The 55680-nt window shown below is 62.3% G+C and carries 56 protein-coding genes (2 of these 56 running past the window's edge); 32 read left to right on the top strand and 24 right to left on the bottom strand.

Translation table 11 applies throughout. The annotated features are described in order from the left end of the window. Positions 1-169: the 5' portion of a DUF3606 domain-containing protein gene (locus tag ACZ51H_RS14855; protein ID WP_449469633.1), read on the bottom strand. Its footprint begins 38 nt before the window's first position; the window shows 169 of its 207 coding nt (coding positions 1-169); the start codon lies at positions 167-169; its stop codon lies beyond the left edge, outside the window. 348 nt (positions 170-517) lie between these two features. Here ACZ51H_RS14855 and ACZ51H_RS14850 point away from each other — a divergent pair, with 348 nt between their 5' ends. Next, the gene (locus ACZ51H_RS14850) at positions 518-1315 is read left to right on the top strand and encodes a universal stress protein (protein ID WP_460988536.1); all 798 of its coding nucleotides are present in this window, start codon (positions 518-520) and stop codon (positions 1313-1315) included. 43 nt (positions 1316-1358) lie between these two features. Here ACZ51H_RS14850 and ACZ51H_RS14845 read toward each other — a convergent pair whose 3' ends face one another. Next, positions 1359-2606, bottom strand: coding sequence for an MgtC/SapB family protein (locus tag ACZ51H_RS14845; protein ID WP_464803457.1), 1248 nt, complete (start codon positions 2604-2606; stop codon positions 1359-1361). Positions 2607-2660: 54 nt separating this feature from the next. Next, positions 2661-3533, bottom strand: a complete 873-nt coding sequence (locus ACZ51H_RS14840; protein ID WP_464803456.1) for an MBL fold metallo-hydrolase — start codon at positions 3531-3533, stop codon at positions 2661-2663. A gap of 66 nt (positions 3534-3599) precedes the next feature. Here ACZ51H_RS14840 and ACZ51H_RS14835 point away from each other — a divergent pair, with 66 nt between their 5' ends. Genes ACZ51H_RS14835 through ACZ51H_RS14825 form a run of 3 tightly spaced genes read left to right on the top strand, consistent with a single transcriptional unit; the run spans position 3600 to position 5230 of the window. Next, positions 3600-3917 (top strand): ArsR/SmtB family transcription factor, encoded by a 318-nt coding sequence (locus ACZ51H_RS14835; protein WP_464780638.1) that lies wholly within the window; start codon positions 3600-3602, stop codon positions 3915-3917. 4 nt (positions 3918-3921) lie between these two features. Then, on the top strand, positions 3922-4443 hold the full coding sequence (locus ACZ51H_RS14830; RefSeq protein WP_464803455.1) for a rhodanese-like domain-containing protein: 522 nt from the start codon (positions 3922-3924) through the stop codon (positions 4441-4443). Between the two features lie 7 nt (positions 4444-4450). Continuing rightward, the gene (locus tag ACZ51H_RS14825) at positions 4451-5230 is read left to right on the top strand and encodes a sulfite exporter TauE/SafE family protein (RefSeq protein ID WP_464803454.1); all 780 of its coding nucleotides are present in this window, start codon (positions 4451-4453) and stop codon (positions 5228-5230) included. Between the two features lie 298 nt (positions 5231-5528). Here ACZ51H_RS14825 and hemN read toward each other — a convergent pair whose 3' ends face one another. Then, a complete protein-coding gene (gene hemN / locus ACZ51H_RS14820) occupies positions 5529-6836 on the bottom strand; it encodes an oxygen-independent coproporphyrinogen III oxidase (protein WP_464803453.1) in 1308 nt (435 codons plus the stop codon). Positions 6837-6970: 134 nt separating this feature from the next. Here hemN and ACZ51H_RS14815 point away from each other — a divergent pair, with 134 nt between their 5' ends. Beyond that, a complete protein-coding gene (locus tag ACZ51H_RS14815) occupies positions 6971-7633 on the top strand; it encodes an OmpW/AlkL family protein (protein WP_464803452.1) in 663 nt (220 codons plus the stop codon). 3 nt (positions 7634-7636) lie between these two features. On the opposite strand, the gene ACZ51H_RS14810 is transcribed toward ACZ51H_RS14815, so the two are convergent. After that, positions 7637-7999 carry a hypothetical protein gene (locus tag ACZ51H_RS14810; protein WP_449469617.1) on the bottom strand — a complete coding sequence of 121 codons (363 nt, stop codon included), beginning with the start codon at positions 7997-7999 and terminating at the stop codon, positions 7637-7639. A gap of 118 nt (positions 8000-8117) precedes the next feature. On the opposite strand from ACZ51H_RS14810, the gene ACZ51H_RS14805 reads away from it, so the two are divergent. From ACZ51H_RS14805 to fixJ, 3 genes are read left to right on the top strand one after another with little or no spacing between them, the layout of a single operon-like run. Next, positions 8118-8933 (top strand): universal stress protein, encoded by an 816-nt coding sequence (locus ACZ51H_RS14805; RefSeq protein ID WP_464803451.1) that lies wholly within the window; start codon positions 8118-8120, stop codon positions 8931-8933. A 20-nt stretch (positions 8934-8953) separates the two neighbouring features. Next, a complete protein-coding gene (locus ACZ51H_RS14800) occupies positions 8954-10102 on the top strand; it encodes a sensor histidine kinase (protein ID WP_460988545.1) in 1149 nt (382 codons plus the stop codon). Positions 10103-10106: 4 nt separating this feature from the next. Next, the gene (gene fixJ, locus ACZ51H_RS14795; protein WP_464795610.1) at positions 10107-10718 is read left to right on the top strand and encodes a response regulator FixJ; all 612 of its coding nucleotides are present in this window, start codon (positions 10107-10109) and stop codon (positions 10716-10718) included. Between the two features lie 51 nt (positions 10719-10769). Here the strand turns inward: fixJ and ACZ51H_RS14790 are convergent, their stop codons facing one another. Then, positions 10770-11069 (bottom strand): GIY-YIG nuclease family protein, encoded by a 300-nt coding sequence (locus tag ACZ51H_RS14790; protein ID WP_464803450.1) that lies wholly within the window; start codon positions 11067-11069, stop codon positions 10770-10772. A 113-nt stretch (positions 11070-11182) separates the two neighbouring features. On the opposite strand from ACZ51H_RS14790, the gene ACZ51H_RS14785 reads away from it, so the two are divergent. From ACZ51H_RS14785 to ccoS, 9 genes are all read left to right on the top strand, one after another. After that, positions 11183-11950, top strand: a complete 768-nt coding sequence (locus ACZ51H_RS14785) for a Crp/Fnr family transcriptional regulator (RefSeq protein WP_464795609.1) — start codon at positions 11183-11185, stop codon at positions 11948-11950. A gap of 321 nt (positions 11951-12271) precedes the next feature. Beyond that, a complete protein-coding gene (ccoN, locus tag ACZ51H_RS14780; RefSeq protein WP_464803449.1) occupies positions 12272-13930 on the top strand; it encodes a cytochrome-c oxidase, cbb3-type subunit I in 1659 nt (552 codons plus the stop codon). A 13-nt stretch (positions 13931-13943) separates the two neighbouring features. Further along, positions 13944-14690, top strand: coding sequence for a cytochrome-c oxidase, cbb3-type subunit II (gene ccoO, locus ACZ51H_RS14775; RefSeq protein ID WP_464803448.1), 747 nt, complete (start codon positions 13944-13946; stop codon positions 14688-14690). After that, complete coding sequence (locus tag ACZ51H_RS14770) at positions 14687-14857, top strand: cbb3-type cytochrome c oxidase subunit 3 (RefSeq protein WP_464803447.1); 171 nt, start codon at positions 14687-14689, stop codon at positions 14855-14857. The genes ccoO and ACZ51H_RS14770 overlap by 4 nt, the downstream gene beginning before the upstream one ends. Next, positions 14850-15770, top strand: coding sequence for a cytochrome-c oxidase, cbb3-type subunit III (ccoP, locus tag ACZ51H_RS14765; RefSeq protein WP_464803446.1), 921 nt, complete (start codon positions 14850-14852; stop codon positions 15768-15770). Before ACZ51H_RS14770 ends, ccoP begins: the two co-directional genes overlap by 8 nt. A 132-nt stretch (positions 15771-15902) precedes the next feature. Continuing rightward, positions 15903-17333 (top strand): cytochrome c oxidase accessory protein CcoG, encoded by a 1431-nt coding sequence (ccoG, locus tag ACZ51H_RS14760; protein WP_464803445.1) that lies wholly within the window; start codon positions 15903-15905, stop codon positions 17331-17333. 2 nt (positions 17334-17335) lie between these two features. Next, positions 17336-17782 carry a FixH family protein gene (locus tag ACZ51H_RS14755; protein WP_464803444.1) on the top strand — a complete coding sequence of 149 codons (447 nt, stop codon included), beginning with the start codon at positions 17336-17338 and terminating at the stop codon, positions 17780-17782. Next, positions 17782-19914, top strand: a complete 2133-nt coding sequence (locus tag ACZ51H_RS14750; RefSeq protein WP_464803443.1) for a heavy metal translocating P-type ATPase — start codon at positions 17782-17784, stop codon at positions 19912-19914. The genes ACZ51H_RS14755 and ACZ51H_RS14750 overlap by 1 nt, the downstream gene beginning before the upstream one ends. Continuing rightward, the gene (gene ccoS, locus ACZ51H_RS14745; RefSeq protein WP_196226890.1) at positions 19911-20051 is read left to right on the top strand and encodes a cbb3-type cytochrome oxidase assembly protein CcoS; all 141 of its coding nucleotides are present in this window, start codon (positions 19911-19913) and stop codon (positions 20049-20051) included. The genes ACZ51H_RS14750 and ccoS overlap by 4 nt, the downstream gene beginning before the upstream one ends. A 224-nt stretch (positions 20052-20275) precedes the next feature. On the opposite strand, the gene ACZ51H_RS14740 is transcribed toward ccoS, so the two are convergent. The 4 genes from ACZ51H_RS14740 to ACZ51H_RS14725 form a co-directional block, all read right to left on the bottom strand. After that, positions 20276-22219: a flavin-containing monooxygenase gene (locus ACZ51H_RS14740; RefSeq protein ID WP_464803442.1), complete on the bottom strand. Its 1944-nt coding sequence runs from the start codon at positions 22217-22219 to the stop codon at positions 20276-20278. 169 nt (positions 22220-22388) lie between these two features. After that, positions 22389-23468, bottom strand: coding sequence for a Rieske 2Fe-2S domain-containing protein (locus tag ACZ51H_RS14735; RefSeq protein ID WP_464803441.1), 1080 nt, complete (start codon positions 23466-23468; stop codon positions 22389-22391). A 17-nt stretch (positions 23469-23485) separates the two neighbouring features. Continuing rightward, positions 23486-24679 (bottom strand): flavin-dependent monooxygenase, encoded by a 1194-nt coding sequence (locus ACZ51H_RS14730; RefSeq protein WP_464803440.1) that lies wholly within the window; start codon positions 24677-24679, stop codon positions 23486-23488. Between the two features lie 17 nt (positions 24680-24696). Beyond that, on the bottom strand, positions 24697-25614 hold the full coding sequence (locus ACZ51H_RS14725; protein WP_464803439.1) for a VOC family protein: 918 nt from the start codon (positions 25612-25614) through the stop codon (positions 24697-24699). A 271-nt stretch (positions 25615-25885) separates the two neighbouring features. On the opposite strand from ACZ51H_RS14725, the gene ACZ51H_RS14720 reads away from it, so the two are divergent. Next, positions 25886-26572, top strand: a complete 687-nt coding sequence (locus tag ACZ51H_RS14720; RefSeq protein ID WP_464803438.1) for a hypothetical protein — start codon at positions 25886-25888, stop codon at positions 26570-26572. A 42-nt stretch (positions 26573-26614) separates the two neighbouring features. Here ACZ51H_RS14720 and ACZ51H_RS14715 read toward each other — a convergent pair whose 3' ends face one another. The 7 genes from ACZ51H_RS14715 to mgtA form a co-directional block, all read right to left on the bottom strand. Further along, positions 26615-26998, bottom strand: coding sequence for a group II truncated hemoglobin (locus tag ACZ51H_RS14715; protein WP_464803437.1), 384 nt, complete (start codon positions 26996-26998; stop codon positions 26615-26617). Between the two features lie 215 nt (positions 26999-27213). Further along, a complete protein-coding gene (locus tag ACZ51H_RS14710) occupies positions 27214-27906 on the bottom strand; it encodes an ABC transporter ATP-binding protein (protein ID WP_464803436.1) in 693 nt (230 codons plus the stop codon). Then, positions 27903-29153 carry an ABC transporter permease gene (locus ACZ51H_RS14705; protein ID WP_464803435.1) on the bottom strand — a complete coding sequence of 417 codons (1251 nt, stop codon included), beginning with the start codon at positions 29151-29153 and terminating at the stop codon, positions 27903-27905. The genes ACZ51H_RS14710 and ACZ51H_RS14705 overlap by 4 nt, the downstream gene beginning before the upstream one ends. Further along, a complete protein-coding gene (locus ACZ51H_RS14700) occupies positions 29150-30148 on the bottom strand; it encodes an efflux RND transporter periplasmic adaptor subunit (protein WP_464803434.1) in 999 nt (332 codons plus the stop codon). The genes ACZ51H_RS14705 and ACZ51H_RS14700 overlap by 4 nt, the downstream gene beginning before the upstream one ends. 61 nt (positions 30149-30209) lie before the next feature. Then, a complete protein-coding gene (locus ACZ51H_RS14695; protein WP_460988568.1) occupies positions 30210-30704 on the bottom strand; it encodes an Hsp20/alpha crystallin family protein in 495 nt (164 codons plus the stop codon). Positions 30705-31144: 440 nt separating this feature from the next. After that, a complete protein-coding gene (locus ACZ51H_RS14690) occupies positions 31145-32125 on the bottom strand; it encodes a zinc-dependent alcohol dehydrogenase family protein (RefSeq protein ID WP_464803491.1) in 981 nt (326 codons plus the stop codon). Between the two features lie 19 nt (positions 32126-32144). Continuing rightward, positions 32145-34751, bottom strand: a complete 2607-nt coding sequence (mgtA, locus tag ACZ51H_RS14685; RefSeq protein ID WP_464803433.1) for a magnesium-translocating P-type ATPase — start codon at positions 34749-34751, stop codon at positions 32145-32147. A gap of 181 nt (positions 34752-34932) precedes the next feature. Here mgtA and ACZ51H_RS14680 point away from each other — a divergent pair, with 181 nt between their 5' ends. After that, positions 34933-35913, top strand: a complete 981-nt coding sequence (locus ACZ51H_RS14680; protein WP_464803432.1) for a lysylphosphatidylglycerol synthase transmembrane domain-containing protein — start codon at positions 34933-34935, stop codon at positions 35911-35913. Positions 35914-35927: 14 nt separating this feature from the next. On the opposite strand, the gene ACZ51H_RS14675 is transcribed toward ACZ51H_RS14680, so the two are convergent. Next, positions 35928-38609 carry a bifunctional acetate--CoA ligase family protein/GNAT family N-acetyltransferase gene (locus ACZ51H_RS14675; RefSeq protein ID WP_464803431.1) on the bottom strand — a complete coding sequence of 894 codons (2682 nt, stop codon included), beginning with the start codon at positions 38607-38609 and terminating at the stop codon, positions 35928-35930. A gap of 198 nt (positions 38610-38807) precedes the next feature. Between ACZ51H_RS14675 and ACZ51H_RS14670 the strand changes: the two genes are divergently transcribed. The 10 genes from ACZ51H_RS14670 (at position 38808) to ACZ51H_RS14625 (ending at position 47233) form a co-directional block, all read left to right on the top strand. After that, a complete protein-coding gene (locus tag ACZ51H_RS14670; protein WP_464803490.1) occupies positions 38808-39563 on the top strand; it encodes an ATP-binding protein in 756 nt (251 codons plus the stop codon). Then, positions 39535-40188, top strand: coding sequence for a BON domain-containing protein (locus ACZ51H_RS14665; RefSeq protein ID WP_196226904.1), 654 nt, complete (start codon positions 39535-39537; stop codon positions 40186-40188). Before ACZ51H_RS14670 ends, ACZ51H_RS14665 begins: the two co-directional genes overlap by 29 nt. A gap of 645 nt (positions 40189-40833) precedes the next feature. Beyond that, complete coding sequence (locus tag ACZ51H_RS14660) at positions 40834-42621, top strand: PAS domain S-box protein (protein WP_464803430.1); 1788 nt, start codon at positions 40834-40836, stop codon at positions 42619-42621. Beyond that, positions 42590-43228, top strand: a complete 639-nt coding sequence (locus tag ACZ51H_RS14655) for a response regulator transcription factor (protein WP_464803429.1) — start codon at positions 42590-42592, stop codon at positions 43226-43228. The genes ACZ51H_RS14660 and ACZ51H_RS14655 overlap by 32 nt, the downstream gene beginning before the upstream one ends. A 34-nt stretch (positions 43229-43262) precedes the next feature. Continuing rightward, complete coding sequence (locus ACZ51H_RS14650) at positions 43263-43688, top strand: response regulator (protein ID WP_464803428.1); 426 nt, start codon at positions 43263-43265, stop codon at positions 43686-43688. Positions 43689-43690: 2 nt separating this feature from the next. After that, complete coding sequence (locus tag ACZ51H_RS14645) at positions 43691-43966, top strand: response regulator transcription factor (RefSeq protein WP_449469565.1); 276 nt, start codon at positions 43691-43693, stop codon at positions 43964-43966. Between the two features lie 135 nt (positions 43967-44101). Continuing rightward, positions 44102-44524 carry a CBS domain-containing protein gene (locus tag ACZ51H_RS14640; protein ID WP_449469564.1) on the top strand — a complete coding sequence of 141 codons (423 nt, stop codon included), beginning with the start codon at positions 44102-44104 and terminating at the stop codon, positions 44522-44524. Positions 44525-44556: 32 nt separating this feature from the next. Next, complete coding sequence (locus ACZ51H_RS14635) at positions 44557-45900, top strand: erythromycin esterase family protein (RefSeq protein ID WP_464803427.1); 1344 nt, start codon at positions 44557-44559, stop codon at positions 45898-45900. Between the two features lie 2 nt (positions 45901-45902). After that, the gene (locus ACZ51H_RS14630) at positions 45903-46559 is read left to right on the top strand and encodes a dienelactone hydrolase family protein (RefSeq protein WP_464803426.1); all 657 of its coding nucleotides are present in this window, start codon (positions 45903-45905) and stop codon (positions 46557-46559) included. Then, positions 46556-47233 carry a phosphoribosyltransferase gene (locus ACZ51H_RS14625; protein WP_449469560.1) on the top strand — a complete coding sequence of 226 codons (678 nt, stop codon included), beginning with the start codon at positions 46556-46558 and terminating at the stop codon, positions 47231-47233. The genes ACZ51H_RS14630 and ACZ51H_RS14625 overlap by 4 nt, the downstream gene beginning before the upstream one ends. A 20-nt stretch (positions 47234-47253) precedes the next feature. Here the strand turns inward: ACZ51H_RS14625 and ACZ51H_RS14620 are convergent, their stop codons facing one another. Together ACZ51H_RS14620 and ACZ51H_RS14615 are read right to left on the bottom strand one after the other, a co-directional pair. Continuing rightward, on the bottom strand, positions 47254-47406 hold the full coding sequence (locus tag ACZ51H_RS14620) for a hypothetical protein (RefSeq protein ID WP_449469558.1): 153 nt from the start codon (positions 47404-47406) through the stop codon (positions 47254-47256). Between the two features lie 38 nt (positions 47407-47444). After that, positions 47445-47777, bottom strand: coding sequence for a hypothetical protein (locus ACZ51H_RS14615; RefSeq protein ID WP_460988581.1), 333 nt, complete (start codon positions 47775-47777; stop codon positions 47445-47447). Between the two features lie 116 nt (positions 47778-47893). Between ACZ51H_RS14615 and ACZ51H_RS14610 the strand changes: the two genes are divergently transcribed. Continuing rightward, complete coding sequence (locus ACZ51H_RS14610) at positions 47894-48862, top strand: 1-phosphofructokinase family hexose kinase (RefSeq protein ID WP_460988582.1); 969 nt, start codon at positions 47894-47896, stop codon at positions 48860-48862. A 21-nt stretch (positions 48863-48883) separates the two neighbouring features. Further along, complete coding sequence (locus ACZ51H_RS14605) at positions 48884-49312, top strand: CBS domain-containing protein (protein WP_464803425.1); 429 nt, start codon at positions 48884-48886, stop codon at positions 49310-49312. A 1-nt stretch (position 49313) separates the two neighbouring features. Here the strand turns inward: ACZ51H_RS14605 and ACZ51H_RS14600 are convergent, their stop codons facing one another. From ACZ51H_RS14600 to ACZ51H_RS14585, 4 genes are read right to left on the bottom strand one after another with little or no spacing between them, the layout of a single operon-like run. Next, entirely contained in the window at positions 49314-50198 is an 885-nt protein-coding gene (locus tag ACZ51H_RS14600; protein ID WP_464803424.1) for a ribose-phosphate diphosphokinase, read from the bottom strand. Beyond that, positions 50195-51682: a thymidine phosphorylase family protein gene (locus ACZ51H_RS14595; protein WP_464773233.1), complete on the bottom strand. Its 1488-nt coding sequence runs from the start codon at positions 51680-51682 to the stop codon at positions 50195-50197. The genes ACZ51H_RS14600 and ACZ51H_RS14595 overlap by 4 nt, the downstream gene beginning before the upstream one ends. A 44-nt stretch (positions 51683-51726) precedes the next feature. Further along, on the bottom strand, positions 51727-52398 hold the full coding sequence (locus tag ACZ51H_RS14590) for an NAD(P)H-dependent oxidoreductase (protein WP_464803423.1): 672 nt from the start codon (positions 52396-52398) through the stop codon (positions 51727-51729). A gap of 14 nt (positions 52399-52412) precedes the next feature. Further along, the gene (locus tag ACZ51H_RS14585; RefSeq protein WP_464803422.1) at positions 52413-54002 is read right to left on the bottom strand and encodes an MBL fold metallo-hydrolase; all 1590 of its coding nucleotides are present in this window, start codon (positions 54000-54002) and stop codon (positions 52413-52415) included. A 157-nt stretch (positions 54003-54159) separates the two neighbouring features. Here ACZ51H_RS14585 and ppsA point away from each other — a divergent pair, with 157 nt between their 5' ends. Continuing rightward, a protein-coding gene (gene ppsA, locus ACZ51H_RS14580) for a phosphoenolpyruvate synthase (protein WP_464803489.1) crosses the window boundary here: on the top strand, positions 54160-55680 show its 5' portion. Its footprint extends 912 nt past the window's final position; the window shows 1521 of its 2433 coding nt (coding positions 1-1521); the start codon lies at positions 54160-54162; its stop codon lies beyond the right edge, outside the window.

Here is a 55680-nt window from a genome sequence, read left to right as displayed (position 1 = left end):
CGCTATGGCCGACCTTTTCCACCGCTTCCTCCAATTGGCGCCGAGATGTCTGAAAACGCTGAGACCAATATTGCACCTCCATATCCTCCTTCAGCGACACATGTTTCAGGTCGCGGGGAACGGGCGGGGATGTGCTCTCGACTTGAGGTTGCGGACCTATCGTGGACATGGCGATCTATTTTCCTAACGAGAGCTGCGGCTTTCGAACGCGCGGTGGTGTTCCGAAAGCCTGGCCTCGGTGCAGCTATTGGCGCTGGTGCTCTACTCTCTCTGGTAAGAGCGAGCGCGGCAGGATGATGTTCCAGTACCACTGGTAAAGTCCATAACCTGCATTATGCGGCAGGGATTCATCGCGGCTGAGGACAAGTCGGCGGCGGGGCTCCCCTTGGGTCAACAAAAGGAGCAGGCGCCCGATTTATGACGCAAGAAAAGGCGACGCTGCCGCTTCTAAGTATGTTTCCCCATACCTGCTATAGATGACGCGCCTTAACCTGATGCCTTTGTCGAGGAGGCTATGATGAAGAATATTCTTCTCCTGGTACATGATGATGAGGGTCAGGAAGCTCGACTGCAAGCGGCACTGGATTTGACCCGTGCCCTCGGCGGCCATCTTCAATGCATCGATGTCACGCCATTTCCGGTCATAGCCGGCGATCTTTATGCAGGTTTTGGCGAAACCGCTGTCATGCTTGATGAGCGCCAGAGCGAAGCCCGGAACAAGACAAAGATCAGCGCTCGCCTCGCCAAAGAGGATGTGAGTTGGGACTGGGTCGACATCACAGGGGAGATAGCAAGCTGCCTCCTGAAGGAAGCCGCGCTTGCGGACATCGTCGTCCTCAATCGGCAATTGGACAGTTATCCCCTTCCAGACATGCGGACGATCGTCGGCCAAGTCCTGATGCACGCCCGGGTCCCGGTGCTAGCCGTGCCACAGGAGGTCAATGGCTTCAGCATCAAACGGGCATTGCTCGCTTGGGATGGCCATCCTTCATGCATCGCAACGATGCGAGCCTGCACGCCTTTGCTTGCGCTGGCGGAGGAAGTCGAAGTGCTGACCATAAAGGACGGCTCGATTCAGGCTGAACCTAGTGACGCTGCCCGATATCTCTCGCGTCACAATGTGCACGCGAGCATTCGGGTTCTCAACGATCGCCTTCATCCTGCGGACGCGATAATCGAGGAAGAGGCCGAACAATGGAGGGCGGATTATATTATCATGGGCGCCTATGGCCGCGGAAGGATCATGGAAACATTCGGTGGCGTGACACGGCGTCTGCTTACCCGCAGTAAACGGCCTCTGATACTCGGCCACTGAGCTGGTGCCAGCGCTCCATCCTATGTTGCGCGTGGCGTGAAAGTCAGCCGATCGCGATCCAGGCGGCAAGGCTCGCCGCCGCCGCTGCAAGAGCGGCGAACAGCGGTATTGCGGCTCTCAAGCCGCCGTGGCCCCAACCGATGCCCACCGTCATGACGGCTTTGGCCAGAGTGTTGGCCAGAACCGCGCCGCCCAGTACGAAGCCAGCGGTTTGATCGTCGATCGCATGTTGGGGGAGCCCCGCCATCGTCATCACGGCTGCATCGACGTCCGATATGCCGGTGAGGGTGAGGACTACCGCCATGCCCTGCTGCCCAAAATGTTCCAATGCCCAACGCGCGGCGAGCGACAATCCCGCGACGAGGGCAGCCAGCAGGAGCGCGGGGGTAAAGCCCAGGGGATTGGCGACTGCGGCTCCGTTGCCGCCCTTGCCGTGGGCACGCCATGCGGTCAGGGCGAAGGCGACAGCTACAAGCGCTGCCGGAGCCATTGTCAGTGCCAGAGACGGCAGCGCGCGGGGAACGAGGACAAGCGCCACCAACTGCACCCTGACGAACATCACTATTGATGCGACCGCAATGCCTGCCGTCAGCAATCCTCGGCCATCGGGTTCGTCGCGGAGCCGCCTGGCATAATCGGCGGTGACGGCGGTGGACGACACGATGGCCCCGGTAAGCGCGACCAGCAAGACACCGCGATCGCGGCCGAAGCGCCTGGAGATAGCATAGCCGGCGAAGGAAAGTCCCATCACGAAGACGACCACCATCCAGATTTTCCGGGGGTTCCAGGCGTCGTAAGGGCCGTACGAGGCATCTGGCAGTAGCGGCAGGATGACGAGAGACACCAGCAGGAAGCGGGACACACCCTCAATCTCGCTCTCATCCATTCCCCGGAGCAAAGCGTGCATCGATTGCCGTGAGCTCAAGATCGCAAAGATCGCCGCACCTGTGGCCAGGCCCAGGGCAGGGGAGAGGCGCGTGGCGCAGAAACCCGCGCCGAAGGTCAGCAGGCCCGCCAGCGTTGTGGTTGCGGACAGATGATCCTGATCGGCGCTTCGGCTGTAGCCGACCGTCAGCACGGCCGCGACGCCCAGGCCCAGGGCAGCGGCGACCATGTCGGGGGCAAGGCCGCCGAGCCCCCCAAGCAACCCGATCAGCCCGAAGGTGCGAAAGCCCGCGACCCGTCGACCCTTGCCGAAGTTCCGCTGTGTCCAGCCGCGCTCCATCCCTACAAGCAGGCCCACTGCGATCGATGCGATCAGGGAAAGATAGGGGTGAGCGATATTGAACATGGGTTTAGCTAGCCTAAGCGCATCGGAGCAGATCGCGATAGGTATAAGTCGCAGTTAGACCGTCTTCATCTTCACCGGAATTTTGAGATAGCGAACGCCGTTGCTTTCCGCTTCGGGGAAACGACCTGCGCGGATATTGACCTGAATCGAAGGCAATAGCAGCCGAGGCACGGGCAGCGTCGCATCACGGGCTTCGCGCATGGCGACGAAACTGTCTTCATCCACGCCGTCATGGATATGGACGCTTGCGCGCCGCTCTTCGCCGACGGTCGTTTCCCAACGATAGTCATCGCGGCCGGGCGCCTTATAGTCATGACACAGAAACAGGCGAGTTTCATCGGGCAGGCTCAGCAGCCGCCGGATGGAACGGTAAAGAATGCGCGCGTCGCCACCGGGGAAATCCGCCCGCGCCGTGCCATAGTCAGGCATGAACAGTGTGTCGCCGACAAAGGCCGCGTCGCCGACCAGATAAGCGATGTCCGCAGGTGTATGCCCCGGAACATGCATGACGGTGAAGCGCAACGTGCCCACTGAAAACTGCTCGCCATCTCGAAACAACCGGTCGAAATCGGAACCATCGATCCGCATGTCGTTGAGTCCGAAGACGGGACGGAAGATTTTCTGCACGTCGCAAATATGCTCACCAATGCCGATCGGTGCGCCGGTCCTGCCCTTGATAAAGGGTGCTGCGGACAGATGATCGGCATGGGCGTGCGTTTCCAGCACCATAGTGATCCGCCAACCCTGCTTTTCAGCAAAGGCCAGCAGCCGCTCGGCTGAGCGCGTATCGACCTCACCGCTGGCAATGTCGAAATCCATCACCGGGTCGATGACTGCCGCCTCTCGGGTTTCGGGGTCAGCGACCAGATAGCTCACCGTATAGGTCGCCTCGTCGAAAAAGGCTTCGATCAGGGGCTTTGTGTCCATGTCATCCTCCATTGCTCCTTGACAATATATTACACTTATCTAAATTAGCAATATCTAATGGAGTGCATGATGATCCGTCCGTTGATGAACCTCGCCACCTTCGAAAAAAAGGCGGGCGAAGTCTCGAACCTGCTGAAAGCGATGGGCAACGCCCGGCGCCTGATGGTGCTGTGCAAGCTGGTCGAACATGGTGAAATGACCGTGGGCGACCTCGCGCAAGAGGTCGGTTTGTCGCAATCCGCCCTGTCGCAGCATCTCGCCAGGATGCGGGACGAGGGGCTGGTTGCTTTTCGACGGGAGAGCCAGACGCTCTGGTATCGCATCGCCGATGCGCGGACGGAACAGTTGCTCGCCAGTCTCTACACCATCTTCTGCAAGGAATGATCCGATGCCGATCACAACCATTACCCCGCACGACGCGGATAAAGCCGTGGCCAAGGGCGCCACGCTCGTCGATATCCGTGGACCTGACGAACATGCCCGCGAGCATATCCCGGGGGCGATCCATGTCCCGCTCGATCGTCTGGCGGAACTGCCACAGGTGGCCGGGCCAATCATCTTTCACTGCAAGTCAGGCATGCGAACGCAAGCCAATGAGGCAGCCTTGCAGGCGGCGGCGGGCTTCACGCCCTGCCATATACTTCAGGGCGGTCTGGACGGCTGGCGCGCGGCGGGATTGCCGACGCGCCTCGACCGGGCACAGCCGTTGGAGATCATGCGGCAGGTGCAACTGGTGGCCGGTGGCCTTGTGCTGCTGGGCGTCCTGCTCGGCTTCCTCGTCGCTCCTGCCTTTTTCGGCTTGTCGGCCTTTGTGGGCGCGGGGTTGATGATGGCGGGGGCGACCGGCTGGTGCGGCATGGCGAAGCTGTTGCTGGCGATGCCATGGAATCGCCGCTCTCTCGGCGCGTAGGCCGATCATGTCTCCGGCCATGATCGTTGCAGCTCTGGCTTCGGGCGGCCTGATCGGGACCGTGTTGGGTCTGGTCGGGGGCGGCGGCTCGATCCTTGCCGTGCCGCTGCTGGTCTACGTGGTGGGCGTAGGGTCTGCTCATGCCGCCATCGGGACGGCAGCGGTCGCTGTTGCCGCCAATGCGGCTTTCAGCCTGATCGGCCATGCCCGCGCCGGTACGGTGAAATGGCCATGCGCCCTCGTTTTCGCGGGAGCTGGCGTCACTGGCGCGGCGATTGGCGCGGAAATCGGCAAGGCTGTAGACGGCCAGCGATTGCTGATGCTGTTTGGCTTGCTGATGATCGGCGTGGGCCTTTCCATGCTACGGACGAAGCGCACCACCGACGCGCCCGATGTACGGCTGTCGCGAGCAACCGCTGGTCGATTGTTGCCACGCCTCGTTCCGATCGGCCTTGGAGTGGGATTGGCCGCTGGTTTTTTCGGGATCGGCGGCGGCTTCCTGATCGTGCCGGGGCTGATGATGGCGACTGCCATGCCACTCAAAAATGCAGTGGGAACGTCGCTCGTCGTCGTCACGGCGCTGGGTCTCACCACTGCGTCTTCCTATGCGCTGTCGGGCTTTGTCGATTGGTCCCTCGTGGGGGTATTGATCGCGGGCGGTGTCGGTGGAGCGGCTATAGGTATTGCCCTCGGCCGAAAGATGGCGGCGCGCAAAGGGCTGCTGGAGCGGCTGTTCGCCGTCACGGTCACCGCCGTGGGCGCATATGTCGCGCTGCGCGGCGTTTGAGTTTCCTGTCATCGCGGTCGAACGTCGGTTCTGCTGGTTCGGTCGTCCAGGATGACGACGGGGTGAACGGTTCAACTAAGTGGGGCAAGACCCATCTGCTCTGGCGTGATTGCGCTTGCGTCCGCACATGAGGAAGTGGCAGCCCATCTTCTCGTCCGACGGTAACGCGGGCTTGTGTCGGCCCGGAGGCTTCCAACCGAGAGGGGCTGGGCCGCAGAAATAGGGCGAACGCGCCGCAAAGTGGGGCACCTGTCCGGCCGAGAGGTTGACGAAGGCGAGGCTTGCCAGCGCCAGCGCACTAAACCGCATGGCTGAACCGCTTTTCCGCTGGTTGCAGATAGCTGTCGAATGCGGCGGCTATGCTGCGGGCGTAGGGGAGCGCGCCGGGGGTGAGTTGCACTCGGCCTTCGCTCAATCGTAATAGGCCAAGTCGCTCGAAGCGCGACAGGTCGGGCTGGGACAGGACAGTACCCACATGCGCTTCGCCCCGGCAGAGGATCGCCTCGATGATCCGGCCACGACGCCGGTCATCGCCCGTGCGCAGCGTGCCGCGAGTGGCGGAAAGCTCGCCGCGCTCTACGCGTTCGCGCCAAGGTCCGGCCTGCTTCTCATTCTGGACGATTAGGTCCGGGAATTGGCTGATCGCACTGGCGCCCAGGCCCAGGAGAATATCGGCGGGATCATCGGTAAAGCCCTGGAAGTTGCGGCGCAGCCGTCCGTCACGTGCTGCTATTGCCAGGCCGTCCTGCGGCAGGGCGAAATGGTCGAAGCCGATCGCCGCATAGCCAGCGGCGGTTAACATGCGATAGCCTTGTGCGGCCATGTCGAAGCGCGTGGCGAGATCGGGCAGATTGCTGCCGTCGATGCGGCGCTGACGAGGCAGTAGCTGCGGCATATGGGCATAGCCGAACAGGGCGACACGGGCGGGTTGCATCGCGATGCTTGCTTCCAAAGTCGCAGCAAGATCGTCAAGGCTTTGGCCGGGTAGGCCGTACATGAGGTCGAAACCGATCGCGATCCCGGCTGCGCGGAGTTGATCGACGGCTCGCTCCACCATGTCGAGCGGCTGAATGCGGCCGATGGCGGCCTGAACATGCGGGGTGAAGGTCTGTACGCCAAGGTTGACGCGGCTGACGCCCATGGCCGCCATGGTGGAAATCCAGGTGGCGTCGAGGCGGCGCGGGTCGAGTTCGACCGAGATTTCGGCGTGACGCGCATCGAAACAGAGCAGCAATTGCTGAAGCAGGCGGACGAAATCGACGAGCGGCAGTGAATTGGGACTACCGCCGCCGAAGGCGATCCGCGCGACGCGTCCGCGTCCGCGCAAGCGCCTCGCGATGGAAGCCATCTCTCGTTCCAGCGCCTCGACATAAGCGGTCAACCGCTGGGCGCGATTGGCCGCTCCTGTATTGCAGCCGCAATACCAGCATATGTCGTGGCAATAGGGGATATGGACATAGAGGGAGAGGGGGGCGTCCGTTTCCACTTCGTCCAGCCTAGCTGCAAGGTCATCCGCGTCTACATCGGCGGTGAACTGCGCGGCGGTGGGATAGCTGGTGTAGCGCGGCACCGGCTGGGCCAGCAGGTCAGGAAAGTAGGTCCACATGGCTGAACCGAATCGCATGGGACAGCGCGCACAGCATTGAGCCAGGTCAAATTGCCGCTTGCGCCGGATCAATGCCGGGCGTGCGGCGCCGGGGCAAAGCCAAGTCACCGACAACAGGGACGGAGACTTTGGAAATGCACATCAAGACTATCTTATTTGGAGCAGCGGCTGGTTGCGCCGCCATGTCCGCACCCGCGCAGGCCGCGCAGGGCGATGTGCTGGTGCGGCTGCGCGCCATCATGGTTGCGCCCAATGAACGAAGCGGGAGCGTGCTGCCCGCCTTTCCGGGCGAAAAGGTGAAAGTCGATAACAGCGTGATGCCGGAGATCGACGTGACTTATATGGCAACCGACCATGTGGGCTTTGAGCTGATTGCCGCGACGACCAAGCACAGCGCCAGCGGACGCACCGGAACGACCGGGGCGATCGGCCGTCTGGCATCCACCTGGGTGCTGCCGCCGACGCTGACGGCGCAATATCATTTCCTGCCGGAAGCCAAGATCCGGCCCTATGTCGGGGCGGGGGTAAATTATACGCTGTTCTACAATGAAAAGGCGTCGAACGGGCTGGAGGGCGCGGTGGGCGCGACCAGAGTGCATATGTCGGACAGCTTCGGCTGGGCGGCGCAGGCCGGAATTGATGTCGATTTGACGGACAGCATCTTCCTGAACCTGGATGTCAAATATATCGATATCGATACCACGGCCCGGCTCTCGACCACGGCGGCAGGCGTGCAGAAGGTTCGCGTGCATCTCGATCCGCTGGTCTTTGGCGTGGGTGTGGGCGTAAAGTTCTGAACCCTATGCCGCGGCGAGCGCCTTCACCACGAAGGGCAGGCGCTCGCCATCCGGCTCGGTCAGCGTCAGATAGCTGCCGGGCTGAATCGCATGCGCGTCCAGGCGGAAGAGTCGCTCGTCATCCTCCTCACCCGGCTCATAGGATAGCGCCCAGCCGTTGGAAGTCCGTAGCAGCCAGCCATGCCGGTCGGGTTCATTCGGCCAGAAGCGCCGGACGGTGGCGAGTTCGGGTTTATGCCGATATTCCTGCTCGTCGATCAGCCCGTCCTGGCCCAGCGGCAGGCGCATGACATAGCTGCGAGCTGCCGATCCGTTCGGAAAAGCAGGTGTGCGTGCGAGTTCGAGGCGTATCGTTGTCCATGTCATACCACCCAGATCGGGTTTTCGGGGGACAAAGACTATAAGGACTATCCCGGATGGCGGCGGAGGCCGTCAGATCCTAGCCAGCAAGGACAAGTTACGGTTCCTCGGCAGGAGATGTGAGATGAAATCGATACTGCTTCATATCCATGACGATCGAGGCGCGGAAAGCCGCCTGCAAGCAGCGTGCGACATCGCGCGCGCGACGGGGGCGCACATTCGTTGCGTTCAGGTGACGCAAATGCCCGACATGGTGGCCGCAGACATGTATGGCGGCGCGGCGCTGGCGCCTTCCATCATCAACGAGCTGCGTGAAATCGACGAGCGAATCAAGGCGCGCACCGAGGAAAGGCTTCGCGCGGAAGGTGTGAGTTGGGATTGGCGGCAACTCGATGGCGATATCCTTCATGGCCTACTGGCCGCCTCGACATTGACCGATGTCATCGTCGTGACCCTGCCTGAAGGGCCGCGCAGGGTACTCACCGATCCACCGCCGATCGCCGCCGAACTGGCGCTGTCAGGGCCGGTGCCGGTGATGGCCGTCCCGCAATCGGCGAAATCGCTGACGGTAACGGGACGGGCGCTAGTCGCCTGGGATGGATCCCAGGAAGCATCGGCGGCACTGCGGGGCGCGGTGCCGCTGCTGAAGCTCGCGCAGGATGTGCACATCGTGACTGTGGAGGAAGCGAGCAAAAATACCTTCCCCGCGACTGATGCCCCAGAATATCTTGCCCGCCATGGAATCAAAGCGGAAGTCCATAGCTGGCCACGGGACGGCCGAGCTGTGGAGGATGCCCTGATGGCTGCCGTCGAAGCGCTGAAGCCCGACTGGATGGTGATGGGCGCCTATGGTCACAGCCGGTTGCGCCAGTTCGTGTTCGGCGGCGTGACCCGAACGATGCTGCGCGACGGACGCGTGCCTGTCTTGCTGGCGCACTGAAGACAGGGCATTGTAACCCGATGGCGGTGGCGGACGACGATGACACGGAAGGCTTGAGCGAGCGCGAGCATAGCCTGGAACAGGCGCTGCTGGGGTCGATCCTCGCGACGGTGCCCGACGCGCTGATCGTCATCGACATGGCCGGGCGGATCGTGTCGTTCAGCGCGGCGGCGCAGCGCATGTTCCAATATGCCGAAACGGACGTACTGGGCGAAAATATCTCCATGTTGATGCCGTCGCCGGATCGGGAACGGCATGACGGCTATATCGACCATTATCTCAGTACCGGCGAAAAACGGATCATCGGCATCGGCCGCCTGACCAGCGCGCGACGGCGGGATGGATCGACCTTTCCGATCGAATTGTCGGTGGGGGAGGTGCATGACCGGGGGCAGCGGCTGTTCACCGGCTTCATCCGCGACCTTACCGAACGGCAGCAGGCCGAGCGGCGCGTCGCCGACCTTCAGGCGGAACTGTCGCATGCCAGCCGGGTGACGGCTATGGGGACGCTGGCGTCCGCGCTGGCGCATGAGTTGAACCAACCGTTGACGGCGATCGCCAACTATCTGGAGGCGGGGCGCGACCTGCTGGACGCCGATGGGCCGGTGGATCGCGAGATGCTGCGCGAGGCGATGGACGAAAGCGCACGCCAGGCGCTGCGCGCGGGCGAGATCATCCGGTCGCTGCGCGAGTTCATCAAGCGCGGCGAGACGATGCGCCAGCCTGAATCGCTGCGCGAGTTGCTGGCCGAAGGGGCGGCGCTCGCTTTTATCGGCATGGACAGTCGGGGCATCGACATGGACATCAGCGTCGATCGGCGCGTGAATAATGTGCTGGTCAACCGCGTGCAGTTGCAGCAGGTGATCATCAACCTCATCAAGAATGCGGTGGAGGCGATGGCGAGCAGCCCCGCACGCATCCTGCGCCTGTCCGCCGTCCCGGCCGAGGATGGGCGGGTGGAGGTGATCGTCGCGGACAGCGGAATGGGTCTGGACCCCGACATGTCACGCACGCTCTTCAACCCTTTCACCACCACCAAGCCGTCCGGCATGGGCGTTGGCCTGTCGATCAGCCAGACCATTGTTGAAGGACAGGGCGGGCGCATCTGGGCGCAGCCGTCACAATGGGGCGGCACGGCCTTTCACTTCACCCTGGACAGCGCGGACTGAAAGCATGAGCGAACCTTTCCCCATCTATGTCGTCGATGATGACGAGGCGATCCGCCGGTCGCTGTCCTTCCTGCTAAAGACCAGCGGCTATGCGGTGCGGCTGTTCGAGGGCGGCACGGCGTTTCTGAAGGAAGCGGCGGGACTGGAACCGGGATGCGTGCTGCTGGACGTGCGCATGCCCGACATTGACGGGCTGGAGGTGCAGCGGGAATTGCGCGCGCGCGGCATCATGCTGCCGGTGGTGATCATGACGGGTCATGGCGACATCGATATGGCCGTCGCGGCGATGAAGGCGGGCGCGAGCGACTTCATTGAAAAGCCGTTCGAGAAGGCGGCGCTGCTGGGATGCGTCGAGGCAGCGCGGCTGCTGTCGGCGGCCGATCGTGGGGCCGGAGCGCGGGCGGAGGATGCAAGGGCGCGGCTGAATGTTCTGACCGATCGGGAGCGCGATGTGCTTGACGGGTTGGTCGAAGGACTGCCCAACAAGACGATTGCCTTCGACCTGGGGATCAGCCCGCGAACGGTGGAGATTCATCGCGCCAACCTGATGCAAAAGCTGGAGGTGAAGAGCCTGGCCGAAGCGCTGCGGATCGCGTTCCATGCGGGGGTGGAGTGAAGCGAAGTTCAGGGATCGTCACCCCGGGCTTGACCCGGGGTCCCGCTACCTTCAGGCGAGCAGGTCGAACATATCCTCCCAGTTCGGATTGCCTCGCTCGATAAGCGCGAATTTCCACTGACGTTGCCAGCGCTTCAGGCGCTTCTCATGCTCTATGCATGCCGAGATGTCATCGCTCCGTTCGGCCCAGACCAGTCGGTACAAGCGATAGCGAGCGCAGAAATCGGACCCGGTGCCGGTTTTATGCTGGTGGATGTGGGCGGAAAGGTCTGACGTCACGCCCACATACATCGTTCCGCGATATCGATCGCTCATGATGTAAACCCAACCGCCTTTTCGTGCGCGCTCCATGGTTTTGGCATTGAAGAAGCGGGACCCCGGGTCAAGCCCGGGGTGACGGAGGAGGGGATCGCTAGGGAGATTTACGGATAGGTCTGAAACCCGCATGGCGGCATGCAGCGGGCATGGATATGCAATTTGATCTGGCGCAAAAGGCGCCCGGCGGTGCCGAAATGGCGGCGGTGATGACCCCGGCTGCCGGAGGCTGCGGTGCAGGATATTGCGATCGGTGCGAGGTGCGCGATCAGGCGATCTGCGCCGATCTGGACCCGCAGGAGCGCGCGGCGCTCAACCGGATCGGGCGACGGGTGACGTTGCAGGCCGGGCAGACTGTAATGTGGGAGGGCGATGACAGCATGGTCGTTGCCAATGTGATTGAAGGCACTCTGAAGCTGGCCACATCGACCGGCGACGGGCGCGAACAGATTGTCGGCGTGGTCTATGCATCGGATTTCATCGGCCGACCCTTCGGCGCGCGCACGCCGCATAGCGTAACGGCGCTGACCGATGCGCGACTTTGCCTCTACCCACGCGGCGCTTTTGACGGCTTTGCGCGCCAGCATTCGGAGCTTGAGCATCGGCTGCTCCAAAGGACGCTGGACGACCTTGATCGGACGCGAGCCTGGATGCTCCTGCTGGGGCGAAAGAATGCGCGAGAGAAGGTCGCGTCCTTCCTTCTGGACATGAGCAGGCGGCTGCGCGCGGACCCGGACGGCGTGATTGACCTACCTCTGTCGCGCCAGCAGATCGCGGACATATTGGGGCTAACCATAGAAACCGTCTCGCGTCAGATCAGCGACATGAAGCGGTTGGGCGTGATCGCGCTGGCCGGGCGGCGCGGCGTGCGGATTTCCGATGCCGACCGGCTGGAGGCCATGGCCGAGGGCGAGTGATAGCGGGTTTCTGGTGTTCCGAGACTTCCCCTCCCGTAAACGGGAGGGGTTAGGGGTGGGCGCGAGCGAAGCGAGCTTCTCGGCTGGCCTTTGAAAATCAGCATGGATGTTGCGCTGGCCCACCCCCCAGCCCCCTCCCGCCTGCGGGAGGGGGAGTTTAGCATTCCTCCCACCCTCCCGCCTGCGGGAGGGGGAGTATCAGCGACAATCTGCCTAAGGATATTCCCCTACATACCCGCCGCGCCGCCTTTGCCAGAGGTCAGAGCATAGGGGCGGCGACCGGACGAGGGGCGCTGCAAAGACCTTTCGCGGGGAAATCCGATGGATCGTTTGTTATTGAAATCGGGCGGCTGGTTCGCGCTTGCTATGCTGACCTTGTTGGCGGCGTTGATGGCGGTGGACAGCGGCTTTGCCGTCCATATGGCCATCGCTTGCGCGGCGGCGCTGCTGATGGTTGTGGTGACGATTGGTGGCGCAGATTATGCGGGTATCGCCCGCGGACTGCTGAAAATGCCCGCCGATCAGGGGAAATATGATGACGATCCGATCCGCTGGGGCGTGATCGCGACGGTCTTCTGGGGATTGGCGGGGTTTCTGGCGGGGCTGTACATCGCCTTGCAGCTTGCCTTTCCGGCGCTGAACCTTGGCATCGAATATACGAGTTTCGGGCGATTGCGGCCGCTGCATACTTCGGCGGTGATCTTTGCATTCGGCGGCAACGCGCTGATCGCGACGAGTTTCTATGTCGTGCAGCGGACCTGTCGCGCGCGGCTGGCCTTTCCCTCGCTCGCGCGGTTCGTATTCTGGGGATACCAGCTGTTCATCGTGCTAGCCGCGACCGGCTATGTCATGGGCATTACCGAGGCGCGCGAATATGCCGAGCCCGAATGGTATGTCGACATCTGGCTGACCATCGTCTGGGTCGCCTATCTGGTCGTCTTTGGCGGCACGATCCTGCGCCGCAGCGAGCCGCATATCTATGTTGCGAACTGGTTTTACCTAAGTTTCATCCTGACGATCGCGATGCTGCACATCGTCAACAACCTGTCGGTGCCAGTCAGCTTTCTCGGTTCCAAGAGCTACAGCGCTTTCGCAGGCGTGCAGGATGCGCTGACGCAATGGTGGTATGGGCATAACGCCGTCGGTTTCTTCCTGACTGCCGGCTTTCTGGCCATGATGTATTATTTCGTGCCCAAGCAGGCGGAGCGGCCGGTCTATAGTTATCGGTTGTCGATCATCCACTTCTGGTCGTTGATCTTCCTCTATATCTGGGCGGGTCCGCACCACCTTCACTATACGGCGCTGCCCGACTGGGCGCAGACTTTGGGCATGGTCTTTTCGGTCATGCTGTGGATGCCGAGCTGGGGCGGGATGATCAACGGCCTTATGACGCTGAACGGCGCATGGGACCGCATCCGCACCGATCCGATCATCCGCATGATGGTGATGGCGCTGGCCTTTTACGGCATGAGCACCTTTGAAGGGCCGATGATGTCGGTGAAGGCGGTCAACAGCCTGTCCCATTATACTGAATGGACGATCGGCCATGTGCATAGCGGCGCGCTCGGGTGGAACGGACTCATCACCTTTGCCTGCCTCTATTATCTGACGCCACGCCTGTGGAAGCGGGAGAGGCTCTACTCTCTGCGGCTGGTGAACTGGCACTTCTGGCTCGCGACGCTGGGTATCGTTCTTTACGCTGCGTCGATGTGGGTCGCGGGCATCATGCAGGGGCTGATGTGGCGCGAATATGGGAGTGACGGCTACCTCGTCTATGCCTTCTCCGAAGTCGTGAGTGCCATGTTCCCCATGTATGTGATCCGCGCGGCTGGCGGCCTCATGTACCTCGCCGGAGCGATCATCATGGCCTGGAATATCGGCAAGACCATCGCGGGAAGCCCGCTGCGTGCGGAAAAGCCGATGAGTGATGCGGCCTATGATCCGGCGGCGGATCGGCCGCTTGTCGCCCAGCCTGCTTAAGGGACGCCAAGACATGACAAGCAAGACCAAAGCCAAGTTCTGGGACCATGGCAAGCTGGAGCGCAACGTCTCCCTGCTGGGCATCGCGTCGCTCATCGTGGTCGCTATCGGCGGGATCGTGGAGATCGCGCCCCTCTTCTGGATCGACAACACGATCGAGAAGGTGGATGGCATGCGGCCCTATACCCCCCTGGAGCTGGCGGGCCGGAATATCTACATCCGCGAGGGCTGCTATAACTGCCATAGCCAAATGATCCGGCCGTTCCGCGACGAGACGGAACGCTACGGCCATTACAGTCTGGCCGCCGAGAGCATGTATGACCACCCCTTCCAATGGGGATCGAAGCGCACTGGACCCGATCTGGCGCGCGTGGGCGGCAGATATTCCGATGAATGGCATGTCCAGCATCTGAACGATCCGCGCGCCGTGGTGCCGGAGTCGATCATGCCGGGCTATGCCTTCCTCGCCGAGCGGGAATTGAAGCCTGCGGACATGCGCAAGGATCTGACCGCGCTGACCGATGTCGGCGTGCCCTACAGCAAGGATGACATCGCCAAGGCCAATGACGACCTGAAGGCGCAGGCCGATCCCGATGCGGACGCCAAAGACCTGATCAAACGCTATCCCAAGGCGCAGGCGCGCGACTTCGATGGCGATCCGGGCAAGGTGACGGAGATGGATGCGCTGGTCGCCTATCTCCAGATGCTGGGCACGCTGGTCGATGTGGAAAGCGCCAAGCCGCAGGAGGTCGAACGATGAGCTACGACGCCTTGCGGCATTTCGCCGACAGCTGGGGGCTGGTCTTCATGGGACTGACCTATGCCGTCCTGATCGGCTGGCATTTCCGGCCCAAAGGGCGCGAGCGAAGCGCAACGGCCGCACGCGCCATTTTCGAGACTGAGCATGCGGAGGCCGATCATGGCTGATGACAAGCGGATCGACGCCGCCACCGGCACAGAGATCAAGCATCATGAATGGGACGGCATTCAGGAACTGGATACGCCGCTGCCGCGCTGGTGGCTGTGGACCTTCTACGCGACGATTCTATTCGCGATCGGTTATGTGATCGCCTATCCCGCCCTGCCGATGATCAGCCGGGCGACAGAGGGCGTGCTGGGCTGGTCCAGCCGGGGGGCGCTCGACAAGGAACTGGCGGCGCGGGAAGCGCAGATCGCGCCGGTGCGGCAGGCGATCGCCGATACCTCCATCGAAATACTGCCGACGCGGCCGCAATTGATGCAGGCTGCGGTCGAGGGCGGACGGGCGGCGTTCCGTGTCCATTGCGTGCAGTGCCATGGATCGGGCGCGGCGGGGTCGAAGGGCTATCCCAACCTGAATGATGACGACTGGTTGTGGGGTGGAAATCTGCCTGCGATCGAAAAGACCATCACCGATGGCGTGCGCAATCCCGATCATGCAGCAACCCGTCAGTCGCTCATGCCTGCTTTCGGTAAGGATCAGTTGCTCACCGCTGCGCAGGTCGACGATGTGGTGGCGCATGTGCGGGTGATTAGCGGGCAAGACCGCCCCAGCCCGGCGTCGCAGCGGGGGGGCAGGGTCTTTACCGACAATTGCGCTGTCTGCCACGGACCGGCGGGCAAGGGGAACCGGGACGTCGGTGCGCCGAACCTGAGCGATGCGATCTGGCTCTATGGCGGCGATGCCGAGACCATCCATGAGACCGTCTGGAACAGCCGCCATGGCGTGATGCCGCGCTGGGACGACAAGCTGGACAAGGCGACGATCCGCATGCTGGCCGCCTATGTGCACAGTCTCGGCGGGGGTGAGGCTGTGCCGGTGAAGTTTGCGGCTAAGGTGCCGGGCGATGCCGCGCAATAGCAGCCGCCCCTTCTTCGTCACCCCGGACTTGATCCGGGGTCCCGCTGCCCTTTGGAACGGGCGTGGGGAAGAAGCGGAATTCCGGGTCGAGCCCGGGATGACGGGGAGTGTAGTTGTTCCGGGGAGGCGGGCATGCTGATGTCGGACTCCCCCTCGCTCTACGAGAAGCGCAAGGGCGTCTATCCCAAGGCGGTGGACGGCTTCTATCGCCGCCTGAAATGGGCGATTATGGCGGTGACGCTGGGCATTTATTGGGCGACGCCCTGGCTGCGGTGGGACCGGGGGCCTTATGCGCCGGATCAGGCGGTCCTCGTCGATCTGGCGCATCGTCGCTTCTACATGTTCTCAATCGAAATCTGGCCGCACGAATTTTACTATGTCGCCGGGCTGCTCGTCATGGCGGGAGTTGGCCTGTTCCTCGTTACCTCCGCCGTGGGCCGGGCGTGGTGCGGCTATGCCTGTCCGCAGACGGTGTGGACGGACCTGTACCAGCATGTCGAACGCTTCATCGACGGGGATCGCAACGCGCAGCTGAAGCTAGCCAAGGCCCCCTGGAGCGTCGGCAAGCTGGCGCGACGGCTGGGGAAGTGGAGCCTGTGGCTGGCGATCGCCTTCATCACGGGAGGCGCATGGATTTTCTACTTCGCCGACGCGCCCACACTTCAACAGCAGTTCTGGAGCGGCACCGCAGCGCCGGTCGCCTATGGAACGGTAGCGGTGCTGACCGCCACGACCTTCATCCTGGGCGGATTCATGCGCGAACAGGTATGCATCTATATGTGCCCCTGGCCGCGCATCCAGACCGCGATGCTCGACGAGAAGTCGCTCGTCGTCACCTATAAGGATTGGCGCGGCGAAAAGCGTGGGAGCCTAAAAAAGGCGGAGGCGCATCCGGGAGAGTTTGGCGACTGCATCGATTGCAACCAGTGCGTCGCGGTCTGCCCCACCGGCATCGATATTCGGGAAGGGCCGCAGATCGGCTGCATCACCTGCGCGCTGTGCATCGACGCCTGCGACAAGGTGATGGAACAGATCGGACGGCCTCGCGGGCTGATCGATTATTGCACGCAGGACGATGCGGAAGCGGAGAAGAAGGGTGCGGCGCCAAAACCAGTGCTGAAGACATTGCTGCGCCCGCGGACCATCGCCTATTTCGGCGTGTGGGCGAGCATTGGTGCGGCGATGCTGTTCACGCTGGGTGCGCGGACGCGGCTCGACATCAGTGCGCAGCAGGATCGCAATCCGATCTTCGTGCGCCTGTCGGACGGCGCGATCCGCAACGCTTATACGGTGAAGCTGCGCAATATGGAGGCGCGCCCGCGCGACGTGGAGGTGCGCGTTACGGGTCTGCCCGGCGCAAAGATCTGGACCGACGCCGGATCGCGGGAAAAGGCGAGTGATGCGGTGCGCGCAACGGTCGCTGCCGACAGCGTGACCAAGCTGCGCTTGTTCCTGACGATGCCCTCCGCAGGTCCGGTGCGGCAGGATTTCCGTTTCACCGTGCGCGCCCTGGACCGCGAAGGCGGCGGCGAAAGCGAAGACGCTCGTTTCGAAAGGCCCTGAACATGAAACATGTCCGTCCATTCACCGGCTGGCACATGACCGCGATACTCGTCGCGGGTTTTGCCGTCGTCATCGCCGTGAACACGCTGATGGCGACGATCGCCGTGCGATCCTTCGGCGGGACAGTGGTGGAGAATAGCTATGTCGCCAGCCAGAAGTTCAACGGCTGGCTGGCGCAGGCGCGGGCGCAGGAAAAGCTGGGCTGGCGCGACCGGGTGACGCTGGACCCCGCGCGCCATGTGCGGATGGAGCTGAACGTGCGGGGTGCGCAGATGAGCGCGGTGGCGCAACATCCGCTTGGGCGCGCGCCGGATATCATGTTGCGTCTGCATGAGGCCGCGCCGGGACTTTATGTGAGCGATCGCGCCTTGCCCGGTGGCCGGTGGCAGCTGCGCTTCGACATTCGCCATGGCGGCGGAGAAGAACATTTGCTGCGGGAGATCGACTGATGGCCAGCCAGCCTGTTCTCAACGAGGAAGCTTCGGCTGAAGCAAAGGAAAGCCTGTTCGCGGTGCCGGGCATTCATTGTGCGGGGTGCATCTCGAAGATCGAGAATGGCTTGCCGCTGACGCCCGGCATCCACTCCGCGCGGGTCAATATGAGCGCCAAGCGGGTCGCGATCAGCCATGATCCTGCACTGACCCCGCCGGAAATGAAGGCGGCGATCGTCGCGCTCGGGTTCGACGCGGAGCCGCTCGCTGATCCGGGTCAGGATGTCGCGGCGGCAGAGAGCAAGGCGCTGGTGCGCGCGCTTGCCGTGGCGGGCTTCGCGGCGATGAACATCATGCTGCTGTCGGTGTCGATCTGGTCAGGCGCGGAAGGGGCCACGCGGACGATGTTCCACTGGCTATCGGCGCTGATCGCTTTGCCGACCGTCGCTTATGCCGGCCAGCCTTTCTTCCGTTCCGCCTGGGCTGCGTTGCGGCAGGGGCGGACGAACATGGACGTGCCGATCAGCATCGGCGTGCTGCTGACGACCGCCATGAGCCTTTTCGAAACCATCAGCGGCGGCAAACATGCCTGGTTCGATGGCGCGGTGATGCTGCTGTTCTTCCTGCTGGCGGGGCGTTGCCTCGACAGCATGATGCGGGGGCGGGCTCGGGCTGGCGTGGCGGCTTTGCTGAAGCAGACGGCGCCTGGCGCGCTGGTGCTGGCCGAAGGCGGCCGCAGCCAGTGGACAGCGGCCAGTGCGCTGCGTCCCGGCATGCGCATGATCGTCGCGGCGGGCGAAAGGCTGGCCGCCGACGGCCGGGTCGTGGAAGGAGAAAGCGGCATCGACATCGCCTTCCTGACCGGCGAAAGCGCGCCGGTTCGCGTCCGCGCTGGCGACATTGTGCAGGCCGGGGCGATGAATGTCGAAGGACCGATCACGGTCGAGGTGACGGCGGCCGGAGCCGATACGGTGATCGCCGACATTGCCCGGCTGATGGAGGAAGCGGGGCAGGGGAAGTCCCGCTATGTCCAGATCGCCGACCGTGCCGCGCGCTATTATGCGCCCTGTGTCCATCTGCTCGCCGCGCTGTCTTTCGCAGGGTGGATGATTGCGGGTGCCGGCGCGCATCAAGCGCTGTTGATCGCGGTGGCGGTGCTGCTGATCACCTGTCCCTGCGCGCTCGGCCTTGCGGTCCCGGCGGCGCAGATCGTTGCATGCGGCGCGTTGATGCGGCGCGGCGTGCTGGTGAAGGACGGGTCGGCGCTGGAGCGGCTGTCGGAAGTGAGCGAGGCGCTGTTCGACAAGACGGGCACGCTGACGCTGGGCCGTCCGGTGCCGCAGGCGCTTGACCGGCTGGAGTGTGAGGATCAGTCGATCCTGCTGGCGCTGGCAAGGGGCTCTCGTCATCCGTTGAGCGACGCGCTGCGGCAGGCGCTGGAGGCCCGCCAAGTCGCTCCGGCGTCCCTCGACCGTATCCGCGAAGTTCCGGGAGAGGGCATCTTCGCCGATCATGCTGGTGTGGCGGTGGCGCTGGCCCGGCCACGCAGCGTCGTCAGCCTGTTCGGCCTTGCGAGCGAATATCGGTTCGGGGAGCGGTCGGCGCTGCTGCATTTTTCCGACGCCCTGCGCCCGGATGCGGCGGAAACGCTGAGCGAGATGCGCTCGATGGACCTCAAGACGCTGATCGCCAGCGGGGATCGTCCCGAAGCTCTGGAAGGGATCGCGCGTGCGACCGGCACGACGGCGATCGGCCATCTGCGCCCGGCGGATAAGCTGGCGCTGATCGGACGGTTACAGGCGCGCGGCGAGAAGGTGTTGATGGTGGGCGACGGACTGAATGACGGCCCGGCGCTCGCGGCGGGTCATGCCAGCATCGCCCCCGCCTCTGCCAGCGACGCGAGCCAGTTGACGGCCGACGCCGTGTTCCTGGGCGACAGGCTGGCGCCCGTGGCAGTGACGGTTCGCGCGGCGCGCCGGACGATCGCCGTGGTGAAGCAGAATTTTGCGCTGGCCATCGGCTATAATGTGATGGCCGTGCCCCTGGCCGTTGCGGGCAAGGTGACGCCGCTTGTCGCGGCGATCGCCATGTCCACATCTTCGCTGATTGTGATCGCCAACGCCCTCCGCCTGAAGGGAGCCGCGAAATGACCGGCCTTGGATTGTTGATCCCGATCGCCCTGTTCCTCGGCCTGCTGGGCCTTGCCGCCTTTTTCTGGGCGCTGCGCAATGGGCAGTTCGATGACAGCGAAGGCGCAGCGGCGCGGATATTGATTGACGAAGATTGACCGCGGGGTGCTTTGGTGCCTTGTCGACCTTTGGCCAAACCGTGGCTTCAAAGTCTGCGTTCCGTCACCCCGGGCTTGACCCGGGGTCCCGCTACTTTTGAAAATATCACAAAGAGAGCGGGATCCCGGATCAAGTCCGGGATGACGACCCCTGAACATGGCGGGTGCGACAAAGGGACCTGGTCCGAATGGATCAGGCCCCTCTTGCTGCCTTCTGTTGAAGCTCAGGAAATGACCATCGCTTCCGGATCAGGATTGCGTGTCCAGTTCCAGTACTCGGCGAGTTTGAACGGGCAGGACACATAGTTGCGGCCCTTGCTGTTCAGATAATAGCTTTTGGCCTTGGGGTGGGTCCAGACCATCTGCTTCATTTGCTCATCGACCTTCTCGTTCCAGTCGAGATAGGCCTGCTCCGTCGGCTCGATCGCCTTGCCGCCAGCGGCCACGATCCTGTCGAGCGCTTCGACGATATAGTGGATCTGCGCTTCCAGAACCATGTTGACGCCCGCCGCATGGTTGGGCGCGCTGTTCGGCCCAAGCGTCATGAAGAAGTTGGGATAGGCGGGAGCCATCACGCCCAGATAGGCGCGCGCCTCGTCCTTGCCCCATGCCGCCGCCAGATCGCAGCCGCCCCGGCCATAAACCTTGAGCGGGCCGAGCGCGGGGGCCAGTTCAAAGCCGGTGGCGAGCGCGATCACATCGACTTCGTAGCGCTGGCCGCTCTTGGTGACGATCGCATTTTCCTCGACATGATCGATGGGGTCGGTTTCCAGCGTGACATTGGGCTTCAGCAAAGTGTCGAGCCAGCCGCCGTCGGCGTCCAGAACGATGCGCTTGCCAAAGATCGGATAGTCGGGAACGACCTTTTCAATGAGGTCGGGACGGCCCGCCAGCTTGCGATGGATATATTGCAGCGCATAGCTGCGCGCGCCGTCATTCTGAGCAGAGATCGAGACGTCCTGGTTGGGCCAGTTCGGGTCCCTCTTCACATTGCCATAGAGACCGTCGCCGGTGAACCAGTAAACGCGAAAGCGGAACCATTCCTTGTAATGGGGAATGTTGCGCAGCGCGAAGCGGATATTGTCATTCACCGGGGCGGTGATTTCCGGGTTATTGAGCACCCAATGTTTGGAGCGCTGAAAGATGACGAGGCTGGAGACCTTGTCAGCGATTGCGGGCGCGAGCTGGGCGGCGCTGGCGCCCGTGCCGATCACCGCCACGCGCTTTCCGGTAAGGTCCATGTCCGGGTCCCATCCGGCGGTGTGCATCTTGGTGCCCTTGAAGCTGTCCAGGCCGGGGATATTGGGGAAGGACCAGCGGTTCAGAACGCCATGGGCGAGCAGGACCGCATTGACCACTTCCACCCGTTCCGCGCCGGTCTTCACATCCTGCAAGGTGACTTGCCAGTTGCTGTCCGCATCGCTCCAGCGGGTGGCGAGCACCTTCGTCCCGAACTGGACATGATCGCGGATGCCATATTTGTCGGCTACGCCGGTCAGATAGCTGTGAATCTCCGGCCCCTTCGGATGGTAGCTGCTCCAATCGGGGTTCAGTTCGAAGGAATAGGAGTAGAAGTGGCTGGGCGTATCGACGCCGACGCCGGGATAGCGGTTTTCCAGCCATGTGCCGCCAAGGTCAGAGTTCTTCTCGATGATCGTGTAGTCATAGCCGGCCTCGCCGAGCTTGATGCCTGCGGCGATGCCCGTCATGCCGCCGCCGATCACCAGCACGCGGAAGCCGGCGGGCGGATGGATGCGGCCGGGCATGTCCTTGCGCGGCACCGGGCGTTCAAAGCCCATCTGGTCGTAAAGCACCGGCATGATCGTGGGATCGACATCTTCGCCGACGCTGACGCCCATCATCCGGCGTAGCAGTTCAGGATCGATCGGGCGTTCCACCGGCGGCGTCGGGTTGGTCAACAGCGTGAAGAGGCGATCCCGCAGATCCTGCGCCATTTCGTCCGGCACGTTCGACGGCGCTTCTGCCGTGTAGATGCCGGTCAGGTAGGGCGCGAAACTGTCCAGATATTCGCGGTCCTGCGCATAGGTCGTGTAAACCATCAGCAGGCTAGGCAGGTTGGCGTCCTGCAGCGCCCAGCGAAGTCCATCGCGGTCGGCGATGGGCAGGGGGCATGTGGTCGCCGGATGTGGCTGGCTATGCGCGTTCATCTTCGCTCCTCTCTTGGTGCGCGGCGGCAGAAATGCCGGTTCGCTCAAGATGTGAGTATATACTTACTTTGCGCGAACAAATTGACGTGCGTCAAAATCGGGCAGTGCATATGGCAGCGGCGGAGCGGCCTGAGAGAAGCTCCGCCGACGATCACTCAGCTATGGGATTTCAGGCCGCAGCCTTGCTGCCGCGCAGGTCCACGGTGGTATGGACGCCGTTGACCCTCTTCTGGAATTCGGCCGCGCGGGCGTGCGGATTGTAGAATTGGCGATACCATAGCCGTCCCTTGTGGAACGGTCCGTCGTCCGGCACCTGAAGGATGTTTATGGCTGCTTCCTTATATTTCCACAGTTCGAAATCCTGCGAGAAAGCGGCGAGCCCTGCCTCATGATAGGCGCGGGCGGTGGTGCGTTCCTCTGCCGTAGCTTCGCCGTTCGCAGCGGTCTGCGCCATCACGGCGAACCAGACGCGCACCTCGCCATCCTCGACCGGCGTGTTGCAGATCATCATGAGCGAGGGATGCTTGCCCTCCATGCGGGACAGCAGGATGCCGGGGCCGGTGTACCAAGTGTCGGTTTCCAGCAGCCCGCTGCCATCCACCAGCGTACGGTGGCCCGACGCAAAGCGCTGGCGCATGATGGGACCGTCAAATTCATTTTCGAAAAAGACATTGCCCGAGGAGCCATGGACCGGCGCGAAATGCGCATAGTCGGTCATGTTGTCGAGGATTTCCTGCGGGTGGATCGGCAAGGTGCCGAGAGGGTCCACCTGCCAGCGGACCCATCCTTCGCCGGTGCGGTCCCATTCGGCGAAATCGGGCAGGTCATAGTCGGGTTCGCCCCCTTCCATGTCATGCCACATCCAGATGCAACCGGCCTTTTCCACAACCTTATGTGACTTGATGCAGGCTGCCTTGGGGATGCTGCGCGTGGAATAGGGGATGTCGTCGCATTGGCCTTCGGGGGTGAAGCGCCAACCATGGGCGGGGCAGCGGATCGAATCCCCCTCCACCTGATTGCCGTCGCGCACGACATAGGATGTGCTGTTGCGCGCGATGTTGACGCGCATGTGCGGGCAATAAGCGTTCAGCAGCACGACGCGTCCGCTCTTGCCACGATAGAGCGCCATGTCCTGCCCGAAGAAGCGAACGGGCTGCGGCTGCGGCGTCACCTCATCTGCGGTCGCCACCATGAACCAGCCACGGGGGAAGGTCAGTTCGCCCAGGCCATATTCGGCTGTCTTTGCCATGATCTCTGCCCTTCCTCTTAGATGAAGCTGTCGCCGTTCGGCGCACCGAGCATGACGCCGCCGAAGTTGCGGCCGACCACGCCCGGATTGTTCGCCACATGGGCTCGCCCAGCATGAATGTCGCAAAAGGCGCGGGCGATCGGATTGCCGCGATAAATGGCTTCCGCGCCGCTGGCCGCGAAGATGCGGGCGATCAATGCGCAGCAGCGGCCGGAAATTTGCGCCGATTGGAAGCGATAGTGGAGACGGGTTTCAAGGTCCGCCTGCTCGCCCATGCGCGCCTTTTCAGTGAGGTGCGCGAAGTTGCGGAACAGAATGGTCTTCATCTCGTCAATCGCCACGCGGGTTTCGGCGATCACCATCTGCACATCGGGATCGGCCGAGGCGCTTACCCCGCTATTGGCGCTCCTGCGCTTTGCGCCTTTCTCGACGAAGCAGTCGAGCGCGCCTTGCAGCGCTCCGATGGACGAGGAGGATACGGCGCGGACAAAGACCTGCCCGAACGGCAGCTTGTAGAGTGGGCCGGGGTTGACCTTTGCGCCGGGGTTGGTGGAGGCGAAGCCATCCTTCGACCGATGGGTGCGGTAGGCGGGGACATAGGCGTCCTCCACCGTCACGTCATGGCTGCCCGTGCCGCCAAGGCCGATCGTGTCCCAGATCGACAGCACCTTGAAATCGCCGCGGGGGACAAGGAAGGTCCAGAAGTCCGGCTCTCCCGTCTCGGGATCGTTGACTAGGCCGCCCAGAAACGCCCAGTCGCAATGATCGACGCCGCTGGAAAATCCCCAGCGCCCGCTGATCCGATAGCCGCCCTCGACCGGCGTGACCTGCGCGCGCGGCATGTAGGAGGAGGAGATGAGGGTGGTGTTATCCTTGCCCCACACATCCTCCTGCGCCTGAGCGTCGAAAAGGGCGAGCTGCCAGTTATGCACGGCGACGACGCCGAGCACCCAGGCGGAAGACATGCAGCCTTCCGCGAGCTTCATCTGCACCGCGTAGAAGGTTTCGATATCCATCTCATATCCGCCGGACCGGCGAGGCTGGAGTATCTTGAAAAAGCCAGCATCCTGGAAATCGCGGATGGTGTCGTCCGGCACCTTGTTGCCCGCTTCGCAGGCGTCGGCGCGTTCGCGCAGGACCGGCACGAGCGCCGCCGCCCGATCAACAAGATCGGCCATGGCGGGCGCTGTGGTCGCGTTGGCAAGCGTCATATTCCCTCTCCTTATGATCAGGCCGCGTCGGCCAGTTTTGCCTGTTCGTCGGCGCCGAAGCCGACGCTGAAATCATGGCCCCACAGGCTGGCCGATGTGCTTTCGAAAACGGTGTGATGGTCCCAGTCCATGACCCGCCCGCCGCAGCCATATTCCAGCGCGAAGCCGCCGGGCGTTTCGACATAGAAGCTGATCATGTGATCGTTGGTGTGGCGGCCCAGCGTCGCCATCAGCCGCGCTCCGGACGCCAGCATGCGGTCATAGGCGTGGCCGACCTCGTCGATCGTCGCGACCTCCACCATCAGATGGACGCAGCCTGATGGCACCTCCCCTTCGAATAGGGCCAGACTATGATGACGGCCATTGGCGCAATGCAGGAAGTCGATCCGCATCTCGGGGCCACCGTCCCCTGCGGGGCGGTGCACCATGAAATCGGACAGGCCAAGGCCGAGTAGGTCTGCCAGGAAGCGACGCGTCTCCACTATATTGGGCGCAGGCAACACCGCATGGCCATAGCCAAGATCACCGGTGACGAAGCGCACGCCTTGCGGGGAACAGAAGGGCGCGAAGCTGCTGACATAGCCATAGCTGATTTCATGGCGATTGCCCGAAGGATCGCGGAACCAGACCATGTCGGTCACATGGCGCAGCGCGCGTTCCGCCTGCGTCGAATGGGTGTAGGCGACGCCGCGTGCGTCCAGGGTCGCCAAGGCCGCGACATATTGCTGTTCGTTGCGCACTTCCCAGCCGCTGGCGCAATAGCCGTCGCGATCGCCTTCGATAATGAACAGCCGCCCCGCGCGCTCGTCAATGCGCAGCGCCAAGCCGCCGGGAAGCGCCTCAACGGAAAATCCCACGATGTCCTCGGCGAAGCGGACCCATTGCTGAAGATCGCGGGACGTAATGATGCTGTAGGCGAGAGCCGCGACTTCCATGTCGTCCTCCAGTCGGTTGTGGGGCCATGATGAACCGGGACGACTAGGAGGGAATTGATCACCATCAAATTTCAGGAATTTTCGTTTTCGTGAAGCGGCGTATCTCCGATCATTCGCGGTCTATGCGCCATTTCAGCGACAATTTTCGTTACAAATAGAACAAAATTCTACGCGCGTATTTGAAATTTGACCTGCCTCAAGGCGCGTGAGGCGACTTCGCCTTCCTATCTGGGGACCGGGCGTGTTCGAGGCTGCGGCAGTGAGGAACAGCATGAACGTCCAATCGACCATGCGCGCAAAGGCGGCGCAGACAATCAGCCACGTTAACCTGCACTATCCCCGGCCCGAAGATGGTCCGGCGGCTGCGTTGCTGCTGGAAACCGCCGGGCTCATGAAGACCCAGCAAATGGAACTGCCGCAAGGCGGCATATTCTATCGCTTCACCACCAATGTCCTTGCCCCCAATGGCGGGGACAACATCGTCTATCTCAGCCCGCTACCGGCGGCGACAGCGGCGCTGCTGATCGCGGCGCGCGAAGCGCTGGGGTTCGGCACCGATAGCGAGCATCCCGCTGTTTCAGCCTATCGGGCAGCACAGGCAGCCGATCCCGAATATGATTTTCATGTTGGGTTCCTTCATGCATCGCTTGAGCAGCTGGAAGATCGCTATCTGGCGCTCCAGGCGCTGGAGGCCAATGACGCGCGCTTTGCCGGGCGATTGAAGTTTCTGGTCAATCGCGCTCAGCCGGGCGACGCGGAGATCGACGCCCGGCTTGATGCATCACCGGTCTATAGAGGCGTCACGCGCTACACCTACGGGCGCAATGGCGTGCAGGCCTTTTGCGAGACAGACCTGATCGTCGATGGCCCTTTGGGCGGCGGCGTGGTTCTGGAGTTCGATTACATCTTCCCCGGCCGTGCGGACCACATCCTTGCGGTTTCGGATGCCAGCCGGTGACGCAAGAACTGCCCCCGGCGACATGCACGGGGGCAGTCAGAATCAGGCGCGAACCATGGCCGACGCCATAGCGTCGAAGACGCCGCCAATGCGCGCCGCCAGATGCTCTTCGACGTCGCAATCCTCCATCGCCTGCCGCATCGCCGACGTCCATTGAACGGCAACGGCATCGGTGATGGGAAAGCGGGCGTGCAGCGTCATCATGCACTTACCGGGGTTGGCCGCGAACCAGTCGCTGTCGCCACCCAGCCAGCCGCACAGAAACCCGCTCAACGACCGCCGCATAGGCGTCAGGTCATCGGCATGCATCGCCCGCAGGTCGCGATAGGCGGCGACGGAGTCGATGAGGTCATAGAATCGATCCACGATCCTGCTGACCCCTTCGCGTCCGCCCACGGCGTGGAAGGGCGGTTGGCCTTCGCTCAATTCCGGTCGCCGCGAATGGCGTCCTGGATGCTGAGGCCGCCCAGAACGAGCATGAACACGATCATCAGGCCAGCGACGAAATGCGGGAAGTAAAGGCCAAACAACTGATCCATTTAATGTCTCCTTTCCAAAGACATTAAATCTTCAGTCCCGGCGACGAATTGACGTGCGTCAAAATCAGCGATTTCAGCGGGACTGAGGGTTTGAGTTCTCGTTCATCGCGATCGAATGTCGGTTCCGCTGATACGGCCGTCCAGCATCGATATCTGCACATCGGCTGCGGCAGCGACGTCGGGATCGTGGGTCACGCACACAACTGCGCGGCCCTGATCATGGGCGAGTGCGCGAAACATTTCGACCACGTGGGCGCTGTTCTGGCTGTCGAGATTGCCGGTGGGCTCGTCACAAAGCACCAGCGCGGGATTGTTCGCGATCGCTCGGGCGATCGCCACGCGCTGTCTTTCCCCGCCCGACAGGCGGTTGGGCGTCTTGTCCATCTTCTTGGCCAAGCCTACGGTGGCCATCAGGCTCTGCGCCTTCTCCCGCGCCTGTGCTGGCGACAGTCGGCCCAGTCTGCGCATCGGTAGCATCACATTTTCGAGTGCGGTGAACTCGGGCAGCAGGAAGTGAAACTGGAACACGAAGCCGAAATGCGTGAGTCGGATCTGCGCGCGCTCGTCGCCGTCCAGCGCGTTCATGTCGCGCCCTTCAAACAGTAGGGACCCTTCGGTCGGGCGGTCCAGCAGCCCCAGTAGATAGAGGAGGGAGGATTTGCCACAGCCCGACGGCCCGACGATGGCGACGAAGCTGCCCGGATCAATCGTCAGCGAAACATCGGCAACCAGCGTTACTGGGGGTGTTCCGGCCAGTTCGCGGAAAAGCCCCTGCGCCTGCATGATCGCGTTCATACCGCGCCCCGCAATATATCGACGGGATTGACCCGTGCCGCTTTGCGCGCGGGAAGCCAGGCCGCGATCACACCCGAAAACAGCGATGCCGCAGCGGCAATCACATATTGCCGGGCCGATCGATCGAGCGGCAGACGTTCATTGTCGCCGCCGATGGGAAAGTGGAGGGAACCCAGTATCGCCAGCAATCCATATCCGAGCAGCCATCCGACAAAGATTCCGACCAGCGCCAGCGCCAACCCTTCGAACACGAAAATCAGTTGGAGGTCGCCTTCGGAAAAGCCGATGGAGCGCATGATCGCAATGTCGCGTCTCTTGTCCGACACACTGTTCGACACGACGGTGTAGATGCCGAAGCTGGCGACCAGCAGGATCGCCGAGACGACACTGTACATGATGACATTGCGGGTCACGAGTAGCGAGAGAAAGTCTGCGGATCGCTCCTCCCAGCTTTCGGCCTTGTAGGCAAAGCGCTCTTCCAGGCGTCGGCTGATGAGCTGCGCGCCATAGGGATCGTCCAGATGCACGCCGATGCGGTTGATGATGAAGGGGCGGCCGAGCAGAGATTGCGCCTCGCGCAGAAGCACATAGCCGAGCGAAGAGGACAGCTGTGTCTGGCCGCGCTTGAACAGGCCGACGATGCGGAGCGAACGGTTGTTGCCCGATGCCGAGGTTGCACCCACGACATCGCCCATGGCAAGGCCGAGCCGCCGCGCCATTTCCTCGCCGATGATGATGCCGCCTTGCGTGCTTTCCAGATCGCGGAGGCGTCCCGTGCGCAGTTTGTCTTCGATGGCGCTGACCTTCTCCTCGACCGCCGGATCGACGCCAACGATCGTCAACGCCTCCTCCCGCCCGCCGCTGCGCAGGGTGATCGCGCCCGTCAGGCTGGGTGAGCCGACCGCGCCGGGCAGCGCATTGACGGCCCGCAGTATCTCCGGCCAGCCTTTCAGCCCGCGCACTTCGTTGCGGACCTTATAATGGCGTAGGTCAATTGCCGCACCTTTGTATAATCTGACGCCCGGTTGCGGCGGCGGGCTTCGCAGCTCGTCGGAAATGATGATGTGCGGCGCCGCGTCGATCAACGTCTTGATGAAATCATTCTGGCTGCCAATCATCATCGCGGAGACGGCCAGGAAGAAGCCAACGCCTACCGCAACGCCGCTCACAGCCACCAAAGTCTGTCGGCGCCGACCTACTAGATGCCGGGCGGCGATGCTTGCCAACAGCCGGAGCTGCCCGCTCATCGCGTTACCCGCACCCGCATATTGTCCGACAGTTTGCCCTCGGGCGCTCTCACGATCATTTCGCCCTGCGATAGACCTGAAAGGATTTGGACATCGCCGGACCCTGCGATCCCAGTCCGCACCGCCCGTGCATGAACGCGTCCGTCGCGGATGACCCAGACCTTGCCGTCCTCTATTGCGCTCGTCGCCACCAGCAGCGCGCGATCCGCGCGCCGGGTGACGATGTTGACTTCCAACGTCAGCCCGAGCGGCAGCGCCAGACGCTGGTCGGTAACGATATAAACGCGGAAGGCGCGCTGTTCAGGATCGCCGCCGGGCGTCACTTCGCGGACCTGGCCATGCAGCACCCGACCGGGCCAGGCGTCGCTGGACATCAGCGCCGCCTGGCCCGCCCGAATCCTCGGCACGTCGCGTTCATCGACCGTTGTGGTAATTCGGACGCTGGCAGGATCGCCCAGCGTCATGAGCGCGCGGCCGGGGGTTGCGAGATCGCCCGGTTCCACATCGCGGCGTAGGACGATGCCGTTGATGCCTGACCGCACCACCATCTGATCGAGGCGGGCACGCGCGCCTTCCTCCGCCGCCTTTGCACTGTCGGCTGCGGCAACGGCGGAATCACGGGCGGCCCGCGTGACCCATCCTTTGGCGAACAGCGCGAGCGTGCGCCGCTCCTCCTGCAAGGCAACGCGGCGCTGCGCCGTCGCCTGTTGTACCGCATGGCGCTGTTCCTCGTCATCCAGCAGGACGAGCGGCTGGCCGCGCCCCACGTGCTGCGCTTCCTCCACCAGCACCTGACGGACAGGGGCGGTGAGGCGCGCGGATATGGTGACAGGATGTTCCGCCTCGACAAAGCCGGTGGCATAGACCAGTTCGACCGCATCGCCGACACGAACGGGCATGAGAGTGACGTCGTGCGCTCGCCCGGCGAGCAGCCAATAAACTGCCGCCGCCGCCAGCAGCGCCAGCGGCAACAGCCAGAGCGCAATGCGTTTCATGCCCCCTCTATAGCATCATGCTGAAATCATTGCGTGCCCGTATCGGTTCAGCAGTCGCGTTCTACTTCGATCCGATCGGGATCTGGTGTGGCTTGCTTGCCTCAGTCGCGAGACGCGGAACGATGACCTTTAGAAGCCCTTTTTCCAGATGCGCGCTGGCTTTGTCGGCATCCGCTTCGAAGGGCAGGGCGACCCGCCGCAAGAAGCTTCCCCGGCTGCGCTCGATCAGATGATAATGCTTCTTTTCGTCCTTCTCTTCGCGATCTTCCTTATGCTCGGCCTTGATGGTGAGTATGCCGTCATGAACATCCAGGGACACATCCTTCTCGTCAAAACCAGGCAGTTCGGCGGTCAATTCAAGTCCGCCGTCCGTCTCGGCAACGTCCACCTTGGGCAGGAGAAAGCCCTTGCGGTCGCCAGCATCGCTGGTGATCCAGCCGCGGCCGAAGTCATCGGTCAGGCGATCCATTTCCTTGCGCAGATCGGCGAGCGGATCAAATCCGGTGCGAAACATCCCGGTGCGTCCAAAGGGAATCAGCGAACGAAAGTCGGTCATTGTCTTTCTCCTGCTTTTTTGTGCGTGGCGGTTCGCCCCGTCATTGTCTGGGCTGTTGCGGCTGTTGGGAAGCCACCGGGCTGTGCATCTCGCTGCAATGTTGCATGCCGTCGGGCATCTGCTGAGCTGATCCCATGCACTCCGATGGCGGATGCATGCCATCGGAGGGCATCCTGTGGCCGCCTTCATCCTTCATCACGGGGCAATCATGCTGGGGCTCCGCTACCGCAGACGGGGCGCTCTCCGCTGCTTCGGCCGGGTGGTGCCCGGCGTGCGGTTGTGCAGTCTGTGCCGATACACCGGCAATGAACATCAGGTTCAAGAAACCGGCACCGGCGATGAAAGAGCGGCGCATGAACAGTCCTCCCTAACAAGACTCCGGGTGGGAGTGTCGCCCTGCGCGCGAAGTGGCGCCATAAGTAGAGTCACGAACTCATGGATCAGGGCACGAGGACTGCGGCACCCTTGATCTTGCCTGTTCGCAACCGTTGCAGCGCGTCATTAGCATCTTCGAGCCGGAAGGTCTCCGTGACGGTGTGAAGGGGGATGTCACCTGCCAGTTCGAAAAAGGAGGTGCCGTCTTCTCGCGTCAGATTGGCGACCGAGCATATCTGCCTTTCCTCCCACAAGTCGGCATAGGGGAATGAAGGAATGTCGCTCATGTGGATACCGGCACAGATGACGCGGCCGCCTTTCCTGACCGCTTGCAGTGCACGCGGCACCAACTCTCCTGCGGGTGCGAAGATCAGCGCTGCATCAAGTGGCGCTGGCGGATCGTCGGAAGAACCGCCTGCCCATTCGCAGCCCAGCGAACGCGCGAACGCCTGTCCATCCTCATCGCCATCCTTGGTGAAGGCATAGACAGTGCGTCCCTGATGCCGGGCGACCTGTGCGAGAATATGCGCCGCGGCGCCAAATCCATACAGACCTATGACCGGCGCAGGGCCGGCCAGCCGCAGCGCTCTCCAGCCGATCAGGCCGGCGCAAAGGAGCGGCGCGGCTTCCACGTCGGAAAAACGATCGGGCAGGTCGAAGCAATAATGGACGTCGGCAATCACATGGCTGGCATAACCACCATCCCGCGTGGCGCCGGTGAAGAGCGGTGCGTCGCAGAGATTTTCCTTTCCTGCCTGGCAGTAGGGACATTGACCGCATGTATGTCCCAGCCACGGGACACCCACCCGCTGGCCTATTGCAAAGTCTTCCACGCCGACCCCGATCGCTGCGACGCGACCGACGATTTCGTGTCCTGGTATGATCGGATAACGCGCGGGGATCTCGCCATCGAGCACATGCAGATCGGTTCGGCAAACCCCGCAGGCAGCCACTTCGATCAGCAATTCGCCGGGACCCGGATGGGGCACGGGACGCTCGATCCGGATCAGGGGAGTCCGGACGGTTCTGATCTGCATGGCAATCATTGCGCTCATGCACGGCCTCCTAACGCATCGCCACGCGCTTGAGCGCTTCGGCGGACAGCAGGTAAGCGGCAACCAATATGGTCGTGATGGCGACGATGGGAAGGCCTGGCGCGACGAAGCCCAATGCTGGGGCGATCGGTAGAAAGGGTATCGCGATCGCTGTGCACAGGCAAAGCCCGGCGGTCGTCACCAGCAGTCGATGGGGCCGTTGCCGCCATAGTGGCACTGCCGTGCGAATGACAAAAACCACCAGTATCTGGGTTGCCATGGACTCGATGAACCATGCGGTGCGAAATGTTGGCACATCGACATGGAAAAGCGCGATCAGCGCGGCAAAGGTCGCGATGTCGAACAGCGACGACAAAGGTCCCATGATTAGTGTGAAGCGGACGATGGCCCGCATGTTCCAGCCATGGGGCGCCGCAAGATCGCTTTTCTCCGCACGGTCGAACGGGATGCCCGTTTGGGAGAGATCATAGAGCATGTTGTTGAGCAGGACTTGCACTGGCGTCAGTGGCAGGAAGGGCAGGAACAGGGACGCGAGCGCCATTGTCAGCATGTTGCCGAAATTGGAGCTGGTGCCCATGCGGATATATTTGAGGATATTGGCATAGGTGCGGCGTCCTTCCGCCACGCCGTCGGTGAGAACGGACAAATCAGGCGCCAGCAGGATCATGTCCGCAGCCTCGCGAGCCACGTCGGTGGCGCCATCCACCGAAAGGCCGACGTCCGCTGCCCTGATCGCGGGCGCGTCGTTGATGCCGTCGCCGAGGAATCCGACAATATGTCCGCGCGCTTGAAGCGCATGCACGATCCTCAATTTCTGGTCGGGGGTGATGCGGGCGAAAAGGTCCGTCTCCACAACACGCACTGCCAGCGCCTCGTCATCGAGCGCGGCGATCTGATCGCCGGTGAGGAGGCCCGAAACCGGCCGTCCGAGCGCGGCCATAAGATGCTGCACGGCAGCGGCGGAGTCGCCTGAGATGACCTTGGTGGCGACGCCCGCCGCCTCCAGCCGTCCGATCGCGGCGGCAGCCGAGCCTTTGGGCGGATCAAGGAAAAGGCAGAAGCCCACAAATATCAGATGGTCGTCATCGTCCGTTTCGATGCGCTCACGGCCCGCCGCCGCTTTCCAGGCGATGCCCAGCAGACGCAGGCCCTGGCTGGCATTATCGTCATGCAGTGTCATGAGCCGCCCCTTCAACGCGGGGTCCAGCGGCACGATCCTGCCATCTGCCGCTTCGGCCTGATCGCAAAGGGCAAGGATCGTTTCCGGCGCGCCCTTGACGATCTCGACCCTCTCGCTCTCCCATTGCGCCAGCACCGAAACCCGCCGCCGTTCGAAATCGAACGGACGCTCGTCGAGCTTGCGCCATCCGGTGAGCGGATGATGTCCCGTGTGCGCGAGCAGTGCGTCGTCCAGCGGGCTCCGCAGGCCGCTTTCGAACCGGGCATTGACCGCGGCCAGTTCGAACACGCGTTCACTGTCGGCGCCGTCTATCCCCGGATGGCCGGTCATCATGATCCGTGCCTCCGTGAGCGTACCCGTCTTGTCGGTACATAATATGTCCATCTCACCCAGGTCGTGGATTGCCGAAAGCCGTTTCACCACCACCTTCGCCGCAGCCATGCGCTGCGCTCCGCGCGCCAGACCGATTGTCATGATCATCGGCAGCAGTTCGGGCGTAAGACCAACCGCCAGCGCCATCGCGAACAGGAAGGATTCCACCGGTGGTCGGCCGAGCGCCAGATGAGCCAGGATGACGAACAGGACGAGGAAGATCGTCATCCGCACGATCAGCAGCCCCAGCCGGTGGATTCCTCGCTCAAAGGCGGTCGGTGGCTGTTCATCGCCCAGCGACCGGGCGATCCCGCCGAAATGGGTGCGATCGCCCGTCTGGACGACCAGCATCTGCGCGCTGCCCCCGATCATCGAACTGCCGTGCAGCAGAAGGTTTCTTGCCACGGCCATGGACGCATCGGGTTCCACAGTCGGCGACTTTTCGACCGGGAAGGGCTCTCCGGTCAGCGCGGCCTGATTGACCTGAGCCGAGTTGGCCGACAGCACGAGTCCATCGGCGGGTATCAGATCCCCCGCCGCGAGCATGACAACGTCCCCCGGCACCAGATCGCGCACGGGCAGAGTGACAGCGGCCCCATCCCGCAGTGTTCGGGCGGTGAGAGCGATCGCTTCCCTGAGCGCTGCGGCGGTAGCTTCGGCGCGTCGTTCCTGCACCGTGTCGAGGATCGTGGACAGCAGGACCATGGCAAGGATCAGCAGGAAGCTCGCCATGTCGCCCATCACGCCCGCGACGGCAGCGGCGGCAAGCAGCATCAGCACCAACGGGTTGCCAAGCCTTCGCGCCAGATCTGCGGCAACGTGGCGCCGGGATCGTTCGAACAGGATGTTGGGGCCAGCGACCGCCAATCTGCGGTTGGCTTCCTCGGAGGAGAGGCCGCCTTCTTTTGCGACGAGCGCGACAAGGCTTTGCTCAACGGGCATCCGCCAATATTCGGCGGCGACCTGGTTCATTGCGCTGTCAGGATTGATGGCGGCGTAAGAAGGATCGCTGCCCGGCCTTTGATGAGCCGCTTGTCGGAACGGCAAGGGAATGGAAAAAGCCATCGCAGCTCCAAAAAACCAGCGGATCGAGCAGGATGACATGACCCATGCTGATCCCGGCTCTAATCCGTTAAGCTACGTAGCTGTCCGAGGTTCGCCGGGTCGAAGGCGCGCGTAAAGTCGATGAGTCTTGTGCTGTTCGCAGTCAGGAGCGCGCGGGGTGTCGTCGGGACTGGAGGAGGGTATGGCGTCTGCTCGATGGCGAAGCTGGTTTCTCGCGATCCTTATCGCCGCGGGTCTTATCGCCGCCGTCGCCCGCTGGGGAGAGGTGAGGCGGTTCGCGGCCCTGCTGCGTGAAGCCGAGCCGGGCTGGATCGGCCTCGCGCTTGTGCTTCAACTGACAACCTATGCAAGCGTGGCAGGCGGATGGGCGGCAGTGTTGCGGCGTGCGCGGACGCCCCAGCCTTTGCGGCCCCTGATGCGAATCGCCCTGACCAAGCTGTTTGCCGATCAGGTTCTGCCCAGCGCTGGCATGGGTGGGAACATCCTGCTGGTAGATCAACTGAGGGCGCTTGGCGTGCCGAAGGGAACGGCGGTGGCCGCTCTCCTTTTGTCCATGATCGGCTTCTATGCGGCCTATGCCTTCTTCGCGCTCGTGACCCTGATCCTGCTCTGGCTTCACGACCGCGCCACACCGCTGATGGCGGGGGTCGTCACGATCTTTCTCCTCGTTGCCCTCGCGATCCCTTCGCTCGCCTTGTGGCTTCGCCGCCGGGGGAGCAGGCCATTGCCGGACCGGATCGAACATATCGACTTCGTGCGCCGGTTGCTCGAAACCGTCGCGCAGGCGCCAGCCGCGCTCTTGCGAGACACGCGGCTCACCCTGACCGTCACGGCGTGCAATGCGATGATCTTCCTGGCCGATGCCGGGACGCTGTTCGCGTGCTTGCACAGCCTCAATCAGCAGGCGGCGTTCGGGACGGCGTTCATTGCCCTGATCATGGCGTCGGTCATCGCAACGCTGGGGCCAATCCCGCTGGGCCTTGGCAGCTTCGAAGCGACAGCGGTCGCGATGCTGCATCTTCTCGGCGTGGAGTTGGAGGCAGCCTTCGCCGCGACCATGCTGCTGCGGCTGTTCACGCTTTGGCTGCCGCTCATGCCCGGCATTGTGATGATCCGTGGCGTCGCGAAAAAGCGGTCTGCACGGAGCAGGCAATTTCGATAGCGATGCTGCGGCCTTCAGCCAGGATCGGCCGCCGCCATGCCTTTTCTGGCGATGCGAATGGTTGGGTCGTCCGGATCGACGATCGTTACGAAGCCCAGCTCACGCTCCATGCGCAGCGCCGCGTCATGATCGGCGCACTCGACCGATTCAACCATGTCGATGCCTTCCGATTTTGCATAGCGCAGCACATGTTCGAACAATGTCCAGCTTATCCCCTTGCCTTTACTGTCCGTCCGCGTGGTGAGCGCGATTTCCGCCCGGCTGCGGTCGGGGTCCGTCGCCAGCATGGCGATCGCAATGACCTCTCCACCCTCTTCACCCAAGGCCAGGAAGCTGATCGTCCGGATATAGTCCACCCGTGTCATCATGGTGATCTGCTCATGCCGCACCTTGGGGAGGCCCGACATGAAGCGGAAGCGCAGGTCTTCGGCTGAAACATGATCGAAGAAGCTTGCGACAGCCGCCTCGTCGTCCGGCCGTACCGGTCGTACATGAAAACGGACGCCATGCTCCGTCACAAGGTCGGAAGCCCAGCCTCCCGGCGGCGCGCGCAGCACGAGGCGCGATTGAGGCGCTGGTTCAGCGGTGATACGCGCCCGCGCATCCAGCGCGATGACGCCTGCGGCGCTTACCAACAGGGGGTTGATGTCGAGTTCGAGCAGGTCGGGCAGATCGACCGCCATCGCAGACACGGCATCCAGCACATCGGCGAGGCTCTCCACATCGGCGGGCGGCACGTTGCGGTATCCGGCAAGCATGGCCGAGATGCGTGTTCGCGTAATCAGGGCACGTGCGCCCGCATGGTCGAGGGGAAGAAGGTCGATAGCCTTGTCGCGCAGAAGCTCCGTAGCGGTGCCGCCCGCGCCCGTCATGATGATCGGGCCGAATGTCGGATCGGTCGCGATGCCGACTATCATCTCGGTGCCCCCCTCGGCCTTGATCATGTCTTCCACGGCAAAGCCCTGGATGCGCGCGTCCGGGAAATCGCGCTGTATCCGCCGTTCCATATCTTGTGCGGCCGCAACTGCCGCGTGAGCATCGGGCAGGTTGAGCGCCACGCCGCCCACATCCGATTTGTGCGGTAGATCGCGAGAGACGATCTTGACGGCATAGGGGGCGCTCAGCGAGCAGCAGGCTTCCTCCACCGCTTGCGCGGACGCGGCAAAGCGGGTTGGCGCGATGGGGACACCATAGGCTTCCAGCAGCTGCTTCACCTTGAGCTCGGACAGCAATGTGCATTTGTCCGACTGTGCGCTGGCGATAATGGCGCGGGCGGCGGCGCGGTCGGCCTTCACCTCGCGCGTTTGCGCGGGTGCATCGGTCAGGCTTCTGCGAATGCGGCGCGCCTGCGCTAGATAGCCAAAGGCGCGCACGGCGTCATCTGGCGTGGAAAAGACGGGGATGCCTGCCGCCGTAAATATGGACCTTACGGCATTGGCGTTTGTGTCGCCGAGCCAGCAGGCAAGGACGGGCTTGCATATGCGTTCTTGTGCCGCCGTGGCGACCTCCCGGCATATCGCCAGCGCCGTCTCACCCGCTTCGCTGCGTGCCGTGGGGCAGTTCATGACCAGCACTGCGTCGCTTGCCTCGTCCCGCAAGATGGCTCGCAACGCGACGCTGTATCTGGTCGCGTCGGCATCGCCCAGCACATCAACGGGATTGCTGCGTGACCAATCGGCGGGCATGTCCTTCTCAAACATTGCCTGCGTTTCCGGGGTCAGCTCGGCGAGCTGAGCGCCGGTTCGTGCAAGCGCATCGACAGCCAATATACCCGCTCCCCCGCCATTGGTGAGGATCGCCAGCCTGTTGTCAGCGATGGGCTTGCAGGTGCAGAGGATTTCGGCGGCGTCGAAAAGCTCGGTGAGGCTGTCGACCAACAGGATGCCCGCCCTGGCGAAGGCCGCCTCATAGACATCATAGGCACCGATCATGGCGCCGGTGTGAGACAGCGTTGCCCGGGCTGCGAGCTCGCTCTTTCCGGCCTTGATCGCGATGATGGGCTTGGTGAGCGCCGCTGCCCGTGCCGCCACCATGAATTCAGCCGCCTGGGTTACGCCCTCGACGTAGAGAAGAATGGCATGGGTGTGCGGGTCGGTTGCAAGAAGATCGATGAGGTCGCCGAGGTCAGCGTCGGCCATGTCTCCGGCCGAGATGATGGCGGAAAACCCGACGCTGCGGGTCTGCGCCCAATCGAGCACGGCGGTAATCAGCGCGCCGCTTTGGGATATGAGGCCCAGATGGCCGGGCTTTGCCGGGGTGCGTGCGAAGGTGGCGTTGATCCTGGCATGGGGAGACATGATGCCAAGACAATTTGGGCCGACGATCCGTAGGTCATGTCGCTTCGCTGCGTCCATCACCTCGCCGCGAAGGCCGCCAGCATCGGTCAGCCCGGCTGAAAGGATCACGGCGCAGCGCGTGCCGAGCCTCCCCAACTGATCGATGATCGGAGCTACTGTCGATGCTGGTGTCATGACGATCGCTAGTTCAGGCGCCTCCGGGAGGCTGTCGATGGTCGCGAACCATGTCGCGCCTTGTCGGGCGACCGGATGCGGATTGACGACATAGACTGTGCCTTCAAATCCGTCGGCAAGCAGATTGTCGAGCACCAGGGTGCCGACGGCTCCCTTGCGCTCCGATGCTCCGACCAGAACTATGCTTTTGGCATGAAGAAGGGGCGACAGGTTGCGGATCGTCATGGCTCGTACAGCCTTTCACTCAGATGCGCCGCTGGCGCTTGCCTGAGTGATCCTAGGGGATGCGCTGCTCTGGCCGACATTCGTAAATGCCGCAGGCCAATCCCCCCGAACGAGATTTGAAGAAAGGCTACTTACGGGAAGTTGCGAATAGGGAGGCAGCACGCATTTCCTAAAATCGTCTCGAACAGTGTGGAGGCGATGATGCGGGACTCGAGCGACTTAAAGGCTGGCCTATCGAGCCAGGATCTTGCGCGAGAGATCGTTCACGATCTTCGCAACCTGTTCGCCGTGATCACCTCCATCCAGCATCTGCTAATCAAGAAGCTTTCCGGATCGGAACGAGACAAGCTGCTGCGCGCCCTGGGCGCCGCCGCCGTGCGGGGTGGTGAACTGACTTCCCGGTTGCTCTCGAAGAAGGTTCGGGAGGAGCCTCGCCTGTTGGATGTCGGTGCGCAAGTGGCCGATGCTGCTACCCTTCTCCAGGCCGTCGTTCGCCCTTCCGCCTGTTTGGAGATCGACACGCAGGTAGCCGTACCAGCCGCTCTTGTGAGCGCCGACCCCGCCGACCTTGAAGCGGTGGTGCTGGAGCTTGTCGCGAACGCACGATCTGCTGGCGCGCGCCGAATAGTGCTTCGATGCCGCAGGATCGGCGATTGGATTTGGCTTGTGGTCGCCGACGATGGCCCTGGACTCCTGATGAATGGCAGCATGCCAGAGGCCGGTGCCAGGCAACCGGGCCGCGGAATGGGACTAAACCGAATTCGGCGGGCAATCCGCGACATGGATGGCAGATTGTTGATCCGCGGCAGTGCCGAGGCAGGAGTCGGTACGGTAGTCGCCATGCTTTTGCCGGTGGCGTTCCGCGCCGTCAGCAAATCACGCGCCCGAGAATGGCGCGCATTCCCCCGGGACAAGGAGAGTTGTGATGAAAACCGACGGACAGTTGCAGCGTGACGTCATGGACGAACTTGAATGGGATCCCAGCGTCGATCACGCAGACATCGGCGTGGCGGTGAACGATGGGGTCGTGACCCTGTCGGGCTATGTGACCAACTATGTTGAAAAGATTGCTGCCGAAAAGGCGACGAGGCGCGTCAGCGGCGTCAAGGCCATCGCCGAGGAAATCCAGGTCCGCTTCAAGTCCGAGCCGCACACGGCCGACCATGAAATCGCCAAGCGTATCCTCGACATGTTTTCCTGGAACGTCGCCATCCCTCACGAGAAAATCAATGTGAAGGTGGAGAAAGGCTGGGTCACGCTTTCCGGCACGGTGGACTTCCATTATCAAAGCGACGAGGCGAGGAAGGCGACCGCTAGAATTTCGGGTGTAACAGGGGTTAGCAACCTGATCGAGGTAAAGAAGCTGCCCGTTACTTCGGACATCCGTGAACGGATCATTGCTGCATTCAAGCGCCAGGCGGATCTGGATGCCGCAGGTGTCACCATTTTTACAGACGGCAATACGGTTCGCCTGGGTGGCCGGGTGAAGGCCTGGCATGAACGTGGCGTCGCCGAGCGGGCGGCCTGGGCTGCTCCTGGCGTGACCAAGGTCGAGGATAATATCTTGGTCAGCTACTGATCGGATAGCCCCCGGTGAACCCAATGGCACTATCGATGACGTTCATCGGGGGCTTGTGCATTTTATCCTGCCTTTTGGCTGTCGGCCGAGTTGATGGAGAACATCATGTCTTTCGTGGATCGCTTGCGGCAATCGGTTGACGCCATCTTCCTCACGGCGCTTTTCTTCGGACTCATGATAGCAATCGTTGCCATGATCGTCGCCAAACTGCCGGGATGACAGGCGACTGCAGCGACGCGCGATCCACCCTCAGAAATATGCTTGGCGCGTGCGTGTCGATCCTCCACCGAACTCACATTATGGAGCGCGCGACCCGGCCTCCTTTGGAAACTTGCCTAAGTCGAGCAACGCTCATCTGCCGTGAACGGTAGTGAGTCGATGAGAAGTACAGCCGTCAGTACGAATCCTATTGGAGCAGAAACTTAGAACTGAAAAATAATCATGTTGATTTTCATAATTTTAAATCGGCATTTATCAGTTCGTATTTCTTGGCGAGCCTGGAAGAGATAGCGTCGTATAAGCGAAGTGAATTCCTTCGACAGGTGAGGCAGTGTTCAAACGGATAACCGCGCCCTTGGCTGGCTTTGCGGCGATTGTCCTCGCTGTTGCAATCGCATCGGCGGTGCGGGCGTTATTAGCCCCTGGATGGGCGACAGGTCGGCCTATATGCCATTTATCGTCGCCGTCATGGCCGTCGCGCTGTGGGTGGGTGAAGGGCCGGCAATCCTTGCCACATTGCTCGGCATCGCCGCGAACTTCCTTTTCATGGGCAGGCCCGCAGTCCAAGTGCGCGACATATTCGAAGTGGTCATGTTTGGCGCCACTGCCGCCATCATCATTCTTGTGATCCGTTTCGTTCATAAGGCCAACCTGCGTTTGGAGCGGGCTGAATTGGCGGCGAAGGCCAGCGAACAGATGGCCATGGAACTGAACCTGTTGATCGACGGTGCTCAAGGCCTGGCCATCTACATGCTTGATCCGATCGGTCATGTCACGATCTGGAACCGCGGGGCCGAGCGGCTCAAGGGATGGACCGAGGAAGAAATCCTGGGCCAGCCAAGCGCCCTCTTCTATCCCAGCGAAGCCGTTGCTGTCGGCAAGCCGCAAGCCGACATCGAGCGTGCACGCAAAGAAGGGAGATTCGAGGAGGAGGATTGGCGTCTTCGCAAGGATGGGTCGGAATTCCTTGCTGCCGTCAGCTGGACGGCTCTTTACGGCGAAGGCGGGGAACTGCGGGGCTTTGCGAAGATCATTTCCGACATCACCGAAAAGCGTTCCGCCGAAGATCGGTTGCGCGCCCACGAAAGCCAATTAACCGCCATCTTGTCCACCGTCCCGGACGCGATGGTGGTGATTGACGAAAGCGGCAAGATGCTTTCGTTCAGCGCCGCGGCAGAGGCGCTTTTCGGTTTCACGGAATCTGAGGTGTTGGGCAGGAATGTGCGGATGCTCATGCCGTCGCCGGATCGAGAGCGTCATGACAGCTATATCCACCGTTATCTGGAAACCGGTGAAAAGCGGATCATTGGCAAGGGACGGGTGGTATCTGGCCGACGCGGTGATGGATCGCTCTTTCCGATGGAATTGTACATCGGGGAAGCGCTGCGGGGAAATGAGCGGATATTCACCGGCTTCATCCGCGATCTTACCGAGCGGCGTATGATTGAGCAGCAGATGGCGACCTTGCAGGCCGAACTCATCCACGTCACGCGGGTCAGTGCGATGGGCACCATGGCCTCAACGCTGGCGCATGAGCTTAATCAACCGATCGCGGCGGTTGCAAATTATGTCGAGGCGGTTCGCGATCAGATGACCAGCCCCGACAAAAGCGAATGGCCCATGATGCGGGAAGCGCTGGGGGAAGCCGCCAGCGAAGCTTTGAGGGCAGGGCAGATCGTGCGTCGACTTCGGGAATTTGTTTCGCGAGGCGAGGTGGAAAAGACCATCGAAAGCTTGCCCGACCTTGTGAATGAAGCCTCCGTGCTAGGACTCGCGGGATCGAGGGAGATGGGGATTGAGGCGCATTTCGATCTCGATCCCGGTGCGTCACCCGTGCTGGTCGATAAGGTTCAGATTCAGCAGGTCCTTATCAATCTTATTCGGAATGCGTGCGAAGCGATGGTCGATAGCCCGATTAAAAGGCTCACCATTTCGAGCCGTGCCGAAAAGGAAGGCAACATCCAGGTCACCGTATCGGACACCGGTTGCGGCATGGCGCCAGGCGTCGCCAAGCAGCTGTTCACCGCATTTGTCAGCACCAAACCGGAAGGGATGGGCCTGGGTCTGTCCATATGCCGGACGATCGTGGAAGTGAATGGCGGCAAAATATGGATGGATACGCAAAAGGGGCAGGGCACCGATTTCCATTTCACCCTCATTCGAGCGCAGGCGGAGGATGTCTATGACCGACAGGCAGCTCATTCACATCGTTGATGACGAGGATTCCATACGGCGATCGGTCGGCTACATGCTCAAGACCTCCGGCTATGCGGTCGAGGCGTGGCGTTCCGGGGCCGCATTTTTGAAGGATTTGCGATCGGTGGAGGCGGGCTGTGTCCTGCTGGATGTCCGCATGCCCCAGATTGACGGTCTGGAGGTACAGCGGACCATGGCGGAGCGCGGGATCACGATGCCTGTCATCATCATGACCGGTCATGGCGAGGTATCGGTGGCCGTGCAGGCGATGAAGGCGGGTGCGGTCGATTTTCTGGAAAAGCCGTTTGAAAAGACCATATTGATCGACGCGATCGAGCGCGCTTTCGGCCGCGTCCGCTCTGCCCAGGGTGCAGCGGCACAGGCCGCCAGTGCCGACGTGATCATCGGCGCCCTGACGGCGCGCGAACGGGAAGTGCTGGAAGGACTTGCTCAGGGCCTTCCCAACAAGACGATCGCCTATGATCTTGGCATATCTTCGCGGACGGTGGAGGTGCATCGGGCTAACCTCATGACAAAACTGCATGTCCACAGCCTGTCAGATGCGCTGCGGATCGCCTTTGCCGCGAGGATGGGACAGAAGAACCTGACTGGGATCAATACTTAAAGACGTAGCGACGCCGCCGTGCCACCACTCGCGTATGTTGTTGAATCCTGCGGCGCAAGGCGCGAAGACAATGGCCGGTCTACCAATCCCCATAGTCATATTGGACGACGACGCGGGATCGAGGAGGTCGATGCAACTCCTGTTGCAGGGACGAGGGTTTAACGTCCGCTCCTTCGCGATACCGGAATTGTTGATCGCCGAGGTGAAGGCGAATAATCCGGCTTGTCTGGTGACCGATTACCTGATGGCGGGGCATGACGGCCTTCAGGTATTGGCTGCGCTCCGCTCGGCGGGATGGAAGGGGCGGGCCATAATGGTGACCGCGTTCGGTTCGACCGAATTGATGCAGAAGGCAATCGCGCACGGCTTTGATGCAGTGCTCGACAAGCCTTGCAAGGAGTCTTCGCTCGTCAATGCGGTTATCGATGCGACGACGCGGGACGTGGGTTCGCAGGTGTGACCATGACGGGCATAACCAAGAAGCAGCCACAGCGACGCTCTTCCGCTGTCGCCCTGGACCTTTTGACGCGGCGCGAGCGTGAAGTGCTTGTGGCGGTCGCCAATGGCCTTACCAATCGGCAGACCGGCGAGTTGCTGGGCATCAGCCACAGGACCGTCGAAGTCCATCGCGCCAGGTTGATGCGCAAGCTGGAAGTGCGATCGGTTGCCCAGCTTGTTGCGCTTTATCTTCTCAAGGGCTTGCCACGCCCAAGCGTCGACAACGCCCTGACCCCATAGCTGTTCTCAAAGGCAGCCGTCTGCTACCATGCCCGGCCCGCCTGACACTTCGTATATTCCCCAATACCTATTGCCACCGATTTCGCGATCATGGTGCCTGAGTCCATTTGATGGCGTCATGGATTGGAGAAAATCATGACCTATGTGTCGGAAGTCATGCATCCGGGAGTCGATCGGGTGGCGCCGGACACCGGCCTCGCCGAACTGGCCCGGATCATGAGGGAAAAGGATATAGGCGCGATCCCGGTGAGCGATGGCGACACGCCGTTGGGGATCGTGACGGATCGGGACATCGCCTTGCGCGGCTTTGCCGGGAACGGACAGGCGAGAGCGATGACAGCCGCAGACATCATGTCGAAACCGGTCGTCTTCTGTCATGCCGAAGACAGCATCGAGGATGCGATCAGGTTGATGGAAAGCCAACAGGTCCGCCGTCTGCCGGTTGTGGATGATCGATCCAACATGGTCGGCATCCTGTCGCTGGGTGACGTCTCGCACTGTGGTCACCGCGATCTTGCGATTGAAGTCATGGCGGCGGTGAGCAGCCATCACGCCTGAGGGAATGACATCCTGACGATGTGAGGAAGAAGATGACCCAGGCAACGATGTTTGACCGCTCGACCACTCAAGCGCCCGATGAGCTTGTCCAGGCTCTCAGGCACCATGCTGAGCCATTGCCTTCGCCTGACAAGGTGGAGGATTTCGGTGCCTGTTTCGATCGGTTCGGAAATGCCAGGGTCGTCCTTCTGGGCGAGGCGACACATGGAAGTTCTGAATTTTATCGTGCGCGCGCCGCGATTACCCGTCGGCTGATAGAACGGCACGGCTTCACGGTCGTGGCGGTAGAAGCAGACTGGCCCGATGCCGCGCGCATTGACGATTATGTGCGGCACCAGGCGCCGCGTCCCAGGCGGGGGGATGTATTCATACGCTTCCCGACATGGATGTGGCGCAACCAGGAAGTGCTGGCCTTCGCCGATTGGCTGCGGGGACATAATCAGGGTTTGGCGGAAGCGCGCCAGGCATCATTCCATGGCCTGGATGTCTACAGCCTCAGCGAATCCATCCATGCCGTGCTTGCCTATCTCGACAAGGCCGATCCGGACGAGGCGGAGGACGCGCGCCGCCGCTATGGATGTCTGACGCCATGGCAGGATGAACCCGCGCACTATGGACGGGCAGTCACTCTTTCCGGCGGCAAAGGATGTGAAGATGGCGTGGTGGCGCAGCTTCGCCAGCTTCTTGACCAGCGGCTGGACCTGCTCAAACAGGATGGCGAGGCGTGGTTCGATGCCTATCAGAACGCCCGCATAGTTCGCGCCGCGGAACGCTATTATCGCGCCATGTACCGCAGCTCGACCGAAAGCTGGAACCTGCGCGACCGGCACATGTTCGAAACGCTCCAGGCGTTGATGGCGCATCGCGGTAGTGGAACCAAAGCGGTCATCTGGGCGCATAACAGCCATGTCGGCAATGCAGCTGCAACGGCGATGGGTTGGCAGGGTGAATTCAACATCGGCCAGCTTTGCCGCCTCGCTTATGGCGACGATGCCGTGTCGATCGGCTTTGGGACTGACACCGGACTTGTCGCGGCGGCCAGCGACTGGGGCGGGGCGATGGAGATCAAGTCCGTCCGTCCCGCACGCCCGGACAGTTATGAACATGCGTTCCGGCGCACAGGCGTCGTCCGCAGCCTGACTGACTGGCGGGGACCGGGCAAGGAAGCGCTGCGGGATTTGCTCGGCCACACGCTTTTGGAGCGCGCGATCGGCGTCGTTTATCGGCCCGAAACGGAGCGGCTCAGCCATTATTTCGAGGCTGTGCTGGCGGAGCAATTCGATGCCTGGGTCTGGTTCGAACAGACCTCGGCGGTAACGCCATTGGGTCCGGAACGCCCTTCAGGCGCGCCGGAAACCTGGCCTTTCGGATTATGACCATGACGCAGATATTGGTGAACCGGCAGGATGTGACAATCGGCAGGCATGGGCTGCGGGCCTTCCTCGACATGCCGGATGGCGCGACGGGGTTGGTGATATTCGCTCATGGCAGCGGCAGCGGGCGGCATAGCCCGCGCAACCAATATGTCGCCGCTGGTTTGCATCGATCACAGCTCGCGACTTTGCTGGTCGACCTGTTGACGCCGCAGGAAGAGCTGGACCGACGCAATGTCTTCGATGTGCAGTTGCTTGCGCGCCGCTTGAGGGAGGCTGCTGACTGGGCCGACGGCATGGCGCCGCTCGCCACGCTGCCGCTTGGCTATTTCGGGGCAAGCACAGGCGCGGCAGCCGCGATCATTGCCGCTTCGATGCCGGATGACAGGGCGGCTGCCCTTGTGTCTCGCGGCGGCAGGCCGGACCTCGCGGGGGCTGAAGCTCTGGGCCGGGTTCGTGCCTCGACGCTCCTGATCGTCGGCAGTCTGGACCGTGATGTGCTGAGCCTGAACCATGACGCAAAGGCGCTCATGACGGCGCCCGCGGAGCTGGTCATCGTGCCCGGAGCGAGCCATTTGTTCGAGGAGCCCGGAACGCTCGATCAGGTCATCAGCCTGGCCAGACGTTGGTTCAACTCTCACCTGAAGGGGGAGACCCGATGAAACCCCAATCCATGCTGTTTCACGATCGTCGTGATGCAGGCGTCCATTTGGCCAAGGCGCTGGCACGTTTTGCGCCGAGCCATCCGTTGGTGCTTGCCTTGCCGCGAGGAGGCGTGCCAGTCGCCTTCGAGGTGGCAAGAGCGCTTGATGCGGATTTGGATCTTCTCTTCGTGCGCAAGCTCGGCGCGCCGGGCTACGAGGAACTGGGCATCGGCGCGGTGGTCGATGGGGCAGAACCGCAACTTGTCCTCAATGAGGAAATCGTGCGGCAGCTGGCACCCACGCCGGAGTATATCCGTACCGAGATGCGCAAGCAGTTGGCTGAAATCGATCGGCGTCGGCGCGTCTATCTGGGGAATAATGAACCCATTCCGGTAGCAGGCCGTACCGTGATCGTGGTGGATGACGGCATAGCAACCGGAGGCACGATCAAGGCGGCGCTGAAGGGCATGAGCAAGGCGCATCCCGCGCGGCTCATTCTGGCGGTTCCGGTAGCGCCTGCGGCGGTGATCGCAGGTCTGCGGGAGGAATGCGACGACATCATCTGCCTTTACGAACCCCATCCCTTCTATGCGGTCGGGGCGCATTATGTGGTATTCGATCAGACGAGCGATGCCGAAGTGGTCAAGCTGTTGGCTGATGCGCGTCGGCAACGAAATACCCAATCAGCGTGATTGTGACCTCTACGACAAATTCAGCCCAGTTCGTGCTGCAATAGCCCGTTCAGGATGATCCATAGCCATTCTCCGCTGATCAATTGAGCGGCCAGGAGGGTAAGGATCAACGCGGCTGCGACTATGGCCAATATCAGCCATAGACGTGTCGCTGGTCTGTCCCGTTGCGTCATGGTTACTCTCCGGTGGGCCTGGAGCGCATGATCCGGCCTCAAGGACTGGTCCGGCTGGCGACCACGGCCGATCCGTCGGGCTGGATCTGGATAAGATGATAAGCCTTATCCTCGCATTGCGCCCTCCAGGCGGCGGACGGCGCGGTGGTTCCGGGCATCGGGCCGCTGTCGATTACTTGCTGGCAAGGCAGGCCAGCATCCCGGATGGCACGGAAAAACGCCGCATCCCGGGCCTCTTTGGGCAATGCCGCGATCTCCTCGACATAGTTCATCGTCGAACCATTCGTCTGGGGCGCGGGCGCTTCCGTCTCGTTCGCCGGTTTACACGCGCTGATGACCAGCACAGCGGCCAATAGCGGAAGTGTTCGCATTGCGATGCTCCTTCAACTGACAAGATGGAGAAGCCTATTTCCCACGTCCCGGATGCGTCGCCCATCGGGACATATACTTATTCCAGCCGTCGGGAGGGGCGCATAGCCTCACGGGCATGAAGAGGATCGTCACGCTCACGATGAATCCGGCCATCGATGTCGCCTATGAGGCGGATCGGGTCTTTCACACCCGCAAGATGCGGGCGCGCCAGGAACATTATGATCCGGGCGGGGGTGGCATCAACGTGGCTCGGGTGATTGCGCGGCTGGGCGGCACGGCGCGCGCTTATTATCTGTCCGGTGGAGCAACCGGACCTACGCTCGACGGGCTGCTGGATCAGCATGGGCTGGTCCGGTTCCGCATACCCATTGCAGGCGACACCCGCATCAGCACATCCATCTATGAGCGGGAGACGGGTAAGGAATATCGTGTCGTGCCACAGGGGCCAGAGCTGACGGCCGAGGAATGGCAAGCCGCCCTGCATCATCTCGATGGTCCGCAGGCTGACTTCCTTGTCGCCAGCGGATCGCTGCCTCCCGGCGTGCCGGACGATTTCTACAGTCGAGTGTGTCAGCTGGCGCAACGCCACGGCATGCGCCTCATCCTCGACACTTCAGGCAAGGCGCTGCAAGAGGCGGTCAGCGGCGGAGGCCTCTATCTTGTCAAACCGAGCATCGGTGAGTTGCGGCAACTGGTTGGCCGAGCGTTGATGGAGGAAAGCGAAATCTGCGCCGCCGCGCAGGAGATCGTGGATGGCGGCAAGGCGGAATATGTCGCCGTGACGATGGGTCGCGATGGCGCGATACTGGCTAGTCGCTCAGGGACCTGGCGATTGCCTGCCGTCCCTGTGGAAACCAGGAGCGCGGTGGGGGCTGGCGACAGTTTCCTGGCGGCAATGGTTTTCGCACTCGGCTGTGAGCGTGATCCCGTCGAGGCATTCCGTTACGGAATTGCCGCAGGTGGAGCGGCGGTCCTGACGCCCGGCACTGACCTCTGCCATCGCGAGGATGTCGAGCGCTTGTTCGCCCTCGTGCCGTCCATTGCGCCATCACAGGAAACATGCCGGGCCGACGCACAAGCGTAGTCCCTGCCATAAGGAAGAAGGATGACTGCCATGAAGGCCAGCGACATCATGACTTTGGGAGCGGCCACGACCACGGCTACAAGTTCCTTGGCAGCTGCCATCAAGTGCATGTCCGATCACCGGATCAGTGCTCTCCCGGTCCTTGACGAGGAGGAACGTCTGGTGGGCATCGTCACGGAGGGAGATTTTTTCCGGCAAGACCTTGGGCCTTTCCGGCTCGATGCCCTGGTTAGCGCCGAGGCGGAGGAGCGGGCACGCTCGCTGGCCTCCATGACGGTTGCCGAGATCATGTCGAGGCAGCCGATCACCGTTGATGGAGGTGAATCGCTGGAGGAAGCGATTGCCATCATGGAAGGGCGGGCAGTGAAGCGTCTGCCAGTCACATCGAACGGCAAGCTGGTCGGCCTGCTCAGCCGCGCCGACATTCTGCGCTTTCTGGTGGATAGATGATCTAGACCAGCCCGTTGTCGCGCAACGCGGCGCCGATCAGGGGCGCAAGATGGGCCTTGTTCGTAGGTCCATCGATACTGTCGCTGCTGAAGATAGGTGCGATGCCTTCTGCCTTCATGATGGCAAGATCGTCGGCACTGGCAAGGCAATGTGTCACGATCGCTTCAACCGATGTCGCGCCTGTGTCGTGCAGAAGCCGCGCCGCCTCAATCAACGTCCGCCCGCTGGCAATCATGTCGTCCACCAATATAGCGCGGCGGCCGCGAACCTTATCGATATCGGGGATGGCAAGCCTGACCTGCCTGTCGCCCAGCCGCTGCTTTGTCGCCACCAGCGTGCTTAGGCCCAGCGGTGCTGCGACAGCCTTGGTCCACTGACGGGATTCACTGTCCGGCCCGATGATGACGGGATCGTCCCGCGCGTCGATCAGGGTAGCGAGAAGGGGCGCGGCGGATAGGCTGATCGCAGGGATATCGGGAATGACCTCGCTCAGGGCGGCTATGCGATGGAGATGAGGGTCTACCGTCACCAGCCCGTCGAAATGGTCGGCTATCAGGCCACCGATGACTTTCTGGCTGACCGCTTCTCCGGCGCGGAAGGCTTTGTCCTGCCGCATATAGGCAAGGTAAGGCGCGACCAGGATGACGCGTTCCGCGCCCTGATCGCGCGCCGCCGAGGCCGCCAGCAGCAGTTCGATGATCTTGTGGTCGGGATCGTCGAATGAGCGATAGAAGATGGCGGTTCGGGCGGGTGTCGGTACACGGATCAGGCATTCCCGGTCGGGAAATCGGTGGCCCTCGACGGCGATCGTCGGGATGTTCAACAGTGACCCCAGCCTGCGGGCCGGTGCCATGCCATCTTCGAAGGCGAAGAGGACCGCGCTCATCGAGCGACCTCATATCCGGAATCTTCCATCGCCAGATCGCGCGCGAAGCCGAGACCGGTTCGCGACTGGGCATGGATACGGTAAAGCGCTTGCCCCTTCCGGACATCGCTGCCCACCTTGTGCAGCAGGTCGATGCCCGCGCCCTTGTCCATCGGGGCACCGGCAAGGCGGGCGATACGTGCGATGCGATGGCAATCAATCGCCTGCACTCGTCCATCGTGGGGGGCCTGAATCTCGTGAACATGCTCGCCCGGCGCATGTTTGGCCGTCTGCCGCCCCTGCGCCTCGATCAGCCGTTCCATCGCCGCAAGTGCTTCGCCCGAGGCGAGCAGTTCCATCGCCCGTGCATAGCCTCTGCCACCTCGCAGCGCGGGATCGAAATCGAGCACTCGTCCGGCCAGAAACAGGGCATGTTCGCGAAGGTCCGGCGGAGCATCGCCGTCGTTGCGCAGCACGGCCATGACATCGCGTGCCTCAAGCACCGGGCCGACTCCGCGCCCGACAGGCTGTGATCCGTCCGTGGTCACGATATCGATCACGAGACCGATCTTGTCGGCGACATGCTCGAACAGTTTGCGCAGCCTGACTGCATCATCCTGTGTGCGGACCTTCGCTGTTGGGCCGACGGGTATGTCGAGCACCAGATGCGTGGAACCCGCCGCCAGCTTCTTGGACAGGATGGAGGCGACCATCTGGTCGAACGTGTCGATCCGCAAGGGCCGCTCGACAGAGATCAGCACATCGTCCGCTGGCGACAGGTTCACCCGGCCGCCCCAGGCCAGCACCGCCTTTTCCCGGGCGACGATAGCCCGCATGTCCGCTTCGCACATGTCGACATTGGCGAGCACTTCCATCGTGTCGGCCGTGCCGGATGGAGAGGTGATCGCGCGGGACGAGGTTTTGGGCATGATGAGGCCGTGAGCCGCTACGATCGGCACGACGATCATCGATGTGCGGTTGCCGGGAATGCCGCCGATGCAGTGCTTGTCCACCACGAGCGGGGCTTTCCAATCGAAACGGTTGCCGACATCGGCCATCGCGCAGGTGACCGCCAGCGTTTCCTGCGTGCTCATGAAGCTGGCGCAGGCGACCAGAAAGGCGCCGATTTCCATAGGGGAATAGCGATGCGCGGCGATGTCCCGGATGATGGCTGAAATCTCGTCATCCTGCAGGGTGTCGCCGTCGATCTTGCGACGGACAAATTCCAGGCTGGCCGGGGGCATTGCCTGCGCGATCGCTACGGGCGAACCTTCGGGCAGGCCGAGCCGCCTGAACGCCTGCTCGCCCAGGCCAATCTCTCCCGGCTTCAGCAGTGTCGGCTCATCCACGAGCGCCAGCGTCGCGAGGATTTCGGCACTGTCCCCGCTGACCCGTATCTTGCGCAGCGCCTGAAATTGTTCGGCGGAATAGCCGTTGCTTTGGCGCAGGAGAAAGGCGGTGTTTTCCGGATAGGTGTCGATCGCGAGACGCTTGATCGTCAGCATGGCCTGCCCACCTCATGTCGTTGCCGTTCGCCCATCGGGAATTTTCAGCTGCCGTCGCTCGTGCGTGGGGGCAGGGGCGTTCCAAAAAGTTCCTCGGCCACGCGCGCGCAGATGTTGGCGGCGCGGTCGCGGACCCGCTGGAGTTGCTCCTCGAAAAAAGCGGCATCCGCGCTCTCCACCACGTCCCCAATATGCAGCGCCTCGGATGATTGCATCGCAAAGGCGCGAAAGAGGTAGGTGCCCGAAAGCGCGCGAAGCGCCTCTGTCTGACCCTGGGCGGCAAGCCAGTCCTCCGAAGCACCAGAGGTCGTGATGGCGCAGAGATGACCTCTGCCGAGCAGTCCTTCACCCGACTTGTCCTGAACCTGACGCACAGTCGTTCCCGCGCCCAGAACGCGATCGATATAACCGACAAGCATGGCTGGCGGCATGCCGAACCAGATAGGAAAGACGAAGACGACCACATTGGCGCCGCGCAATATGTCCAGTTCCGCCGTTACGTCGGGCGACAGGTGATAGCCCTTGCGATCAGGCCGTTCGCCATTCTTCAGCACCGGGTCGAAATTCATGGCGTACAGGTCGCGCAGGATAGACTGTTGCCCCGCAGCCTCAACAGCCTGGCAATAAGCATGGGCGACGGCGGCGTTGAAGCTGTGGGGATCAGGGTGCGCGAGCACCACTGCATGCCGGATAGGAGAAGGAGCAGCTCGGGGCATCGGAACCTCCATCTTCACGAATGGCGATGTCTCGCCTCCTCATATCCATCGAGTATGCGCCGCATTTGGGCGAGGGCCTCGCGGCGTGCCCGCTCGTTCTTGATGCGGCCGAGATGCTGTTTGAGATGGGTGATAAAGTCGGCATAGTCATTCTGCCAATCCGGCCCGCTAAGCTGTTCCATGTCCACGCGACCTGTCTGGATACGCTTCGCCTGCGTTCCCGGCTCAAGCGCATAGACCTCGCCGATCTGCGGCGTGATGATATCTGTGGCGGGATCGTCTGCCTGAACGAGGGTCCGCAACGCTGCCACCGCTTCGGGTTCGCCATGATCGAGGAAAAGGCTGCCGGTTATCGGTCGGCGCGCGCTGATCCAGCTGTGCAGTTCGTCGCGGTCGGCATGGGCGGAATAGCTGTCGATCCGCCGAATGCGCGCGCGTACGTTAACATCTTCGCCGGAGATACGCACGCGCTGCGCGCCGTCGAGAAGGACCCGGCCAAGCGTGCCCTTCGCCTGGAAACCCACGAACAGGACGGTCGATTCCCGCCGGAAGAGATTATGCTTCAGATGATGGCGGATGCGGCCTGCCTCGCACATGCCCGATGCCGCCATGATGATCGCGCCCGACATGGTGTTGAGCCGAACGGATTCCGCGACATCCTCGACATAATGGATCGAGGGATGACGGAAAATATCTTCGCCGCCCGTATCCTCCAGCTCCGAGGCATGAGCCGCGAACACCTTGGTCGCCCGGCTTGCGAGCGGTGAGTCCACGAAGATCGGGACGTTAGGAATCCGGTTGGCATCGGCCAGCTTGGCAAGGTCGAGGAGCATTTCCTGCGTCCGCTCGAGCGCAAAGCTGGGGATCACGAGATTGCCGCCGCGGCTTAAGGCATCCTTGATCTCGGCCTCAAGTTGACTGCGGCGCTGCTCGATCGTGAATTTTTCCCGCGCGCGATCGCCATAGGTCGCTTCGCAGACGACATGATCGACGCCGGTCGGCGCTTGCGGGTCGGGATGGAAGGCTTTGTTGACCGGCCCCAGGTCTCCCGACATCAGCAGGCGCATGCCCGCTGCCTCGATTTCCACGGACGCCGCGCCCAATATATGCCCCGCATTCCAGAAGCGCGCGCGAAATCCGGGCGCCGGATCGAACCAGTCGCCCAGCGGCACGGGACGGCTGAGCCGCCAGGCGTCCAGCGCATCCTCTTCGGTGTAGAGGGGCACGAAGAGGCTCTCGCCCGCGCGGTCGCGGCGCCGATTGCGGCGATCCGCCTCGCTTTCCTGAATCCTGCCTGCATCCGCCAGCATATATTCCAGCAGGTCGGAGGTGGCGGGCGTGCACCAGATTGGCCTCTTATAACCCTGCGCCGCCATTTTGGGCAGAAGGCCGCAATGATCGATATGGGCATGGGTCAGCACGACCGCGTCGATCTTGGCGGGGTCGAAGCTGAAGGCGCCGTGGTTCAAGGTTTCAAGCGTGCGCGATCCCTGAAACAGCCCGCAGTCGACAAGGATGGCTCGATCGCCCAGCCGCAATTCCATGCAAGAGCCCGTGACCGTGCCTGCCGCGCCGTGGAATGTCAGAGTCAACGCTGAACTCACGCGAACCTCTCCCGCTCATCTTTTTCCCGATCATAACTCAATAGGCCAAAGAAGGAGAGAGGCAGTCCGTAGTTATACGGATGAGGCGGCCTCCATGCCTGTCATCCGTATCATTCCCAATGTTCCTGATGGCATGGCCTCTGCAAACTCCCGCCCCATGACCACCGAAACGCTAGCTGCGCCCCCGCCCGTCAAGGATGACGTGATCGTCTGGTTCGATGCGCTCGGACGCGCCGATGTCGGGCGCGTGGGTGGCAAGAACGCCTCTCTTGGCGAGATGGTCGCCATACTCGGCAAGGCAGGCGTGCAGGTTCCGCCGGGCTTTGCAACAACGGCGTGGGCCTATTGGGCGTTCATCGACCATAACCGCATTGGGGATCGACTCGCGGCCATCGTGGCGCAGTATCGGAACGGGACGATGCCGCTTCATGAAGCGGGTGAGGCAGCCCGCCGCCTGTTTCTGGATGCGGAACTGCCGCCGCAAATCGCCGAACCCATTATCTCCGCTTATCGCGATTTATCGCGCAATGCCTGCAAGCACGAAGTCGCTGTCGCGGTGCGATCCAGCGCGACAGCCGAGGACCTGCCGGACGCCAGTTTCGCAGGGCAGCAGGAGAGTTTTCTCAACGTCGTTGGCGAGCGCGCCTTGCTCGATGCATGTCGGCGTTGTTTTGCCTCGCTCTTCACCGACCGGGCGATTGCCTACCGTGAGGCCAAGGGTTTCGACCATCTGCGGATCGCGCTTTCCATCGGCATCCAGATCATGGTGCGATCCGATCTGGCCGGGTCTGGCGTCATGTTCTCGATCGATACGGAGACCGGATTTCCGCGCGTCGCCGTCATCAGCGCGGCCTGGGGTTTGGGCGAGACCGTGGTGCAGGGCCGCGTCGATCCCGACAGCTATTTGGTCTTCAAGCCTTTCCTTTCGGACGGGCGACTGAAACCGATCGTGGAGAAGCGGATCGGTGCCAAGGCGCAGAAGCTGATCTACGCGACGGGCGGCAGCGCGCGTACCGAACTGGTCGATTGCAGCCATCACGAGCGCGAGCATCATGTTCTGGAAGACGAGGAGATACTAGAATTGGCGCGCTGGGCCGTGCTGATCGAGCAGCATTATGGCTGCGCGATGGACATGGAATGGGCCAAGGATGGAGAGAGCGGCAAGCTCTTCATCGTGCAGGCGCGACCGGAAACCGTGCATGGCGCGCGATCCGCCACCGCGCTCAAAACCTGGCGGCTGACGGCCAAGGCGCCCGCGTCGCTCGCCACGGGCGCAGCTGTCGGCGACGCGATCGCTGCCGGGGCAGCCTGCATCATTCGCAGCACCGATGACATAGCGAGCTTTGTCGATGGAGCCATCCTCGTCACCGACAACACCGATCCTGATTGGGTGCCCGTCATGCGGCGCGCGGCGGGCATCGTCACGGATCACGGTGGCCCGACCAGCCATGCGGCCATTGTCAGCCGCGAACTGGGCGTCCCTGCGGTCGTGGGCACCGGCGACGCGACGAGCCGCATTGCGGCGGGCCAGGAAATAACGCTCTCCTGCGCCGAAGGCGACCGGGGTCAGGTCTATCCCGGTCGGTTGCCCTTCACAGGCGAAGAAGTGGATACGGCCAGCCTGCCTGCGACGCAGACGCAGTTGATGCTGAACGTCGCCAGTCCCGCCAAAGCCTTC

This window comes from Sphingobium sp. TomMM15 (assembly GCF_055397045.1).
This window is presented reverse-complemented; position numbering and strand designations above follow the sequence as displayed.

Bases quoted from the DNA above. Each gene is read 5' to 3' on its own strand.
- ACZ51H_RS14850 (WP_460988536.1), top strand. From the start codon at position 518: ATGAAGAATATTCTTCTCCTGGTACATGATGATGAGGGTCAGGAAGCT.
- ACZ51H_RS14845 (WP_464803457.1), bottom strand. From the start codon at position 2,606: ATGTTCAATATCGCTCACCCCTATCTTTCCCTGATCGCATCGATCGCA.
- ACZ51H_RS14840 (WP_464803456.1), bottom strand. From the start codon at position 3,533: ATGGACACAAAGCCCCTGATCGAAGCCTTTTTCGACGAGGCGACCTAT.
- ACZ51H_RS14835 (WP_464780638.1), top strand. From the start codon at position 3,600: ATGATGATCCGTCCGTTGATGAACCTCGCCACCTTCGAAAAAAAGGCG.
- ACZ51H_RS14830 (WP_464803455.1), top strand. From the start codon at position 3,922: ATGCCGATCACAACCATTACCCCGCACGACGCGGATAAAGCCGTGGCC.
- ACZ51H_RS14825 (WP_464803454.1), top strand. From the start codon at position 4,451: ATGTCTCCGGCCATGATCGTTGCAGCTCTGGCTTCGGGCGGCCTGATC.
- hemN (WP_464803453.1), bottom strand. From the start codon at position 6,836: ATGTGGACCTACTTTCCTGACCTGCTGGCCCAGCCGGTGCCGCGCTAC.
- ACZ51H_RS14815 (WP_464803452.1), top strand. From the start codon at position 6,971: ATGCACATCAAGACTATCTTATTTGGAGCAGCGGCTGGTTGCGCCGCC.
- ACZ51H_RS14810 (WP_449469617.1), bottom strand. From the start codon at position 7,999: ATGACATGGACAACGATACGCCTCGAACTCGCACGCACACCTGCTTTT.
- ACZ51H_RS14805 (WP_464803451.1), top strand. From the start codon at position 8,118: ATGAAATCGATACTGCTTCATATCCATGACGATCGAGGCGCGGAAAGC.
- ACZ51H_RS14800 (WP_460988545.1), top strand. From the start codon at position 8,954: ATGGCGGTGGCGGACGACGATGACACGGAAGGCTTGAGCGAGCGCGAG.
- fixJ (WP_464795610.1), top strand. From the start codon at position 10,107: ATGAGCGAACCTTTCCCCATCTATGTCGTCGATGATGACGAGGCGATC.
- ACZ51H_RS14790 (WP_464803450.1), bottom strand. From the start codon at position 11,069: ATGGAGCGCGCACGAAAAGGCGGTTGGGTTTACATCATGAGCGATCGA.
- ACZ51H_RS14785 (WP_464795609.1), top strand. From the start codon at position 11,183: ATGGATATGCAATTTGATCTGGCGCAAAAGGCGCCCGGCGGTGCCGAA.
- ccoN (WP_464803449.1), top strand. From the start codon at position 12,272: ATGGATCGTTTGTTATTGAAATCGGGCGGCTGGTTCGCGCTTGCTATG.
- ccoO (WP_464803448.1), top strand. From the start codon at position 13,944: ATGACAAGCAAGACCAAAGCCAAGTTCTGGGACCATGGCAAGCTGGAG.
- ACZ51H_RS14770 (WP_464803447.1), top strand. From the start codon at position 14,687: ATGAGCTACGACGCCTTGCGGCATTTCGCCGACAGCTGGGGGCTGGTC.
- ccoP (WP_464803446.1), top strand. From the start codon at position 14,850: ATGGCTGATGACAAGCGGATCGACGCCGCCACCGGCACAGAGATCAAG.
- ccoG (WP_464803445.1), top strand. From the start codon at position 15,903: ATGCTGATGTCGGACTCCCCCTCGCTCTACGAGAAGCGCAAGGGCGTC.
- ACZ51H_RS14755 (WP_464803444.1), top strand. From the start codon at position 17,336: ATGAAACATGTCCGTCCATTCACCGGCTGGCACATGACCGCGATACTC.
- ACZ51H_RS14750 (WP_464803443.1), top strand. From the start codon at position 17,782: ATGGCCAGCCAGCCTGTTCTCAACGAGGAAGCTTCGGCTGAAGCAAAG.
- ccoS (WP_196226890.1), top strand. From the start codon at position 19,911: ATGACCGGCCTTGGATTGTTGATCCCGATCGCCCTGTTCCTCGGCCTG.
- ACZ51H_RS14740 (WP_464803442.1), bottom strand. From the start codon at position 22,219: ATGAACGCGCATAGCCAGCCACATCCGGCGACCACATGCCCCCTGCCC.
- ACZ51H_RS14735 (WP_464803441.1), bottom strand. From the start codon at position 23,468: ATGGCAAAGACAGCCGAATATGGCCTGGGCGAACTGACCTTCCCCCGT.
- ACZ51H_RS14730 (WP_464803440.1), bottom strand. From the start codon at position 24,679: ATGACGCTTGCCAACGCGACCACAGCGCCCGCCATGGCCGATCTTGTT.
- ACZ51H_RS14725 (WP_464803439.1), bottom strand. From the start codon at position 25,614: ATGGAAGTCGCGGCTCTCGCCTACAGCATCATTACGTCCCGCGATCTT.
- ACZ51H_RS14720 (WP_464803438.1), top strand. From the start codon at position 25,886: ATGAACGTCCAATCGACCATGCGCGCAAAGGCGGCGCAGACAATCAGC.
- ACZ51H_RS14710 (WP_464803436.1), bottom strand. From the start codon at position 27,906: ATGAACGCGATCATGCAGGCGCAGGGGCTTTTCCGCGAACTGGCCGGA.
- ACZ51H_RS14705 (WP_464803435.1), bottom strand. From the start codon at position 29,153: ATGAGCGGGCAGCTCCGGCTGTTGGCAAGCATCGCCGCCCGGCATCTA.
- ACZ51H_RS14700 (WP_464803434.1), bottom strand. From the start codon at position 30,148: ATGAAACGCATTGCGCTCTGGCTGTTGCCGCTGGCGCTGCTGGCGGCG.
- ACZ51H_RS14695 (WP_460988568.1), bottom strand. From the start codon at position 30,704: ATGACCGACTTTCGTTCGCTGATTCCCTTTGGACGCACCGGGATGTTT.
- ACZ51H_RS14690 (WP_464803491.1), bottom strand. From the start codon at position 32,125: ATGATTGCCATGCAGATCAGAACCGTCCGGACTCCCCTGATCCGGATC.
- mgtA (WP_464803433.1), bottom strand. From the start codon at position 34,751: ATGGCTTTTTCCATTCCCTTGCCGTTCCGACAAGCGGCTCATCAAAGG.
- ACZ51H_RS14680 (WP_464803432.1), top strand. From the start codon at position 34,933: ATGGCGTCTGCTCGATGGCGAAGCTGGTTTCTCGCGATCCTTATCGCC.
- ACZ51H_RS14675 (WP_464803431.1), bottom strand. From the start codon at position 38,609: ATGACGATCCGCAACCTGTCGCCCCTTCTTCATGCCAAAAGCATAGTT.
- ACZ51H_RS14670 (WP_464803490.1), top strand. From the start codon at position 38,808: ATGATGCGGGACTCGAGCGACTTAAAGGCTGGCCTATCGAGCCAGGAT.
- ACZ51H_RS14665 (WP_196226904.1), top strand. From the start codon at position 39,535: ATGAAAACCGACGGACAGTTGCAGCGTGACGTCATGGACGAACTTGAA.
- ACZ51H_RS14660 (WP_464803430.1), top strand. From the start codon at position 40,834: ATGGGCGACAGGTCGGCCTATATGCCATTTATCGTCGCCGTCATGGCC.
- ACZ51H_RS14655 (WP_464803429.1), top strand. From the start codon at position 42,590: ATGACCGACAGGCAGCTCATTCACATCGTTGATGACGAGGATTCCATA.
- ACZ51H_RS14650 (WP_464803428.1), top strand. From the start codon at position 43,263: ATGTTGTTGAATCCTGCGGCGCAAGGCGCGAAGACAATGGCCGGTCTA.
- ACZ51H_RS14645 (WP_449469565.1), top strand. From the start codon at position 43,691: ATGACGGGCATAACCAAGAAGCAGCCACAGCGACGCTCTTCCGCTGTC.
- ACZ51H_RS14640 (WP_449469564.1), top strand. From the start codon at position 44,102: ATGACCTATGTGTCGGAAGTCATGCATCCGGGAGTCGATCGGGTGGCG.
- ACZ51H_RS14635 (WP_464803427.1), top strand. From the start codon at position 44,557: ATGACCCAGGCAACGATGTTTGACCGCTCGACCACTCAAGCGCCCGAT.
- ACZ51H_RS14630 (WP_464803426.1), top strand. From the start codon at position 45,903: ATGACGCAGATATTGGTGAACCGGCAGGATGTGACAATCGGCAGGCAT.
- ACZ51H_RS14625 (WP_449469560.1), top strand. From the start codon at position 46,556: ATGAAACCCCAATCCATGCTGTTTCACGATCGTCGTGATGCAGGCGTC.
- ACZ51H_RS14620 (WP_449469558.1), bottom strand. From the start codon at position 47,406: ATGACGCAACGGGACAGACCAGCGACACGTCTATGGCTGATATTGGCC.
- ACZ51H_RS14615 (WP_460988581.1), bottom strand. From the start codon at position 47,777: ATGCGAACACTTCCGCTATTGGCCGCTGTGCTGGTCATCAGCGCGTGT.
- ACZ51H_RS14610 (WP_460988582.1), top strand. From the start codon at position 47,894: ATGAAGAGGATCGTCACGCTCACGATGAATCCGGCCATCGATGTCGCC.
- ACZ51H_RS14605 (WP_464803425.1), top strand. From the start codon at position 48,884: ATGACTGCCATGAAGGCCAGCGACATCATGACTTTGGGAGCGGCCACG.
- ACZ51H_RS14600 (WP_464803424.1), bottom strand. From the start codon at position 50,198: ATGAGCGCGGTCCTCTTCGCCTTCGAAGATGGCATGGCACCGGCCCGC.
- ACZ51H_RS14595 (WP_464773233.1), bottom strand. From the start codon at position 51,682: ATGCTGACGATCAAGCGTCTCGCGATCGACACCTATCCGGAAAACACC.
- ACZ51H_RS14590 (WP_464803423.1), bottom strand. From the start codon at position 52,398: ATGCCCCGAGCTGCTCCTTCTCCTATCCGGCATGCAGTGGTGCTCGCG.